The sequence below is a fragment of the Alteriqipengyuania triglochinis genome (genome assembly GCF_054655655.1).
In genome coordinates this window covers 719,085-775,132 of sequence record NZ_BAAHNC010000002.1, presented here as the reverse complement: position 1 = coordinate 775,132, position 56,048 = coordinate 719,085, and the positions used below count along the sequence as shown (strand labels likewise).

Annotated in this window: 54 protein-coding genes and 1 tRNA gene (2 of these 55 cut by a window edge); 37 read left to right on the top strand and 18 right to left on the bottom strand. The window is 65.8% G+C overall.

All coding sequences use genetic code 11. From position 1 onward, the window contains the following. From glmM to thiD, 3 genes are all read left to right on the top strand, one after another. Positions 1–610: the final stretch of a phosphoglucosamine mutase gene (gene glmM / locus ACYQ0L_RS09580; protein ID WP_459788879.1), read on the top strand. Its footprint begins 728 nt before the window's first position; 610 of the gene's 1,338 nt are visible here — the last part of the coding sequence; its start codon lies off the left edge, out of view; its stop codon occupies positions 608–610. After that, positions 610–834 carry a DUF1272 domain-containing protein gene (locus ACYQ0L_RS09575; protein ID WP_459788878.1) on the top strand — a complete coding sequence of 75 codons (225 nt, stop codon included), beginning with the start codon at positions 610–612 and terminating at the stop codon, positions 832–834. Before glmM ends, ACYQ0L_RS09575 begins: the two co-directional genes overlap by 1 nt. 163 nt (positions 835–997) lie before the next feature. After that, positions 998–1,819, top strand: a complete 822-nt coding sequence (gene thiD / locus ACYQ0L_RS09570; protein WP_459788877.1) for a bifunctional hydroxymethylpyrimidine kinase/phosphomethylpyrimidine kinase — start codon at positions 998–1,000, stop codon at positions 1,817–1,819. 35 nt (positions 1,820–1,854) lie between these two features. On the opposite strand, the gene ACYQ0L_RS09565 is transcribed toward thiD, so the two are convergent. Then, on the bottom strand, positions 1,855–2,742 hold the full coding sequence (locus ACYQ0L_RS09565; RefSeq protein ID WP_459788876.1) for an LOG family protein: 888 nt from the start codon (positions 2,740–2,742) through the stop codon (positions 1,855–1,857). 120 nt (positions 2,743–2,862) lie between these two features. On the opposite strand from ACYQ0L_RS09565, the gene ACYQ0L_RS09560 reads away from it, so the two are divergent. The 6 genes from ACYQ0L_RS09560 to ACYQ0L_RS09535 all read left to right on the top strand — a co-directional run bounded on the left by ACYQ0L_RS09560 (position 2,863) and on the right by ACYQ0L_RS09535 (position 8,804). Next, positions 2,863–3,198 carry a protein tyrosine phosphatase family protein gene (locus tag ACYQ0L_RS09560; RefSeq protein WP_459788875.1) on the top strand — a complete coding sequence of 112 codons (336 nt, stop codon included), beginning with the start codon at positions 2,863–2,865 and terminating at the stop codon, positions 3,196–3,198. A 104-nt stretch (positions 3,199–3,302) separates the two neighbouring features. Continuing rightward, a complete protein-coding gene (locus ACYQ0L_RS09555) occupies positions 3,303–3,821 on the top strand; it encodes a hypothetical protein (protein WP_459788874.1) in 519 nt (172 codons plus the stop codon). A gap of 60 nt (positions 3,822–3,881) precedes the next feature. After that, positions 3,882–6,170, top strand: coding sequence for a TonB-dependent receptor (locus tag ACYQ0L_RS09550; RefSeq protein ID WP_459788873.1), 2,289 nt, complete (start codon positions 3,882–3,884; stop codon positions 6,168–6,170). Continuing rightward, positions 6,170–7,576 (top strand): PepSY-associated TM helix domain-containing protein, encoded by a 1,407-nt coding sequence (locus ACYQ0L_RS09545; RefSeq protein WP_459788872.1) that lies wholly within the window; start codon positions 6,170–6,172, stop codon positions 7,574–7,576. Before ACYQ0L_RS09550 ends, ACYQ0L_RS09545 begins: the two co-directional genes overlap by 1 nt. Positions 7,577–7,668: 92 nt before the next feature. Next, positions 7,669–8,073: an antitoxin Xre-like helix-turn-helix domain-containing protein gene (locus tag ACYQ0L_RS09540; protein WP_459788871.1), complete on the top strand. Its 405-nt coding sequence runs from the start codon at positions 7,669–7,671 to the stop codon at positions 8,071–8,073. Between the two features lie 8 nt (positions 8,074–8,081). Continuing rightward, complete coding sequence (locus ACYQ0L_RS09535) at positions 8,082–8,804, top strand: RES family NAD+ phosphorylase (protein ID WP_459788870.1); 723 nt, start codon at positions 8,082–8,084, stop codon at positions 8,802–8,804. Positions 8,805–8,855: 51 nt separating this feature from the next. Here ACYQ0L_RS09535 and ACYQ0L_RS09530 read toward each other — a convergent pair. Next, a tRNA-Gln gene (locus tag ACYQ0L_RS09530) sits at positions 8,856–8,929 on the bottom strand. A gap of 185 nt (positions 8,930–9,114) precedes the next feature. Here ACYQ0L_RS09530 and ACYQ0L_RS09525 point away from each other — a divergent pair. After that, positions 9,115–10,338 carry a Ppx/GppA phosphatase family protein gene (locus ACYQ0L_RS09525; RefSeq protein WP_459788869.1) on the top strand — a complete coding sequence of 408 codons (1,224 nt, stop codon included), beginning with the start codon at positions 9,115–9,117 and terminating at the stop codon, positions 10,336–10,338. A 1-nt stretch (position 10,339) separates the two neighbouring features. Then, entirely contained in the window at positions 10,340–10,999 is a 660-nt protein-coding gene (locus ACYQ0L_RS09520) for an RlmE family RNA methyltransferase (RefSeq protein ID WP_459788868.1), read from the top strand. Between the two features lie 53 nt (positions 11,000–11,052). Here ACYQ0L_RS09520 and ACYQ0L_RS09515 read toward each other — a convergent pair whose 3' ends face one another. Further along, entirely contained in the window at positions 11,053–11,754 is a 702-nt protein-coding gene (locus tag ACYQ0L_RS09515) for a c-type cytochrome (RefSeq protein ID WP_459788867.1), read from the bottom strand. A gap of 167 nt (positions 11,755–11,921) precedes the next feature. On the opposite strand from ACYQ0L_RS09515, the gene ACYQ0L_RS09510 reads away from it, so the two are divergent. From ACYQ0L_RS09510 to ACYQ0L_RS09480, 7 genes are read left to right on the top strand one after another with little or no spacing between them, the layout of a single operon-like run. After that, positions 11,922–12,551 carry a hypothetical protein gene (locus ACYQ0L_RS09510; protein WP_459788866.1) on the top strand — a complete coding sequence of 210 codons (630 nt, stop codon included), beginning with the start codon at positions 11,922–11,924 and terminating at the stop codon, positions 12,549–12,551. Between the two features lies 1 nt (position 12,552). After that, the gene (locus ACYQ0L_RS09505; RefSeq protein WP_459788865.1) at positions 12,553–13,824 is read left to right on the top strand and encodes a DUF4350 domain-containing protein; all 1,272 of its coding nucleotides are present in this window, start codon (positions 12,553–12,555) and stop codon (positions 13,822–13,824) included. Next, positions 13,821–14,783, top strand: coding sequence for an AAA family ATPase (locus tag ACYQ0L_RS09500; RefSeq protein ID WP_459788863.1), 963 nt, complete (start codon positions 13,821–13,823; stop codon positions 14,781–14,783). The genes ACYQ0L_RS09505 and ACYQ0L_RS09500 overlap by 4 nt, the downstream gene beginning before the upstream one ends. A 16-nt stretch (positions 14,784–14,799) precedes the next feature. After that, positions 14,800–16,119, top strand: coding sequence for a DUF58 domain-containing protein (locus ACYQ0L_RS09495; RefSeq protein WP_459788861.1), 1,320 nt, complete (start codon positions 14,800–14,802; stop codon positions 16,117–16,119). Then, on the top strand, positions 16,116–17,180 hold the full coding sequence (locus ACYQ0L_RS09490; RefSeq protein WP_459788860.1) for a stage II sporulation protein M: 1,065 nt from the start codon (positions 16,116–16,118) through the stop codon (positions 17,178–17,180). Before ACYQ0L_RS09495 ends, ACYQ0L_RS09490 begins: the two co-directional genes overlap by 4 nt. Continuing rightward, positions 17,177–18,088 carry an RDD family protein gene (locus tag ACYQ0L_RS09485; RefSeq protein WP_459788859.1) on the top strand — a complete coding sequence of 304 codons (912 nt, stop codon included), beginning with the start codon at positions 17,177–17,179 and terminating at the stop codon, positions 18,086–18,088. Before ACYQ0L_RS09490 ends, ACYQ0L_RS09485 begins: the two co-directional genes overlap by 4 nt. A gap of 57 nt (positions 18,089–18,145) precedes the next feature. Beyond that, positions 18,146–19,039 (top strand): fatty acid desaturase family protein, encoded by an 894-nt coding sequence (locus ACYQ0L_RS09480; protein ID WP_459788858.1) that lies wholly within the window; start codon positions 18,146–18,148, stop codon positions 19,037–19,039. 425 nt (positions 19,040–19,464) lie between these two features. Here the strand turns inward: ACYQ0L_RS09480 and ACYQ0L_RS09475 are convergent, their stop codons facing one another. Beyond that, the gene (locus tag ACYQ0L_RS09475) at positions 19,465–20,547 is read right to left on the bottom strand and encodes an isoaspartyl peptidase/L-asparaginase family protein (RefSeq protein ID WP_459788857.1); all 1,083 of its coding nucleotides are present in this window, start codon (positions 20,545–20,547) and stop codon (positions 19,465–19,467) included. 96 nt (positions 20,548–20,643) lie between these two features. On the opposite strand from ACYQ0L_RS09475, the gene ACYQ0L_RS09470 reads away from it, so the two are divergent. Next, positions 20,644–21,156, top strand: a complete 513-nt coding sequence (locus ACYQ0L_RS09470) for a GNAT family N-acetyltransferase (RefSeq protein ID WP_459788856.1) — start codon at positions 20,644–20,646, stop codon at positions 21,154–21,156. 111 nt (positions 21,157–21,267) lie between these two features. Beyond that, the gene (locus ACYQ0L_RS09465; protein WP_459788855.1) at positions 21,268–23,049 is read left to right on the top strand and encodes a DUF885 domain-containing protein; all 1,782 of its coding nucleotides are present in this window, start codon (positions 21,268–21,270) and stop codon (positions 23,047–23,049) included. Positions 23,050–23,052: 3 nt separating this feature from the next. Here ACYQ0L_RS09465 and ACYQ0L_RS09460 read toward each other — a convergent pair whose 3' ends face one another. Further along, positions 23,053–24,051, bottom strand: coding sequence for a zinc transporter ZntB (locus tag ACYQ0L_RS09460; protein ID WP_459788854.1), 999 nt, complete (start codon positions 24,049–24,051; stop codon positions 23,053–23,055). A 143-nt stretch (positions 24,052–24,194) separates the two neighbouring features. Between ACYQ0L_RS09460 and ACYQ0L_RS09455 the strand changes: the two genes are divergently transcribed. From ACYQ0L_RS09455 to ACYQ0L_RS09440, 4 genes are all read left to right on the top strand, one after another. Then, entirely contained in the window at positions 24,195–25,505 is a 1,311-nt protein-coding gene (locus ACYQ0L_RS09455) for an OmpP1/FadL family transporter (RefSeq protein WP_459788853.1), read from the top strand. Between the two features lie 45 nt (positions 25,506–25,550). Further along, complete coding sequence (gene ispG, locus ACYQ0L_RS09450) at positions 25,551–26,720, top strand: flavodoxin-dependent (E)-4-hydroxy-3-methylbut-2-enyl-diphosphate synthase (RefSeq protein WP_459788852.1); 1,170 nt, start codon at positions 25,551–25,553, stop codon at positions 26,718–26,720. A 31-nt stretch (positions 26,721–26,751) separates the two neighbouring features. Then, positions 26,752–27,639 (top strand): histone deacetylase family protein, encoded by an 888-nt coding sequence (locus ACYQ0L_RS09445; RefSeq protein ID WP_459789029.1) that lies wholly within the window; start codon positions 26,752–26,754, stop codon positions 27,637–27,639. A 234-nt stretch (positions 27,640–27,873) separates the two neighbouring features. Then, complete coding sequence (locus ACYQ0L_RS09440; RefSeq protein ID WP_459788851.1) at positions 27,874–28,086, top strand: hypothetical protein; 213 nt, start codon at positions 27,874–27,876, stop codon at positions 28,084–28,086. 53 nt (positions 28,087–28,139) lie between these two features. Here ACYQ0L_RS09440 and ACYQ0L_RS09435 read toward each other — a convergent pair whose 3' ends face one another. Beyond that, positions 28,140–28,622 carry a hypothetical protein gene (locus ACYQ0L_RS09435; RefSeq protein ID WP_459788849.1) on the bottom strand — a complete coding sequence of 161 codons (483 nt, stop codon included), beginning with the start codon at positions 28,620–28,622 and terminating at the stop codon, positions 28,140–28,142. 75 nt (positions 28,623–28,697) lie between these two features. Between ACYQ0L_RS09435 and ACYQ0L_RS09430 the strand changes: the two genes are divergently transcribed. Further along, complete coding sequence (locus ACYQ0L_RS09430; RefSeq protein WP_459788848.1) at positions 28,698–29,438, top strand: murein L,D-transpeptidase catalytic domain-containing protein; 741 nt, start codon at positions 28,698–28,700, stop codon at positions 29,436–29,438. A 4-nt stretch (positions 29,439–29,442) separates the two neighbouring features. Then, entirely contained in the window at positions 29,443–29,859 is a 417-nt protein-coding gene (locus tag ACYQ0L_RS09425; protein WP_459788847.1) for a hypothetical protein, read from the top strand. A 10-nt stretch (positions 29,860–29,869) separates the two neighbouring features. Here ACYQ0L_RS09425 and ACYQ0L_RS09420 read toward each other — a convergent pair whose 3' ends face one another. Beyond that, positions 29,870–31,264, bottom strand: a complete 1,395-nt coding sequence (locus ACYQ0L_RS09420) for a L,D-transpeptidase family protein (protein ID WP_459788845.1) — start codon at positions 31,262–31,264, stop codon at positions 29,870–29,872. A gap of 179 nt (positions 31,265–31,443) precedes the next feature. Here ACYQ0L_RS09420 and ACYQ0L_RS09415 point away from each other — a divergent pair, with 179 nt between their 5' ends. Further along, a complete protein-coding gene (locus ACYQ0L_RS09415) occupies positions 31,444–32,364 on the top strand; it encodes a DMT family transporter (RefSeq protein WP_459788844.1) in 921 nt (306 codons plus the stop codon). 123 nt (positions 32,365–32,487) lie between these two features. Beyond that, positions 32,488–35,163, top strand: a complete 2,676-nt coding sequence (gene acnA / locus ACYQ0L_RS09410) for an aconitate hydratase AcnA (RefSeq protein ID WP_459788843.1) — start codon at positions 32,488–32,490, stop codon at positions 35,161–35,163. 159 nt (positions 35,164–35,322) lie between these two features. Here the strand turns inward: acnA and ACYQ0L_RS09405 are convergent, their stop codons facing one another. Then, positions 35,323–36,303, bottom strand: a complete 981-nt coding sequence (locus ACYQ0L_RS09405) for a hypothetical protein (protein ID WP_459788842.1) — start codon at positions 36,301–36,303, stop codon at positions 35,323–35,325. Between the two features lie 227 nt (positions 36,304–36,530). After that, complete coding sequence (ruvB, locus tag ACYQ0L_RS09400) at positions 36,531–37,559, bottom strand: Holliday junction branch migration DNA helicase RuvB (RefSeq protein WP_459788841.1); 1,029 nt, start codon at positions 37,557–37,559, stop codon at positions 36,531–36,533. A gap of 62 nt (positions 37,560–37,621) precedes the next feature. Here ruvB and ACYQ0L_RS09395 point away from each other — a divergent pair, with 62 nt between their 5' ends. Continuing rightward, on the top strand, positions 37,622–37,957 hold the full coding sequence (locus ACYQ0L_RS09395; protein WP_459788840.1) for a GIY-YIG nuclease family protein: 336 nt from the start codon (positions 37,622–37,624) through the stop codon (positions 37,955–37,957). Positions 37,958–38,010: 53 nt separating this feature from the next. Here ACYQ0L_RS09395 and ACYQ0L_RS09390 read toward each other — a convergent pair whose 3' ends face one another. From ACYQ0L_RS09390 to ruvA, 3 genes are read right to left on the bottom strand one after another with little or no spacing between them, the layout of a single operon-like run. Further along, positions 38,011–38,382, bottom strand: coding sequence for a hypothetical protein (locus ACYQ0L_RS09390; protein ID WP_459788839.1), 372 nt, complete (start codon positions 38,380–38,382; stop codon positions 38,011–38,013). 32 nt (positions 38,383–38,414) lie between these two features. Then, the gene (locus ACYQ0L_RS09385; RefSeq protein WP_459788837.1) at positions 38,415–38,972 is read right to left on the bottom strand and encodes a DsrE family protein; all 558 of its coding nucleotides are present in this window, start codon (positions 38,970–38,972) and stop codon (positions 38,415–38,417) included. Then, the gene (gene ruvA / locus ACYQ0L_RS09380; protein ID WP_459788836.1) at positions 38,972–39,571 is read right to left on the bottom strand and encodes a Holliday junction branch migration protein RuvA; all 600 of its coding nucleotides are present in this window, start codon (positions 39,569–39,571) and stop codon (positions 38,972–38,974) included. The genes ACYQ0L_RS09385 and ruvA overlap by 1 nt, the downstream gene beginning before the upstream one ends. 281 nt (positions 39,572–39,852) lie before the next feature. Between ruvA and aroC the strand changes: the two genes are divergently transcribed. Then, the gene (gene aroC, locus ACYQ0L_RS09375) at positions 39,853–40,926 is read left to right on the top strand and encodes a chorismate synthase (RefSeq protein WP_459788835.1); all 1,074 of its coding nucleotides are present in this window, start codon (positions 39,853–39,855) and stop codon (positions 40,924–40,926) included. A gap of 94 nt (positions 40,927–41,020) precedes the next feature. On the opposite strand, the gene ACYQ0L_RS09370 is transcribed toward aroC, so the two are convergent. After that, complete coding sequence (locus tag ACYQ0L_RS09370) at positions 41,021–43,063, bottom strand: putative bifunctional diguanylate cyclase/phosphodiesterase (protein WP_459788833.1); 2,043 nt, start codon at positions 43,061–43,063, stop codon at positions 41,021–41,023. A gap of 484 nt (positions 43,064–43,547) precedes the next feature. Here ACYQ0L_RS09370 and ahpC point away from each other — a divergent pair, with 484 nt between their 5' ends. The 5 genes from ahpC (at position 43,548) to ACYQ0L_RS09345 (ending at position 50,516) form a co-directional block, all read left to right on the top strand. After that, positions 43,548–44,114, top strand: coding sequence for an alkyl hydroperoxide reductase subunit C (gene ahpC / locus ACYQ0L_RS09365; RefSeq protein ID WP_459788832.1), 567 nt, complete (start codon positions 43,548–43,550; stop codon positions 44,112–44,114). A 182-nt stretch (positions 44,115–44,296) separates the two neighbouring features. Next, a complete protein-coding gene (ahpF, locus tag ACYQ0L_RS09360) occupies positions 44,297–45,886 on the top strand; it encodes an alkyl hydroperoxide reductase subunit F (protein ID WP_459788831.1) in 1,590 nt (529 codons plus the stop codon). A 200-nt stretch (positions 45,887–46,086) separates the two neighbouring features. After that, entirely contained in the window at positions 46,087–48,192 is a 2,106-nt protein-coding gene (locus tag ACYQ0L_RS09355; RefSeq protein WP_459788830.1) for a peroxidase family protein, read from the top strand. Between the two features lie 173 nt (positions 48,193–48,365). Then, entirely contained in the window at positions 48,366–49,886 is a 1,521-nt protein-coding gene (locus ACYQ0L_RS09350) for a catalase (RefSeq protein WP_459788829.1), read from the top strand. A 111-nt stretch (positions 49,887–49,997) separates the two neighbouring features. Continuing rightward, a complete protein-coding gene (locus ACYQ0L_RS09345; protein WP_459788828.1) occupies positions 49,998–50,516 on the top strand; it encodes a hypothetical protein in 519 nt (172 codons plus the stop codon). Here ACYQ0L_RS09345 and ACYQ0L_RS09340 read toward each other — a convergent pair. Genes ACYQ0L_RS09340 through ACYQ0L_RS09320 form a run of 5 tightly spaced genes read right to left on the bottom strand, consistent with a single transcriptional unit; the run spans position 50,506 to position 54,225 of the window. Beyond that, on the bottom strand, positions 50,506–51,099 hold the full coding sequence (locus ACYQ0L_RS09340) for a protein-methionine-sulfoxide reductase heme-binding subunit MsrQ (RefSeq protein WP_459788827.1): 594 nt from the start codon (positions 51,097–51,099) through the stop codon (positions 50,506–50,508). The genes ACYQ0L_RS09345 and ACYQ0L_RS09340 overlap by 11 nt on opposite strands. Continuing rightward, the gene (locus tag ACYQ0L_RS09335; protein ID WP_459788826.1) at positions 51,096–51,782 is read right to left on the bottom strand and encodes an HAD family hydrolase; all 687 of its coding nucleotides are present in this window, start codon (positions 51,780–51,782) and stop codon (positions 51,096–51,098) included. The genes ACYQ0L_RS09340 and ACYQ0L_RS09335 overlap by 4 nt, the downstream gene beginning before the upstream one ends. Beyond that, positions 51,779–52,360 carry a Smr/MutS family protein gene (locus tag ACYQ0L_RS09330; RefSeq protein WP_459788825.1) on the bottom strand — a complete coding sequence of 194 codons (582 nt, stop codon included), beginning with the start codon at positions 52,358–52,360 and terminating at the stop codon, positions 51,779–51,781. Before ACYQ0L_RS09330 ends, ACYQ0L_RS09335 begins: the two co-directional genes overlap by 4 nt. Further along, complete coding sequence (gene mltA / locus ACYQ0L_RS09325) at positions 52,357–53,541, bottom strand: murein transglycosylase A (protein ID WP_459788824.1); 1,185 nt, start codon at positions 53,539–53,541, stop codon at positions 52,357–52,359. The genes ACYQ0L_RS09330 and mltA overlap by 4 nt, the downstream gene beginning before the upstream one ends. A gap of 48 nt (positions 53,542–53,589) precedes the next feature. After that, positions 53,590–54,225 carry a Tim44/TimA family putative adaptor protein gene (locus ACYQ0L_RS09320; RefSeq protein WP_459789028.1) on the bottom strand — a complete coding sequence of 212 codons (636 nt, stop codon included), beginning with the start codon at positions 54,223–54,225 and terminating at the stop codon, positions 53,590–53,592. A gap of 258 nt (positions 54,226–54,483) precedes the next feature. Here ACYQ0L_RS09320 and secB point away from each other — a divergent pair, with 258 nt between their 5' ends. Continuing rightward, positions 54,484–55,008 (top strand): protein-export chaperone SecB, encoded by a 525-nt coding sequence (secB, locus tag ACYQ0L_RS09315; protein ID WP_459788823.1) that lies wholly within the window; start codon positions 54,484–54,486, stop codon positions 55,006–55,008. Between the two features lie 26 nt (positions 55,009–55,034). Continuing rightward, a protein-coding gene (gene murJ, locus ACYQ0L_RS09310) for a murein biosynthesis integral membrane protein MurJ (protein WP_459788822.1) crosses the window boundary here: on the top strand, positions 55,035–56,048 show its 5' portion. The gene runs 633 nt beyond the window's last position; the window shows 1,014 of its 1,647 coding nt (coding positions 1–1,014); the start codon lies at positions 55,035–55,037; its stop codon lies off the right edge, out of view.

Here is a 56,048-nt window from a genome sequence, read left to right as displayed (position 1 = left end):
TGCCGACCGGCTGATCGTGATCGACGAGAAGGGCGAGGCGATCGACGGCGACCAGATCATGGCGTCGATCGCCACCCGCATGGCGCAAAAGGAAGCACTGCGCGGCGGCGGTGTGGTTGCCACGGTGATGAGCAATCTGGGGCTGGAGCGATACCTCGAAGGGCAGGGCCTGACGCTGGAACGGACCAAGGTCGGCGATCGGCACGTTCTTGCGCGCATGCGCGATGGCGGATTCAATGTCGGCGGCGAACAGTCGGGCCACATGATCCTGCTCGACCATGCGACCACGGGCGACGGGACGGTCGCGGCGATGCGCGTGCTCGCCGCCCTCGTACGGTCCAACCGCCCCGCTTCCGAAGAACTGCGCATGTTCGAGCCCGTGCCGCAGCTGCTCAAGAACGTGCGCTACGAAGGGGCGAGCCCGCTCGACGCGGCATCGGTGAAAGCCGCCATCGAAGACGCGGAACGCAGCCTTGCGGGCAAGGGCCGGCTGGTCATCCGCGCATCGGGCACCGAACCGCTGATCCGCGTGATGGCCGAAGGCGACGATGCGGGCGAGGTCGAACAGGTGGTCGACGCGGTGTGCGACGCGGTCAGGTCCGCCGCCTGATGCTGGACATGCGGCCCGATTGCGAACGCTGCGGCGCGGACCTGCCAGCGCCCCAGCCGGGTGCCTTCATCTGCAGCTTCGAATGCACCTTTTGCGCAGCCTGCGCGGACAAGCTGGACGACCTGTGCCCCAATTGCGGGGGCGAGCTGATGGACCGCCCCGCCCGGTCGCGCGATCTGCTCGATAAATACCCAGCCAGCACCCAGCGCAGGTTCGAGGGATGAGGATTGGCCCCAACGCCGTCGCCCCTGCCCTTCGGCTGGCTGGCAAGCCAGCCGCTCAGGATAAACTGCCCTTCGGGCAGGCAGGGGCCTATACACCACGCGTCGGACGCGCCACCGGCCTTATCTGGATCCCCGCCTGCGCGGGGATGACGAGTTGGAAATAGTGACGAACAAACCCCCTCCCCGCGTCCTCTCCATCGCCGGGTCAGATTCGGGCGGCGGAGCAGGAATCCAGGCGGATATCAAGACGATCACGATGCTCGGCGGCTTCGCGATGACCGCGATCACCGCGATCACCGCGCAGAATTCGCGCGGGGTGCAGGGCGTCACGCCGCTGACCGGCGATTTCGTGATGGAACAGGTCGATTCCTGCCTGACCGATTTCGGCGCCGACGCGATCAAGATCGGGATGCTCCACGATGCCGGAATCATCGGCGCTGTGGCGAAGGGGCTCGCTTCCCTGCCCGAGGCGCAGGATGTCCCGCTGATCCTCGATCCGGTCATGGTCGCGACCAGCGGCGCGCGCCTGTTGCGCGAAGACGCGGTCGAGTGCCTGCGCGAAGAGCTGTTTCCGCTCGCCACCCTGCTGACGCCCAACCTGCCAGAGCTCGAGATTCTCGCCGGGCAAAAGCTGACCGATACGGGCGCCATCGTGGAGGCGGCGATCGCGCTGGCCGAGGCGAATGATTGCCACGTTCTCGCCAAGGGCGGGCATACCGACGACGCGCGGGTGATCGACATCCTGTGTTCGCCCGAAGGCTTCCTGATGCAGTTCGACGATGCCAAGATCGAAAGCCGCCATACGCATGGCACGGGCTGCACGCTCTCGGCCGCCATCGCCACGCTGATCGGCCACGGCCAGCCGATGCATCACGCGATCCGGCTCGCCCGGCAGTTCACTCGCGCGGCGATCGAGAATGCGCCGGGCTTCGGCGATGGCCACGGCCCGATGGGGCACCAGGCGGTTCGCAAGCTGGAGGGCTGAGCGCCCCCCGGCCGGGCAACAGCGGGGCGGGCCCGCTAGTCCTTCAGATCGTAGAATTCGCTGATCGCGGCCCATGCCTCGTCGGCGGTCTCGCACCAGGTGATCAGGTCGAGGTCGCGCGGCGAGATCGTGCCTTCCTCGGCCAGCGCTTCGAAATTGACGACGCGGTTCCAGAAGTCCTTGCCGAACAGCAGGATCGGCATCGGCTTCATCTTGCCGGTCTGGATCAGGGTGAGCAGTTCGAAGAACTCGTCGAACGTGCCGAACCCGCCGGGGAACACCGCCACTGCCTTGGCGCGCAGCAGGAAGTGCATCTTGCGCAGCGCGAAGTAGTGGAACTGGAAGCTGAGATAGGGCGTGACGTAAGTGTTGGGCGCCTGTTCGTGGGGCAGCACGATGTTGAGCCCGATGCTTTCGGCCCCCGCATCGCTCGCCCCGCGATTGCCCGCTTCCATGATCGAGGGGCCGCCGCCGGTGGTGATGACGAACTGCCGCTCGCCATTCTCTATGATCGCCTTTTCGCCGACCATGCGCGCGAGCTTGTACGCCTCCTCGTAATACTTCGCCTTCTCGATCAGCCGCTCGACCGTCTTCTGTTCGGCTTCGGACTTGTCCTTGGCCGCTTCGCGCAGCGCATCGACCTCGTTCGGGGTGGGTATCCGCGCCGAACCATACATCACGAGCGTACTGCCCACGCCCGCCTGGTCGAGCAGCATTTCGGGCTTCAGCAGCTCGAGCTGGAAGCGCACCGGGCGCAGTTCGGGCCGCAGGAGGAATTCGTCGTCGCGAAACGCCAGCTTGTAGGCGGGATGACGCGTCTGCGGGGTGTCCGTACTGCTTGCCTCTTCGGCAAAGCCCGCTTCTTCGTCCGCTCCGTAAAATCGCCGATCGCCGTGATCGCTTGCACTGCCGGTTTTGGTCATTGTTCGAGCGATAGGGCCAGTGGCGATGTGCGGCAAGCGGCGCTCTTCACTTTTGCGTGCCGAGCCGCGATGATGGCGCACGCGGTTCGACACGAGCGCGCAAGTTACAGGACAAGACAGATGATGCCGATTACCCCGCTGGACGATAATGTTTCGGTCACTGGTCAGGTCGCGCCCGAGGATATGCGCGCGATTGCCGAGCAGGGCTTCCGCTCGGTCATCTGCAACCGCCCCGATGGCGAGGAACCCGGCCAGCCGGCATGGGCACAGGTCGAGACTGCGGCGCGCGAGGCGGGACTGGAAACCCGCTTCATCCCCATCGCCAGCGCCGACGATCTCGACGCGCGCAAGGGCGACTTCGCGACCGCGCTGGACGACATGCCCGGCCCCATCCTCGCCTTCTGCCGGTCCGGCGCGCGATCGGGCAAGCTCTACGAAGCCGCACGCCCCGCCTGAATGCCCCGCGCTTTTTGGCGATAGGCCAACGCGCGACGCGGCGGATAAGGCTACGCACGTTCGAAGTGCTTTCCCGCGCGGCCTTGAAACGCTAATGGCCCCGCGTGCAGACCCGCCGCCCGTCTTCCCGGATCATCCTGGCTATCGCCGCGCTTGCCGCGATGCTGCAGTTGGCGGTGCCGCACGGGTGGATGCTCGCCTCGGCGCAAGGCGGCGCGGTGTTCGTGCCGTGCCCCACCGTGTCCCCCGAACTTGCGGCGCTTGCGAAGGCCGGCCCCGCGAGCCGCGACCGGGCCAATACGAAGCAGGCAGCACACGCGCAGCCGATGGCGTCCCACGGCCACATGGACATGGGCGACCACAGTGCGATGGGGCATACGGCGCCGTCAGCAGACGCGCATGACAAAGGCCATGACGGGCATGACGAAGGCACTGCGATCGCAAGCGCGCTATGCGATTTCGCCGCCCTCGCCGCTCCGGCAACGCTGCCCTCCCCGCCGCTGCTGGACGCTCCCGCGCCCGTAGCCGACGATATCGCCCCGCTTGCCGTGCGGACGATCATTCCCGGACGCGGCCTCGCCGCACCGCCTCCCCCGTCGACCGGACCGCCGATCACCACCTGACATCTATCGCTCCATTCGCCGCGCTTTTGCGGCCAAAAGCCTTTGTCAGGATATCCTTTCATGAAATCCGAATTGATTTGCCGCGCGCTGTGCAGCGCGTCGGCCGTTGCCCTGTTGTCTTCCCCCGCCCTCGCCGAAACCGGCGAAACCGCCGAATCATCCTCCGAACGACCTGCCGACGAGGATACGATCGTCGTCACCGGCACGCTCGAAAGCCGCGAGATGCGCTCGCTCGATACGCCCGCGCTGGGCGTGGCGATCGATGCCGACCAGATCGGGGCGATCAACACCGTCAATGCCGAAGACGTGATCCGCTATGCGCCGAACCTGATCGTCAGGAAGCGCTATATCGGCGATGCCAACGCCACCCTTTCCTTCCGCAACATGCACACCACGCAGACGCCGCGGGCGCTGGTGACGGTCGACGGGTTCCTGATCTCCGACTTCCTCGGCGCGAGTTACGCCACGGCGCCCAAATGGGCCGTCCTCTCGCCGACCGACATTGCGCGGGCGGAGATCATCTACGGTCCCACGTCTGCGCGCTATGCAGGCAATTCGCTGGGCGGGACGCTGCGGCTCGAAACCGCGCCGGTCGAGACCAATGCCATCTCGTTGGGCGCACAGGGCTTCTACCAGAACTACAAGTACTACGACACGGACGAGGACCTGTACGGCTTTGCCGTCAACGGCCAGGCCGACATCGCGATCGGATCGCGCGGGGGCGTCTCGGTCGCCTATCGCCATTTCGAGAACGAGGGCCAGCCGCAGCAATGGCGCACGGTTTCGCCGGGCACACCGTTTGCCGACCAGGCGATCGTCGACAGCGAGCTCGGCTTCCCGCTGCGCATCGCGGCGCAGGATAGCGTGGTCGACAGCGTCGAAGACCAGTTCCGCCTGCGCGGCAATTACGATCTGGGCGGCGGCTGGGAGCTGCGCGGCCTCGCAGCGCTGCTGATCGACGACGAGACGACCGATGATCCCAAAAGCTTCCTGCGCGATGCCAGCGGGAATCCGACCTTCGTCGGCATCTCCGGCGTGACGCGCGGGCAGGCGCAAAGCACCGAACTGCTCGCCGGGCTTGGCCTTGCGGGCAATGTCGCGGGCTGGGACGTCGATCTCTCCGTCAGCCGGTTCGAACTGCTCGACGAGCGCGCGCGCCAGTCGAACGGGGTGGATGTCACCACCGGCATCATCCCCGACAGCGGGATCGTCACCGATGAGGAAGCGCACTGGACCAGCGTCGAGGCATCCGCCGAGCGGGCGTTCGGCGCGCATCGTATCGCGCTGGGCGCATCCTATGCGGGCTATTTCGGCGCGAGCGAGACCGGAGCCGTCGCCGACTGGCGCACCGGCGAGCCAACCGCGATCCGCAATGCCTCAGGCGGCGAAACGCAGCTCGCGGGCGTCTTCCTCGAAGACACGATCACGCTCGCCCCCATGCTCGAAGCGACGCTCGGCCTGCGCTACGAAAACTGGCGCGCGAGCGGTGGCTTCCTGCAGGATGGGCCGACCCGGGTCGACTACGCTTCGCGCAATGAAGATGCCTGGTCGCCGAAGCTCGCCCTGACCCTGCGGCCCGACGATGCGACAGAAATCATCGCTTCGGCCGCCTGGGCGACGCGCTTTCCGACGATCGGCGAGCTCTATCAGGCTGGTCTGATCAGTTATGGCCCGAATGTCGGCGAGATCGATCTCGATGGGTTCGATCCGAATCTCGCGCCCGAGCGGGGCTTCGATCTCCAGCTGACCGCGTCGCGGCGGTTCGACAATGTGAAGGTCACGCTCAGCGGCTTCCGCCAGGCGGTCGACGATACGCTGTTCAGCCAGACGATCCTCGTGCCGAGCGCGGAGGATCCTTCGGTTCCGGTCAGCCAGTCGCTGATCACCAATATCGGCGAGGTCGAAACCTGGGGCGTCGATGCGATCGTCGCGGTCGAGGACATGTTCGTCGACGGGCTCTCGCTCGACGCCAACGTCTCGTGGATCGACGCCAAGATTTCGGACAATCCGCTGAACCCCGCGCTCGAAGGCAATCGCTTCCCGCGTGTGCCGGAATGGCGGGCTAACGCGTCGCTGCGCTACGCGGTTTCGCCGATGCTCGATCTGGCGGCCAACCTGCGCTACCAGAACACGCCCGAGCGCAATCTGGAGAACAACGCCAGCTCGCGCTGCGACACCTATTACTGCGTGTCGCCCTTCGCCTTCGTCGATCTGAAATCGACCGTGCATTTCGACGGTTTCGACCTCGATCTGGGCGTCGACAATGTGCTCGATGAAAAGGCCTTCGTCTTCCACCCCTATCCGGGCCGCACCTTCGTGATCGGCCTGCGCTGGAACGGAGGCTTCTGATGAACAATGCCACCGCCGCAACCGGCACCCCCACCGCCCGGCAGGAACGATGGTACCGCTCGGTGTGGCGGTGGCATTTCTATGCCGGGCTGTTCACCGTCCCCTTCGTGTTGTGGCTGTCCGCCACGGGCGCGATCTACCTGTTCAAGCCGCAGGTGGAGAGCTGGATCGACCGGCCTTACGACAGCCTCGAAGTTACCAATACGCCGCTCGCCCCTTCAGCGCTGGTGGACAAGGCGGAGGGCGCGGTCCCCGGATCGGTCCTCCATCGCTTCATCTTGCGCGAGGAAGCCGATGATGCGCAGCGCATCGTCGTGGGCGTGGGCGCGGACGAGACGCGTGCCTATCTCCATCCCGACACCGGCGAAGTGCTCAAGACCGTGGGCGAGCAGGACCGCTTCATGCGCGTCATCTTCCGCCTGCATGGCGAGCTGACCATGGGCCGCTGGGGCTCGACGCTGGTCGAACTCGCGGCGAGCTGGACGATCGTCATGCTGCTGACCGGGCTGTTCCTGTGGTGGCCGCGCGATGCAAAAGGCCTCGGCGGGGTGCTCTATCCGCGCCTGAGCCGCACGGGCCGCAACTGGTGGAAGGATGTGCACGCCGTCACCGGCGTCTGGGTCGCGCTGTTCGCGGCCGCGCTGATCTTCACCGGCCTGCCCTGGGCCAAGACCTGGGGCAATTACTTCTCCACCATGCGCGAGGTGACCGGGCAGGTCGATGGCCCCGTCGACTGGTCGCGTGGATCGGATGTCGAGCGGCAGGAACGCACCGCTCTCGATCGCCAGGCGCGCGCGGTGATGGGCGAACACGCGGGGCACTCAGGCATGGGCGGCATGGCTGCCGAGCCGGACACGGCGTCCGCACCCGCGCTCCAGCTAGATCGCGTGGTGCCGACAGCCGCGAATCTCGCGTTACCCGCCCCGGTCGAGATCACGCCGCCCGCGAATGCCGACGCACCATGGAAAGTTGTGTCCAACACGCCCAACCGACCGAAGCGAAGCACGGTGGAGATCGACGGCCCGACCGGATCACTCGTCGGCCGGGTCGATTTCGCCCAGCGCCACTGGATCGATCGCGTGGTCGGCTACGGCATCGGCTGGCACGAGGGCGCGCTGTTCGGCCTCGCCAACCAGCTGTTCGCGCTGGCGATCCTGCTCGCGCTCGTCGCACTGTCGGTCTCGGGTGTCGTGATGTGGTGGCGCCGCCGCCCCGAAGGAAGCCTCGGCGCGCCTGCCCCGAAGGGTGTCCTGCGCCACAGCTGGCTGCTGGTCGGGCTGACGGTCGTGCTGGGCTTCGTGGTGCCGCTGTTCGGGATCAGCCTGGCAGTCGTCGTCCTGCTCGAACGGCTGCTCCTGCGACGGAGCGCGCCGGTCCGCGCCGCGCTCGGCCTGCGCGAACGGTGATCTTTATGACGGCGAGTGAATGCGTGACAGGGTTGCACCTTGTTGCATTACTTTCCATATGGTGAGCGCAATCTTCTCATATGGAGAGAACGATGGCGCTCGCACTCGCCGAACCTCAGATAAGGCCCGTCACCGACCAGGATGATGTGGCGAAGATCGTGAAGGCGGTCGTTCGTGCTTCGGCGGCGTGGGAGTTGACCAGCGCCGAAGCAGCGGCGCTGTTCGATGTCAGCCCGACGACCTGGAGCCGCATGAAAGCCGATACCTACAAAGGGAAACTGGACCGCGACAAGGTTACGAGGGCCAGTCTCATCATTGGCATCTTCAAGGGTCTTCGACTGCTGTTCAACGGGCCGCTTACGTACAGCTGGCCAACGCTGGCCAATCGCGGAGAGGGATATAACGGCCAACGGCCCGTCGATGTCATGATCGCAGGGGGCATTCCGGCGATGGCGTCCGTGCGCCAGCATATCGACGCCCTTCGAGGGGGGCTCTAGAAAACCTCGTGGCTGAGAAAGAGGCCTCCCCGCTTCCCCACGGCCTCGGCACCGCCGACATCGTGGAGACGACCACGATCAGGCTCATCAGCACGGCTTTTATGGACGAGCCTGCGATGGCACCGCTCGCCGATGACGGGGATGATCTCGATTTTCTCGCGGAGATCGAGCGAAAGACCTCGGTCCGGCAGAATGAGGACCTGCCGCTTCCAGCCGACGTTCGTCGCCGCGAACTGCTGACGCAGGCCGCCGGCTACGGCTGGACCTATGTCAACGCAGCCTTCTGTTACACGCGCCCCGGCGGCAATCGGTTCAACGATGAAAGACGCGGAGCCTGGTATGCTGCATGGGGCCGCGGGGCCGTCGATACGGCGATCGCGGAGGTGTCTTACCACCTGACGCGAGAGCTGGAGAATGTCGGCGTGTTCGAGAACAGCACCGACTATCGAGAGCTGGTCGCATCGTTCATCGGCCCCTTCGTCGATCTTCGCGGAAGGGAAGCAGAGCCATGGCTCGATCCCGACCCTTCGGTGGGGCACCCGGCAGGCCAGCGCCTTGCACGCGAACTTCGGGCCTCCGGGGCAAATGGTGTCGTCTATCCTTCCCCCCGGCGCGAAGGGGGCATGTGCCTGGCGGCGTTCCGCACCAACCTGGTGCAGAATATCCGGCAAGGCGCGACATGGCGGCTGACCTGGCGCGGCGAGCGCACCCCGACCGTGGCGAGAGCCTAGCCGCTACTGCAGCGCAACGCCGCGCGAGTGTTCGATTTTCAGAGAGAAGGCTGGATGCCCCGTGAGGATTCGAACCTCAATTGACGGAGTCAGAGTCCGTAGTCTTACCATTAGACGACGGGGCAATAGCCGTCCGCCCGGGTCCGCGAGTGCACGACTCGGGTGAGGCGGAGCGGCGCATCTAGAAAGCCGCGGGCGCAGCGTCAAGCACTCAAACCGAACGCAGCCTTGCCGGACAGCCCCTCTCCGGGTAGCATAAGTGTCAGGTCCCCGCAGGATATTCGCTGCGGGAGGATATGGAACGAGTATTATGGCGGACTTCGTGCCGCCGGACGAAGGCAAGAGGGCTTCCATTACGGAGGGTGATAAGTCCGGCGAGGTGGCCACCAAGCGCCACCGCCACCCACCGAAGCCCACGGAGAAGAGAAAACGCCAGCGCTCTGCCGACGGCAGGCGACGCAATCAGGCATCGAAACCGCAGCCGCAACAGCCGCAGCAGGCACCGCCGCGCAAGCCCGGTCGTTTCGGGCGGCAGGCCTATGCCGCGCTCGACTTGGGCACCAATAACTGCCGCCTGCTGATCGCCCGCCCCTCCGGCGAGGACTTCACGGTGATCGACGCCTTCAGCCGGGTCGTCCGGCTGGGCGAAGGGCTCGCGCTGTCGGGCCGGTTGTCGGACGAGGCGATGGATCGCGCGCTGGGTGCGCTGCACGTGTGCGCGGAAAAGCTGCGGCGGCGCAACGTCTTCCTCGCTCGCTCGGTCGCCACCGAAGCCTGCCGCCGCGCCGCCAATGGGGAGCGGTTTATCGAGCGCGTGCGCGAGGAGACGGGCATCGTCCTCGACATCATTTCCGCGCAGGAGGAAGCGCGCCTCGCGGTGCTGGGCTGCCACGTCCTGCTCGAACAGGGCGAAGGTCCCGCGCTGATCTTCGATATCGGCGGCGGCTCGACCGAACTGATTCTCGTCGGCCCCGGCGAAGGCGCCATTCCACGAATCCTCGACTGGCAGAGCGTGCCGTGGGGCGTCGTCTCGCTGACCGATACGGTCATGCGCGAAGCGCCGGACCTGGACGACGAAACCGCGAGGCTTGGCGTCTATGCCGACATGCGCCGCACGGTGGACCGCAGCTTCGCGCCTTTCGCGAAGCGCATCGGCGAGGCCGCGCAGGAGGCGGATATCCGCCTGCTCGGCACCAGCGGCACCGTCACCACGCTCGCCAGCCTCCACCTCGAACTGCCGCATTACGACCGGCGCGCGGTCGACGGGCTGATCGTGCCCTCCGCCTCCATGCGCGCAATCTCGGCCCGCCTCTCCCGCCTCAGCGAGAAGGAGCGCGGGCAGGTCCCGTGCATCGGGCCGGACCGGGCGGAGCTGGTGGTCGCGGGCTGCGCGATCCTCGAATCGATACTCGACCTGTGGCCGGCCGACAGGCTGGGCGTCGCCGATCGCGGCATTCGCGAAGGCATCCTGCGCAGCCTGATGGCCGCCGACTTCGCGGGCCCCGGCGCGCGATCCAACGAAGAAAGATCCTGACATGAGCAGATCGCGCGGCGATCCCGACAAGCGTGTGCGCACGGCGAGGGGCCGCACCGCCTCTTCCACCCGCTGGCTGGAGCGGCAGCTGAACGACCCCTACGTGCGCGAGGCGAAGGCCGCCGGCTATCGCAGCCGCGCCGCCTTCAAGCTGATCGAGCTGGACGAGAAATTCGGCATCCTGCGTGGATCGAGCCGGATCGTGGACCTCGGCATCGCGCCGGGGGGCTGGTCGCAGGTGGCCCGCAAGAAACGCCCGCAGGCGACGATCGTGGGCATCGACCTGCTGCCGACGGAGCCGATCGAAGGGGTCACGATCCTGGAAATGGATTTCATGGCCGACGAAGCGCCGGAGCAGATCATGGACCACCTGGGCGGCGCGCCCGATCTCGTCATGTCGGACATGGCAGCCAACACGGTCGGCCACAAACAGACCGATCACCTGCGTACGATGGGCCTGGTGGAAACGGCCGCCGACTTCGCGATCCAGACGCTCGCGCCCGGCGGGCAGTTTCTCGCCAAGGTGCTGGCCGGGGGGACCGACGCCGAACTGCTCAAGCTGCTGAAGCAGAACTTCAAGACCGTGAAGCACGCCAAGCCACCGGCGAGCCGCAAGGGCTCGTCCGAATGGTACGTCGTCGCTCAGGGATTCAAGGGCTGAGGTCGGTCGCGACGCTCAGCCCCCATTCTCCAGGCCCTAAAGGCGCTTGAAACCTAGTTCTCGCCCGCTGCGTTCGCGGCGGCGACCGGCTGATCGGCGCCCATTGCGCCCGCCGCTTCGGCTTCGCCTGCTTCTTCGCCATCGACCGGGCCGGGGCCTTCGCCTGCACCGTCGACCTCGTCGCCGGCTTCGTCCGCTTCGTCACCGGCGTCTTCGGCAACCGGCGCGGGCAGCGGCGGGCCGCCACCATTTTCGAGCAGGTAGAGAATCACGTTGGCGCGATCTTCGGGGTTGGAAAGCCCGGCGAAGCTCATCTTGGTGCCGTTGGCGAAGGCGCGCGGGCTGGTGAGCCAGGCGTCCATGTTCTCGTAAGTCCACTCGCCGCCATGGCCCGACAGAGCAGAGCTGTAGGCGAAGCCAGGGGCATGCTGGCCGATGCCCGTGCCGAGCACGCCGTAGAGGTTCGGCCCGATGCCGTTCGCACCGCCCTGGTTGATCGTGTGGCAGGCGCTGCACTTGGCGAACACGCCCTCGCCCGCCGATGCGCTGCCCGCCGCCAGCAGATTCGCGAACGGAGGACCGGCGTCCTCGCCGCCCTCTTCCTCGGCCGCCTGGATGAAGAAGCCCGGATCGGCGCCCTCCGGAAGCTCGCCGTCGTCCCCATGGAAATACATCGAGCTGACGCTCGCCGCCCCGAGGGCGATCACGCCGGAGAACAGAATCCACCCGAATGCGGTGTTGCGATCGTCTTTCATCGAAATGTGCCTGGCCGTTGCTGGAGGGATGTCTTTGCTGGGATTAAGGTTGCGCGCGATCTAGCCACCGCTCGGGATATGCGCAAGTGCCACGCCGCGCGTGGGAAAGCGCGCCCGGTACAGCAACGCCTTGCAGCCGCCCCGGCCCCGTGCCAAGCCTCGGCGCCGTGACGGTCGGGGCAGGAAATCAGGACGGGGCAGCCGATGCCTGGCGCGCGGTGCGCAGCGATTCCGATATCCAGTTCGCACCCGTTCCGCCGCCCGAGCCGCCCGCGACGCCCGAATGGTTGCGCGCGGTCGGCGAATTTCTCACGGACATATTCGCCCCCGTCGCGCGCGCCTTGGTTGGGGCATGGCCGGTGCTGCAATGGGTTCTGGTGGCGATCGGCGTGCTGCTGCTGGTGCTGGTGATCCTGCGCATCCTCGACGTTCCCCTGCGGCGCAGGCGCGAAAAGGCCGAGGAAGAGCCCGGCTTCGTGCCCGACCGCGCCGAAGCGCAGGCACTGCTGGGCGATGCGGACGCGCTGGCCGCACAAGGCCGCTATGGCGAGGCGGTGCGCCTGCTGCTCGCCCGGTCGATCGGCCAGATCGCGAATCGCCGCCCCGACCTGGTCCACCCGTCGAGCACCGCGCGCGAACTCTCCCGGCTCGAGTCGCTGCCTGAAACCGCGCGCCGCGCCTTTACCGCCATTGCCCGCAGCGTGGAGCGCGCGCTGTTCGCGCTGGAAGACCTGAACGAACGCGACTGGCACGAAGCGCGCGCCGCCTATGCCGATTTCGCGCTGGAGCGCGACTGACATGGCGAACGGCGCAACCACCGGCGCATTCAGCAAGCGCGGCACGCTGGCACTGGTACTGTTCGCGGTGCTCGCCTTCATCGGCTTCCTCTACCTCGTCGGGCAGGGCGGTCTGTCCGGCAATGCCAATAACGGGCAGGCCCATGCCGCCGGAACCGGCCTCAACGGGTTCGCCGGCCTGACCCGGTTGGTGGAGGCAGACGGAGCCAGCGTGATCCGCTCGCGCGATCAGGGGGCGCTCGACGATCCGGGGCTGCTGGTGCTAACGCCGCCCGAATCGATCGACACCGAGGAACTGGCCCGCATCGTGGAGCGCAGGCGCACGATCGGCCCGACGATGCTTATTGCGCCCAAATGGTTCGCCATGCCGATCCGCGATGCGGCCAGAAAGCCGGGCTGGGTCGCGCTCATGGGGGCGAGCGAAGGTTGGGAGTTCGAGATCGACGGCCGCAGCCTGGCGGTCGCGTCGGACCGTTCGATCGAACAGGCGCCCCGCTGGGAAGGGCGATCGCTGCGCGGCACCCTGCCGAGTGAAAGCGCGGTGATGCGCTTCGACCCGGAGGAATCGGAGGTCGAGCTGAGCCCGCTGGTCGTCGACGGCAGCGGGCGCGTCCTCGCCGGCTATCTTGCCGACGATGGCAGCTTCCTGACCGGGGACCTCTATCTCGACCCCGAACGGGGCGACGGCCTGTCCGTCTACAATGTGCTGCTGGTGGCCGAACCCGATCTGCTCAACAACTGGGGGCTGGCCGACCGGCGCCGCGCCGCGCTGGCGCTCGACCTCGTCGGCCTTGCGCGCCAGGGCACCGATTCGCCGGTCCGCTTCGATCTGACCGTCAACGGGCTGGGCGCATCGCGCAACCTGCTGACGCTCGCGTTCGAACCGCCCTTCCTTGCCGCCACGCTGACCCTGCTGCTCGCGCTCGCCATCGCGATGTGGCGCGCGTTCAACCGGTTCGGCCCCGCGCTGCGCCCCACCCCGGCCATCAAGCCGGGTAAGAGCCAGCTGGTCGCCAATGGCGCGCAGGTGATCGGCCGCAGCGGGCGCATGCACCTGCTGCGCGATCCCTATGCGGCGCTTGTCGGCACACGCGCCCTGCGGCGCATGGGCGTGCGCCCGCAGGCCGAGGACAGCGCGCAAGACAGCCTGCGCGAGCGCGACGAAGACGCACTTGCCGATGCCATCGAAGCCCTGCGCGACGCGCGCGGGACCACCGAAACCCTGCGCGCGGCCCGCGCGCTCCGTGACCTGGAAAGGACCACCCAAGGATGACTGCCGCTCTCGAGACGCTCCGCGGGCTCGCCGCCGATGTGAAGGCCGAAGTCGGCAAGGCGATTGTCGGCCAGGAGGACCTGATCGATCACCTGCTGATCGCACTGGTGGCGCAGGGCCACGTGCTGATGGAAGGCCCCCCGGGCACCGCCAAGACCTTCCTCGCGCAGTGCTTCGCGCGCGCCACGGGGCTCGACTATGGGCGTATCCAGTTCACGCCCGACCTGCTGCCGGGCGATATCCTGGGCTCCAACCTGTTCAACTTCCAGACCAGCCAGTTCACGCTGACGCGCGGCGCGATCTTTACCGAACTGCTGCTGGCGGACGAGATCAACCGCACCCCGCCCAAGACCCAGGCCGCCCTGCTGGAGGCGATGCAGGAACGGCGCGTCACGCTGGACGGTGAAACCCACGTGCTGCCCGACCGCTTCATGGTCGTCGCGACACAGAACCCGATCGAGAGCCAGGGCGTCTACCCGCTGCCCGAAGCGCAGCTCGACCGCTTCCTGTTCAAGCTGCTGGCCCAGTATCCGAGCGAGGCGGAAGAGGCGAACATCGTCGCCCGCTTCGGCGCCGAGCAGGGCCCGCCCCGGCCCGAGACCTTCGGGATCGCACCGGTCACCGGGCGCGAGGCGCTGGCCGAATCGATCGCTGCGGTGAAGGCGGTCACGCTCGCGCCCGAGAATGTCGATTACGTGGTCCGGCTGGTGCGCGCGACGCGCGAACATGCCGACCTGGCGACCGGGGCCAGCCCCCGTGCCGCCGTCCTGCTGGGCAATGCGGCCCGCGTGCGCGCCGCGCTCGAAGGGCGCGACTACGTGGTGCCCGACGATATCAAGGCGCTTGCGACAGGCGTGCTGCGCCATCGCCTGATCCTGTCCGCCGCCGCCGAGATCGAGGGGCGCGAGGTGGAAGCCATCGTCGCCGACCTGATCGAAGAGACCGAGGCGCCCCGCTGATCCGCGGGCCGATCCGATGAGCGCCCTGCTCCCCACCATTCGCACCGCGCGCATCGTCGCGCTGGCCGCGCCGCTGGCGCTGGCGATCGCGCTGATCGCGCCGCAGGCATGGCTCGCGGTTCCGGTAGCGGGCGCGATCATGCTGGCACTGGTGCTGGTGGACGGGCTGATGGCCGGGCGGCTCGCCGATTGGAAGCTGGAGCATGAGGGCGATGTGGAGATCGGCCGCCCCTCCCTCTTGCGCGTCTCGGCGGACCTGAACGGCCGCGCAAGCGCGGTGCGCGCGGCGCTGGCGCTCGATCCCCGGATCGCGCCGGGCGGGCGCGTGTCGCTCGACCTGCCGCCTGCGCAGGATATCTGGGCGGGGGAAAGCAAACTCACCGCGACCCGGCGCGGCATCGCCCCGGTCGAAGGGCTGTGGCTTGCCTGGGATGGCCCGATGGGGCTCGGCGGGTGGCAGAAGCACATCGCGCTGGAGCGTGAAATCCGCGTCTGGCCCGACCTCTCCCCCATCCGCTCGCAGCCCTTGCAGGCGCTGCTGCGCGATGCCGAGCTCGGCGTGATCAGCCGGCGGCGGCGCGGCGAAGGCACCCAGTTCGAAGCGCTGACCGAATACCAGGCGGGGATGGACCGCCGCCGGATCGACTGGAAGGCGAGCGCGCGCCACGCCGCGCTCTATGCGCGCGAGAACGAGGCGGAGCGCAACAACCAGATCGTGTTCGCCTTCGATTGCGGACAGGCGATGTGCGAACCGATCGACGGGCTGCCCCGGCTCGACCGCGCGGTGAGCGCGGGGCTGACCGCCGCCTATGTCGCGCTGAAGGGCGGCGACCGCACGATGCTGTTCGGCTTCGCCCGCCGTCCGGTCCTCGCCAGCCCCTTCGTCAGCGAAACACGCGCCTTCGCGCGCCTGCAGCAAGCCGCCGCCGGGCTCGATTACCAGGTCGGCGAGGAAGCGAACTACACGCTGGCGCTGGCGACGTTGTCCGCACGGCTCAAGCGCCGCTCGCTGGTCGTGCTGTTCTCCGATTTCAGCGACACCACCGCGGCCGAGCTGATGATCGAAAGCCTTGGCCGGCTGATCAAGCGGCACGCGGTGATCTTCGTCACGCTGGAGGACCGCGAGCTGGCAGGCTTCACCGAGGCCGAGCCCGACAGTATCGACGCGATCGCGCGCGCGGTCACCGCCGATGCGCTCGCGCGGCAGCGCCAGCTGGTGCTGCAGCGCCTGCGACGCATGGGGGTCGACGTAATCGAAGCCCCGCACGACCGGGTCGGCTTCGCGCTGATCGACCGCTATCTCGCATTGCGCGCGCAGGAGGCGATCGCCGGATGAAAGCCCCCGTTCTCCGCAACCCCTTCGCGGCCAAGCCCCTGCCCGAGCAGCCCGATATCGAGGCCGCCGCGCTCCGCTCCGACCGCTTCCGGCTGGAGCGCGAGGGCGACTGGCGCCGGCTGGAGCGGATCGTCGCCCGGCTCGAACGCGGCACCATCCGCCGCCTGTCGGACGAGGATATCGCGGACCTGCCGGTGCTCTACCGCCAAGCCGCATCGAGCCTTGCGGTCGCGCGCGAGACCTCGCTCGACGCCGCGACGCTGCGCTTTCTGGAGGATCTGGTCCAGCGCGCCTGGTATCAGGTCTACGGCCCGCGCAGCGGGCTCTTCCGCTGGCTCGGCCGCTTCTTCCGGGACGGCTGGAGCCGCGCGGTGCGCCACATCTGGCTCGACATCGTACTCGCCTTCGCCGCGATGGCGGCGGGCGTCGCGGCGGGCTGGCTGCTGGTGGTGCGCAATGTCGAGTGGTACTTCACGCTCGTCCCCGGGGCGATGGCGGGCGGGCGCGTGCCCGGCGCCAGCCGCGCGGACCTTGCCCAGACGCTGGCGGTAGACAGCGGCGCGGGCGGCCTCTCCGCCTTCGCGGCCCAGTTGTTCTACAATAATGCGAGCGTGTGCATCCTCGCCTTCGCACTGGGCTTCGCATTCGGCGTGCCGACGCTGCTGCTGCTGATCTACAACATGGCGATGCTCGGCGCGATGGCGTGGCTGTTCAACTCGGTCGGCCTGCTGCCCGAATTCCTCGGCTGGCTGAGCGTGCACGGCACCACCGAATTCGGCGCGATCCTGCTGGCGGGCGCGGCGGGCATCCATGTCGGGCGGCAGATGGCCTTCCCCGGCGAGGCGAGCATTCTTGCCGCGACCGCGCAGGCGGGCCGCCGGGCCGCGCTGGTGATGCTCGGCTGCATCTTCATGCTGGTCGTCGCGGCGCTGCTCGAAGCCTTCCCGCGCCAGCTCGCCGGGTTCGAGGCGCGCGTGCTGATCGGCATTTTCATGCTGATCGCTTGGATCGCGCTGTTCGTGCTGCTGGGCCGGCGCGACAGCGAAGGTGACGCCGCATGAGCGCGCTCGCCCCCGGAATCGCGGACAAGCGGCGGCGGCAGGTCGTCACGCCGGAGGGCGTCCCGCTCGACATGGTACTCGCCACGCGCGGTTCGCGCCTGATGGCGCTGATCCTCGATTATGCGATCATCTTCTTCAGCATCCTGATCGCCGCAATCGCGCTGATCTTCATCGGGATCAATTTCGGCCAGATGGACCAGCTCGACAATGGTGCGGGCGAGTTCCTGATCGTGGTCTTCGTCATCCTCCTGTTCCTGCTGCTGAACGGCTATTTCATCTTCTTCGAGATGGGCCCGCGCGGCGCGACGCCGGGCAAGCGGATGGTCGGCATCAGGGTCGCCGCACGGCCGCAGGGCAGCGCCGGCGAACGGCTGACCGCCGAAGCGATCATCGCGCGCAACCTGCTGCGCCAGATCGAGATTTTCATGCCGCTCAGTTTCTTCAGCAATGCGAGCGCGGTCGGTTCGGGTTCGGCATGGATCATGGGATCGCTGTGGTTCGCCACCTTCATGCTGTTCCCCTTCTTCAACCGCGACGCCTTGCGCGCGGGCGACGTGGTCGCGGGCACTTGGGTGGTCGAAGCGCCGCGCCGCAAGCTGGCCGAGGCGCTGTCGGTGGTCGGAAGCGAGAACAGGACGCAGGACGGCGGATACCGCTTCGGCAACGAAGAGCTGTCTATCTACGGCGAGTACGAGTTGCAGCAGCTGGAACGCGTGCTGCGCGATGGCGACGACAAGACGCTCGACGCGGTGCACAAGGCGATCGTGCGCAAGATCGGCTGGGAGGCCGGTTCGGGCGACGAACGCGCTTTCCTCGAAGCCTTCTACACCGCGTTGCGGGCGCGGCTGGAAGGCGACATGCGCCTCGGCCAGCGCAAGGCGAACAAGCACGCCGATATCGAGCGCTGAGCACGGTTCCGGGGGCCGATTGCGCGCCCGCCGCCGCTCCGGTATGATGGGCGGATCATGAGACATGCGCCTGCCATCAAGGACTTCATCTCGACCAGCGAGGTTGCCGAGCTGAGCGCGAAGTCCGATGCGCGCGCCACCGCGACCGTGCTGTTCCAGTCCGCGCTGGCGGTGGCCGCCTTCGCGCTCGCGATAGTCTGGCCCAATCCGCTGACGATCCTCGCAGCGATCGTGATCCTCGGCGGGCGCATCCAGGCCTTCGGCATCATCACGCACGACTGCGCGCACGGCGCGTTCTTCCGCACGCCGAAGCTCAACACCTTCGTCGGCAAGTGGGTAAGCGGCGCGGCGGCACACGTCCCGCTCGATCTCTATCGCCGCTACCACCTCAACCACCACAAATTTGCGGGCACGCCCGACGATCCGGACAAGTGGATGGTGAAGGCATACCCGGTCACCCGCGCCTCGCTGAAGCGCAAGCTGATCCGCGACATCACCGGACAGACCGGCTTTCGCGATCTCGTCGGAGAGATAAAGCGCTTCAAATGGAGCGAGACCGGCCCCTCGGTGCTGTTCCACACGCTGCTGTTTGTCGCGCTGCTCGCGGTGGGTGCGCCGTGGGCGTACCTGCTGTGGTGGGCGGCGCGGATCTTCGTCTATCCGCTGACCATGCGTCTGCGGCAGATTTCGGAGCATGGCGTCGCGAAAGACCGCGATGCGATGGACGCGCGGATCAACACCGGCACCACGATCCCGCGCTGGTGGGAAGCGCTGCTGCTGTCGCCCTGCAACGTGAACTACCATCTGGAGCATCACATCTTCGCAGGCGTGCCGCCCTATCGGCTGGCGCGGCTCCACTACCTGCTGAAAGAGCGCGGCTACTACCACGATCACGACTGCATCGCCTACGGCTTCGGCGACGTGCTGCGCCGCGCGACGCGGGCGGCATAAACTCCCCTCCCCGTGGCGAGGGGTTGGGGGTGGGGGTTCCCCGCCATCGGCTGAGGCACCCCCCCCTCCCAACCTCCCCCTTCAAAGGGGGAGGAGCAGGTTGCGCCAAACTCTACCGGCGGATTTTCCTACTTCGGACGCACGCGCTAGCGTGGCGACGGCTCTTTCCCATTGTCGTCCCAGCTTCTCTCCCACGCGCCACATGGCGAAAAAAAGCGGCGCAAAACGGCAAAGCGTCACCCGGTGCGTCGCAAACCCCTGAAAGACAAACATTTTGCCAGGGTGACACATGGGTGACACGTGTCACCCTCGTCACCTCCTCGACTCCCCTCCCTGGGGGGAGGGGCCGGGGGTGGGGTTCCCAGCCATCGGCTCTGGCACGCCCCCACCCGGCCTCCCCCACAAGGGGGAGGAGAATTTCGGCCCTAGTCCCCCTCGCCGTAGATCGCGACCTCGCGCAGCCCGCCGCTGGTCGCACGGGCGCGGTACATGCCGGGCGTGTTGAAGCTGAAGATCGCCGGGCCGAATGGCGACACGACGATCACCCCGCCGTCGCCGCCCAGCTCCTGCACTTCGGCAAGCACATTGTTTGCGATCCGCTCTACCTCGGCGCCCTCCAAAATCGGATCAGTCCAACATTCCCTGAAAACGCCGGGCTCATCCGGGCCTTCGCAATCGCTCAGCTGCGGGGTGCTCGCGATCCGCAGCCGCGTGCAGATCTCCTGCGCCACGCCGACGCGGATGAAGTACTCTCCCGCACCCGTCGCCGAGACAGCGCAGCTGCGATTGTCAGCATAGGTCCCCGCGCCGATCACCGGCGCATCGCCGATCCGGCCCCAGCGCTTGCCGGTCAGCCCGCCGGTCGAAGTGCCCGCCGCCATGTTGCCTTCGAGGTCGAGCGCGACCGCGCCCACCGTGCCGTACTTGGTGTCCACGTCGATGGCGGAGAGCTGTTCCGCCTTCAGCCGCTCGAGCGAGCGCAGCCGGCTCTCGGTCTTGAACCAGTCGTTCTCGACTCTCTCCAGATCGGTGCGGTCGGCAAAGGTCTCGGCCCCCGCCCCGCTCAGGAAGACATGCCGCCCGTCGCGCATCACTTCCTTTGCGAGCAGGATCGGATGGCGCACCGTGCCGATGCCCGTGATCGCACCTGCCGACCTGTCGCGTCCGTCCATCAGCGCGGCATCATGCTCGATCGTGCCGTCCCAGGTGAACACCGCCCCGCGCCCGGCGTTGAACTTGGGATCGTCCTCCATGAGGGTGATCGCGGCAGTGACCGCGTCCATCGCGCTGCCGCCGCCGCGCAGGATGTCCTCGCCCGCCTTGAGCGCCGCATCGAGCACGGCGCGATACTCGGCCTCCTGCTGCGCCGTCATGTTGGCCCGCTCGATCGTGCCCGCCCCGCCGTGGATCGCGAAGGACCAGCGCGGCTCGCCCGGATCGTGGCTTTCCTGTGCGAGCGCGGGCGCGCCCAGCAGCGCGGAAAGAAGGATTGCCAGAATGGCACGCATGCAGATGTCTCCCCGTAAATCGGCCCCGACAATGCCTGCCCGCGCAGGCCGGGTCCAGCGCTTCCCATGCGCGGCGGCTGTCGCTAGTCGGGCGCCATGATCCTGCGCCCCGCCACGCTCGACGATGCGCCCGCGCTGAGCGAACTCGGCCGGGACAGCTTCTGCGCCGCCTTCGCGCATCTCTACCGGCCTGCCGACCTCGAAGCCTTCCTGGAACAGGCCTATTCACAAACCGCCGTGGCCGGGGAGATCGGCGACGATGTCCATATCCACCGTCTTGCCGATGATGGCGAAAGACTTCTCGGCTACGTCAAGCTGCGCGCACCCAGCGGATATGGCGGGCATTCGGATGCCGCCAATCCCATCGCCCTAGGCCAGCTCTACACCCAGCCGGACTGCACCGGGCGGGGCATCGGCGCGGCGCTGATGGACTGGACCATCGCCGAGGCCCGCACCCGCGGCCACGATGCGATCCAGCTCTCGGTGTGGAGCGAGAACACACGCGCGCAGAAATTCTACCGGCGCTATGGCTTCGCGAAGATCGCGGATATCGACTTCTGGGTCGGCAACCACCGCGATGACGAATTTCTCTACGAACTCAGGCTTTAGCGGATCGTTCGGCTGTCCGCTTCGGCCTGTCGTTCGTCGAGCGCACCCTTGCCAATCCAGCCTCGCAGGCGCACGCCTCGCCCGCAGAAAATCCAGGGGGAATACCTGACCATGAAGACCTTCGCCGCCGCCATCGCGCTCGTCGCCCTGCTGCCCGCCGCGCCCGCTTTCGCCCAGGCCGAAACCACGCAGAGCGCGCCCGCCCAGCCCGACTGGGTCGAAACCAGCAATGCCTACACCCAGCAGCTGATCGACTTCGAAGCGCAATTCTATCCCGAAGACGCCTCGTCGTCCGGCTACGACCAGTATGACGGCCAGACCTTCGACTATTCGCTCGACGCCGACGAGCGCTATGTCGCCGGGGCGAAGGCGCTGAAGGCCGAATTCACCGCCGCGATGGCGCGCGAGAGCAATCCCTTCGTCAAGCAGGACCTCGCGATCCTGATCGACAACCTCGACCGCAGCATCGCCTCGCGCGCGCTGAACGAGAAATACATGCTCGAATGGAGCGAACTGCCGCAGACCATCTTCTATTCGATCGGCAGCATCCTGTCCGATCAGACGGCGGAAAACCGCCGCGCATCGGCGGTCGACCTGCTGCGCAAATATACCGGCGTAGAAGACGGCTACGAGCCTTATACCGAGCAGGCCAAGGCGCATTTCGAAGCCAGCCGGGGCGACGGGAAGATCGGGCCGTACCGGGTCGAGGTCGAAGAATCGGTCGCCAAGATCCCGACCTTCGTCGCGGGTATTCGCGAACTGTTCGACAAGTACGAAATCGACGGCGCGGACGAAGCGCTCGACGCGATGGAAACGCAGTTCACCGATTACGGCGAGTGGACCCGCGAAACCGTGCTGCCCGAAGCCCGCGACACCGCCCGCCTGCCCGAAGAGCTCTATGCGCTCAACCTGCGCAATGTCGGGATCGACATGGACCCGCGCGAAGCGATGAGCCAGGCACGCCGCGGCTTCTACGAGATCCGCGCGCAGATGGAGGCGCTCGCGCCGCAGATCGCGGAGAAGAACGGCTGGCCCGAGACCGATATGGCCGGGGTGATGAAGCGCCTGAAGGCGCAGACCATTCCCAACGACGAGATCGAGGAATTCTATCGCGGCGTGAACCGCGAACTCGAAGCCAAGGCGCGCGAGAACGACATCGTCAGCGTGCCCGATACGCAGCTGCAGATGCGCGTCGCGAGCGAGGCGGAAAGCGCCGCCCAGCCCGCCCCGCACATGCGCCCGCCGCGGCTGATCGGAAACACCGGCGAACAGGGCACCTTCGTGCTCACCGTCGGCAATCCCACCGCCAGCGCAGACGACGCCTACGACGATTTCAACTTCCCCGCCGCCGCTTGGACGCTGAGCGCGCACGAGGCACGGCCGGGCCACGAAATGCAGTTCGCTGCGCTGGTGGAGCAGGGCGTTTCGCTCGCCCGCATGCTCTACGCCTTCAACAGCGTGAACGTGGAAGGCTGGGCGCTCTACGCCGAAGCCGAAATGATGCCGCACGAGCCCATCGAAGGCCAGTTCATCGCCCAGCAGTTCCGCCTGCTGCGCGCGGCGCGCGCCTTCCTCGACCCCGCGCTCAACCTCGGCCTGATGACCCGCGACGAAGCCGAATACGTGCTGCGCGAGGAAGCGCTGTTCTCGCCCGGCATGACCAAGCAGGAGCTCGACCGCTACCAGTTCCGCATGCCCGGCCAGGCGGGCGCGTACTACTACGGCTACCGCAAGCTGATCGACCTGCGGGTCGAAACCGAGCTGGCGCTGGGCGCGGATTTCGACGAGAAGGAATTCAACGACTTCCTGCTGGCGCAGGGGATCATCCCGCTCGAACTGATCGCCCAGGCCGTGCGCGAGGAGTTCATCCCCGCGCAGCAGGCGGGCGGCTAGGCTCTAAAGCCACTTCAGCCGCTTGAAGATCGCCAGCAGGACCGCGATGATCGCGATGCAGACGGCGGCGACCCACCAGAAGGCGTCGGCGTCGTTCACACCGGGCATGCCGCCGACATTGATGCCGAGCAGCCCGGTGAGGAAGCCGAGCGGCAGGAAGATGCCCGCGACGATGGTGAGCATGTAGGTTGCGCGTTCATTGCTGGCGAGCGCGCGGGTGCGCAGCTCGTCCATCAGCACCACCGCGCTTTCCTTGCTGACGTCGATATCGTCGAGATAGCGGCGCAGGCGGTCGATCGTCTCGGCGATCTCGCGCCGGTCGTGTTCCTCGAACCACGGCGGCGCCTCGCGGCTGATCGCCTCCAGCGCGACATGCTGCGGGCCCATATGACGTTGCAGGCCCAGGCAATTGCGCCGGATGGTGGCGATCTTCTGGAGCATTTTCTCGGGATCGTCGTCCATGTCCTGCGCTTCCAGTTCATCGATATGCTCGTTCATATCGACGATGGAGGCGTTCATCCGGGCGACCATGGCTTCGGTCAGCGCGGTGACGATCGCTCCCGCATCCGTCGGGCCCGCGCCCCGGTCGATCAGCGCGAGGATCTGGCGCGGGGTCTGCAAGGCGTGGCGGCGCAGCGTGATGAGACGCGCGCCGTCGCTCCACACCTGCATCGAGATCATGTCTTCAGGCTCTGCCCCGGGATTGAAGTTGATCCCCCTCAGCGTGGCGACCAGCGCATTGCCTTCTCGAAAGGCGCGCGGGCGGGTGTCGTCGCTGGTCAGCAGTTCCGCCGTCGGTTCGGGAATGCCGACATGGTCCTGCAGCCACTCGTAAACGCCAGGCGTGTTGCGGCACAGGTGTATCCACAGCACCGGCCCTTCGGGGCGCGGCTGCCAGTCCTGAATGCTCGCCCAGTCGATCGCGTGGCCCCCGCCGGTGCCATCGAGCACGCGGGCAAACAGCAGGGGCGTGCCAGGTTCGGTGTCAGTCGCTTCGCTCATCGTGCGATCAGTGCCCCAGATCGGACCCAATTCCTACGCCCGGTAGTGTCCTGCAGGCCATACAAAATGCCAAATCGTCCATTTTTTCCCGCACCTGCGCCAATCTTCTTGATCCGCAAACCGAATGGCGCAACAGGCGCCGCATGACAAAACCCCTCGCATTCGCGCTTCGCGCCCTTCCCGCCCTCGCCGTCCTCTCCTGCGCCCATCCGGCGCTGGCAGGCGCTTTTCTCATCCAGGAACAATCGGCCAAGGAAACCGGCCGTGCGCTGTCCGGCGCGGCGGTCGCAGCCGACGGCCCCGCCTCGATCTACTTCAATCCCGCATCGATGACCGAGCTGGAAGGCGTGCAGATCGAAGCTGCCTCGCAGTTCCTGTTCCTCACCGCCGCGCAGGAAGACCAGGGCAGCACGCGCGGCGTGCCGGGCCTGCCAGTCTCGGTTCCGACCGGTGGCAGCAATGGCGGCAATCCGTTCCCGCAGCCGCTCCTCGTTCCCTCGGGCGCGATCAGTGCGCAACTGAGCGACAACGTATGGGCCGGGATCGCGGTCAACGCACCGTTCGGCCTGATCGCCGATTACGACGATGATTTCTTCGGGCGCTACGACACGCTGCGCGCCGATGTCTTCACGCTCAACGTCCAGCCCAGCCTCGCGGTGAAGATCGGCGATCGCGTCTCGGTCGGTGCGGGCCTCGACGTGCAGTATGTCGATGTCGAGCTCACCAATGCGGTGCCCAACCTCGCCCCCACGGATGCCGACGGCCTCGCGCGCGTCACCGGCGACGACATTTCGATCGGCTGGAATGCCGGGGTGATGGTCGATCTCGATCCCGTCCGCATCGGCGCGCATTACCGCTCGCAGGTCAAGCACAACCTCGAAGGCACGTTCGAGCTGACCGGCCTCACCGGCCCGCTCGCCGGCAATAATGCAACCGTCGATGCGAGCGCGCCGCTTACGCTGCCCGACATCGCGACGCTGAGCATCCAGTTCGGCACCGACACGCCCTGGCGCGTATTCGGCACCTGGCGCTATTACAACTGGAGCGATTTCGAGCAGATCGCGATCTATCCGGAAGGCGGCGTGCCGCCGCAGGTCTCCGAACAGAACTATCGCGACAGCTGGTCGATGTCGCTCGGCGGCGAATACGACGTTTCGGACAAGCTGACGCTGCGCGCCGGCACGACCGTCGACGAATCGCCGATTACCGACGAATTCCGTTCGGCCCGCGTGCCCGACGGCGACCGGGTCTGGGCCGCGGCTGGCCTGACCTACAACATGAGCGAGAGGTTCTCCGCCAACCTCGCCTATTCGCACGTGTTCGTGAAAAGCGCCCCGATCGACCGGACCGATTCCTTCTTCGAAGGCACCCCGGCCGAAGTCCCGACCACGATCCGCTCGTTCAGCACGGGCGATGCGGATATCGTCGCAGTCTCGCTGGGCGCACGTTTCTGATGCGCTGACGGGCCAAAGCGGCCCTATCGCCTTTGCGCGGCCGACATGAGCGCCTATACAGGGCTCATGTCGGTTCGCCCCTGGAGAGATATCGAACGCCGCCAATCGCGGCAGATCATGGTCGGCAATGTGCCGGTGGGCGGAGATGCGCCCATCAGCGTGCAGACCATGACCAACACGCCGACCGAGGATGTCGGCGCCACGCTCGACCAGATTCGCCGGTGCGAGGATGCAGGCGCGGACATTATCCGCGTCTCGTGCCCCACTGAGGAGGCGACGCGGCATTTCGACAAGATCACGCGCGCGGCCAATGTCCCGATCGTTGCGGACATCCACTTCCACTACAAGCGCGCGCTGGAAGCGGCGGACAAGGGCGCGGCCTGCCTGCGGATCAACCCCGGCAATATCGGCTCAAGCGAGCGGGTGGCCGAGGTCGTGCGCGCTGCGAAAGCCAATGGCTGCGCGATCCGTATCGGCGTCAACGCAGGGTCGCTCGAGAAGGACCTGCTGGAGAAATACGGCGAGCCCTGCCCCGAGGCGCTGATCGAAAGCGCGCTCGACCATATCAAGCTGCTGCAGGACCACGACTTCCACGAATACAAGGTCGCGGTGAAGGCCTCCGACGTGTTCCTTGCCGTCGCCGCCTATCACGGGCTGGCTGACGCGGTGGACTGCCCGCTGCACCTCGGCATCACCGAGGCCGGCGGACTGATCGGCGGGACGGTCAAATCCTCGATCGGCATGGGCAGCCTGCTGTGGGCGGGGATCGGCGACACGATCCGCGTCTCGCTCTCCGCCGAGCCCGAGCAGGAAGTGCGCGTCGGCTACGAAATGCTCAAGGCGCTCGGCCTGCGCACCCGCGGCGTCCGCGTCGTCTCCTGCCCTTCGTGCTCGCGCCAGGGCTTCGACGTGATCCGCACGGTCGAGGCGCTGGAGAAGCGGCTCGAACACATCAAGACCCCGATGAGCCTCTCGGTGCTTGGCTGTGTGGTCAACGGGCCCGGCGAAGCGCGCGAGACCGATATCGGCATCACCGGCGGCGGCAAGGGCAAGCACATGGTGTACCTGAGCGGCGTGACCGACCACCACGTCGCGGACGAGTCGATGCTCGACCACATCGTGCGGCTGGTGGAAGAGAAGGCCGCGAAGATCGAGGCGGGCGAAGCCACGGCCTTCGATCCGCATGCCGCGGCCGAGGTCGAAGCGGCGGAGTAGCTTGCTCCACGTCGTCCACCACGTCGATTACATGGCCCCGCCCCCCGAACGCGGGACGTTCAAGTTCGACAAGTATTATCTCGTCATGGAGGCGCTGCGCGATAGCGGTCATCCGATCACCGAGCATGCTCCCGAACCCTGCCCGCGCGAATGGCTGGAGGCAGTGCACTGCCCCGACTATGTCGAGCAAGTCTTCACCGCGACGGTCCCTCGCGACAAGGAGCGGCGGATCGGCTTTCCCGTGACACCCCACATCGCCAGCCGCGTGCGCCACACCAATGGCGGCACCTGGCTCGCCGCGCAGCTGGCGATGCAACACGGCTATGCCGCGAACAGCGCGGCAGGGAGCCATCATGCGCTCTATGATACCGGCGCGGGCTTCTGCGTTTTCAACGATCTCGCCGTGTGCTCCAACCGGCTGATTGCCGAAGGTGACGCGGACCGCGTGCTGATCGTCGATTGCGATGTGCATCAAGGGGACGGAACTGCTGCGCTCACCGCCGGGCGCGAGGACATCTTTACCCTCTCGATCCATGCGGAGAAGAACTTCCCCGTCCGCAAAGCGCGCTCCAGCCTCGACATCGCCTTGCCAGACCGGACGGACGATGAGGGCTATCTGGCGGCGCTCACCAAACACCTGCCGTGCGCGCTCGATGAGTTCGAGCCGGACATAGTGCTCTATCAGGCAGGGGTCGATCCGCACGAGCGCGACAAGCTGGGGCGACTGGCGCTGACCGACGAGGGATTGGAGCGGCGCGATCGTTTCGTGATTTCTCAGGTGCGCGAGCGCGGCCTGCCGATCGCGAGCGCGCTGGGTGGGGGCTACGGCGAAGACCAACGCGAGGTGGCCGCGCGCCACGCGCATTCGATGCTAGCAATGGCTAAAGAGAGCACCGCGATCGCACTTGCGCAAACCTGACCGGGCGAGACTCGACGATGCTGTCGTCACTGCAATGGACCTTGGTTAAGCGACCTAACCCAGTTTCAAGCCTTTTCGTCCGCCGCGATTAACTTTGCTTTTCAAATACTTCCGATCGACGCAAATGAGCCACCGGTCGCCCCGTAGGGCAGCTTGCCGGTTCACACGAACTTACCGCGCGGGTTAGCCTCGGGTCGCTCCAATACGCGGGGCAACATCATTAGGAGAGACAGCATGCGCAAGCTTACTTTCAAGCTCACCGTCGCCGGACTGATTCTGGGAATGTCGAGCGCGAGTGTCCCCGCGCTGGCAGACACGCCGGAGTTCGAGGAATGCGTTGCCAACTGTTACGACTACGCGGATGGCGATCTGGCTCTTCTAAATCAGTGCACCAACTGGTGCTTCGTCAAGTATCATCCCGAAGCCTGGCAACCCAACGGCTACTGAGGACAACAGCCCGGGCGGTGGCCCCACACCCTCGCCCGGGTTGCTCGCGAGGATCAGAAATAGATATCGACGTAATCGGTCAGCCCGTCGCACCATTCGAATTCACGCAGGCGGTAGTAGCGGCGGTTTTGGGTTACCGCGAAGTGCCAGGTCTTGTTTGCGCGGCATTCACGCCCGTCGTCCGGGGCGTCGCTGATCGCGATCTTGCCACGCAACGTGAAATACCCCTCTCCTATTTCGCGGATGGTCCCCTCTACCTTGAGCTTGCCCCCGTCGGGTCCGTTCTGGAAGCCCTCGACATGCCACACGCCGTGCTCGTCCGGTGCGATCGACACATGGCCGCGGTCGTCCCAGCCGAGCCATTGCAGCGTAATGCCGCTGGGGGTGAGCAGGCGATCCGCGTCGCGCTGGCTGAGAACTTGAGTCGGGTCTTCGAGAAAGGTGGGATCCGAAATGCTCGGCCGTGCGTCCAGTACATTGGGCACAAACCCGCCTACCAGCGCCATGACGATTCCCCAGCCCGCGATCTGCCGCATCCTATTCCCCCCAAAGTTCCCCTGCCTGAATTGCCTTCAAGCATCCATTAACCTTGGTTATAGCACATTTACGACATGAAGCGACGCGACCTTATCAAAACTGGCATCGGCACCGGCATCGCGCTGGGCGCCTCGGTCAGCCTCCCGTCCCCGGTTTTCGCGCAACCGAAGGCAGGATCGCCGCGCGACCGCAAGCTGTTCGAGATCGCCAAGCGCGAACTCGAAAAGGCGGGCGACGTCATCTGGCGCAAGGACATCGTCGGGATCGCCGATTTCGGACTCCATTCAGCCGAGCGCCGGTTCCACTTCGTCAATCTCGACGCGCAAGAGGTGAAGAGCTTCCATGTCAGCCATGGCACCGGCTCGGACCCGGAGCATGATGGCTGGCTCAACACCTTCTCCAATGTCGAAGGCTCGAACGCGACCAGCCGCGGGGCCTATGTCACATGGGAATGGTACACCGGCAAGTTCGGCACTTCGGTGCGGCTGGGCGGGCTGGATGAGACCAACAACCACGCGCTCCAACGCTATATCGTGATGCACCGCGCAAGCTATGCGGAGCCTTCGCATGTCGAGCGGTGGGGGCGGCTCGGCCGTTCGAACGGCTGCTTTGCGCTGGGCGAGGAGCAGTTCAAGATCGCGCTGCTCAACCTGTCGGGCGGGCGGCTGCTCTATGCCGAGGCTTTGGGGCTGAAGGAAGACGGCACGCAGGCCTACCCGCCGCAGGCCATCGTGGGCGAGCCCGAACACGGCTATCACATCCTGCGCCAGCCGAGGCAGGAAACCTTCGAACAGACCAACCCGGGCGTTTACTAGGGCAATGCCCTATCGGCCGCAGTTTGACCGCGGTCACCTGTGCCCTCCCCTCGCCGCGCTGATCCCTGCGGCCGGTTACGCGGCGATCTTCGTCTCGCTGTCCATCGCCCCTTTCATTCTCGCCGAGCCGCTCGTGGGCCCGGAGGCACGGAAGGGTCCGGGCCCGGAGCCCATGCCGGACCTCGTTCGCGGGGCGATCATGCTGGTCGTGATGCTGCTGGGTCTGGCCACCGCCGCGTTCGTCACGATTGCGGTGGCATTCCTGCTCCTGGGAGTACCGGTTGCATGGATCATCGGGCGCCGGATGCAGCATCCCGCGTCGTATATCCCGGCCCTGCTTCTGTGGTGCGCTTGCGGCTCAGCGTTGATCTATCGTCACTTCGTCATCCGGTTTCGCAACGAGAACGACCTGCTCGACTGAGATCGCGCGGTTACGCGATGTCGCGCGGGTCGTTCACCACCTCGATGATCTCTTCGTCGGTCACGCGGGTGCGATTGGCCTTGCGCGGTGCCTCGAACGCGGCGAGCACGGGCGCATCGCGCTCGTAGATGTCGCCGAAGGTCGCCATCTCGCCATCGATGTTCGTCGCCATCGTGAAATAGGTGATGTAGGCGGGCATCTTGCTGGTGAACTCGACGCGCGTGTAATCACCGCTTGCAAGCTTCTCCACGCCTTCGTCGGCAGTCAGCCCGGCCTGCAGGATCGCCAGCGTCAGCGCCAGCTCGGTCGCCCGCTCGGTGCGGATGCAACCATGGCTGAGAGCGCGGTTGGACTGGCTGAAGAGCCCGCGCGACGGAGTATCGTGGAAGAAGATCGCGTGCCGGTTGGGCATGTCGAGCTTCATGCGCCCCAGCGCGTTACCCGGCCCGGGGCCCTGCACGACCGAGATCCAGCCATTCTCGCCGCGGGTGGCGGAATACCCCTTGGAGCGCGCCCAGGAGGGATTGCTCAGCACACGCTCGCCAAGGCCTTCACCCTTCACGATCGACTGCGGCACGGTCCAGTTCGGATTGAGGATCACACCCTCGACGCTCTCCGCGAGCTGCGGGGTGGCGGTGCGCCCCGGCTTGCCGACGATGGTGCGATAGGTGCGCATGATCTTGTCGTTCACCGTCAGGCGAAGCTGGTATTCGGGCACGTTGGTGATCAGGTACTGATGCCCCAGATCGCGCGGCAGCCACCGCCAGCGATCCATGTTGGCCTGGATGAGCTTGTGCCGCTTGCTGCCCGGCTGCGCCTTGGCCAGTTCCGTCTTCAACGCTCCGTAGTCGGGATGCAGCGGAGCGACACCCTCGAGCGCGCCCATGATGTCGCCGTCGGCCAGCGCCTGTTTGAGGACCGTGCCACTGCGGTAGCGGTCTGCATCGGGGTCCATCACGAACCACTGCTTGCGCGCGTCCATCGGCGTGCGCCCGTCGCGCATGTCTTCCACCAGCCACACGAAGCGGCGGCTCGCCTCCTCGTCGAGCGTCGTACCCCGCCCGGCGGCAATCGCCGTGCGCAGGCCCGCCAGATCGTAATCGGCCGGAATCAGCCCGTGCGATCCAATCCCCTCGATCACTGCGGCGAGCGCCTGCGCCTGGCCGACCGTCCACTGCTGCACCACCGGGTCGAACTGCTGCACCACCGGATTGCTGGTCATCTCGACCGGGCCGCTCGCGCGGGAGGAGCTGACCGCATCGTCGGCGTCGGGGGCCGGGTCCTGATCCGCAGGCTCCTGCGTATCGGGCAGCAGATTGACCGGCCTGTCCTGCGCGACCAGTGCGGCAGGCAACGCCAGGCCGGTGCCGGCGAGGAGAACGAACGGGAGAGCAAGCTTTTTCATGACGATCGAGAAACCTTAATGTCGTGCCGTCGCTGGAGTTCCACGACGAGGCCGGGCCTCAAAGACCCTGCCGGAAATGCAGCAATCTTCAAGCCTTACGGCTTTACCAATGATGAATTTGCCACACCGATGCGGCAGAAGAGTGACGCTTCGCCGGTGGGCGGCTAGAGATTCCGGCGATGCCGCCCGCCCTTCGTCCGCCCTCGCTGCTCGCGCCGTTCCTCGCCGCCCTCGCGGGCGTGGCCATGCTAGCGCTGATGGATGCCTTCATGAAAGGCGCATCGCTTGCCATTGGCGCATATTCTGCCGCGCTGCTGCGGGCCGCCACGTCTTTCGCCCTTGCGGCGCCGCTCTGGCTTGCCCGGCGAAGGCGGTGGCCGGACCGGGCGACGCTGCGCCTTCACGTCCTGCGTGGTGTGTGCTCGGCCTTCATGGGACTGTCGTTCTTCTACGCCCTGACCAAGCTGCCGATCGCGGAGGCGATCGCGATCTCTTTCATCGCGCCGCTGATCGCCCTCTATCTCGCCGCCGTGCTGCTGGGCGAACGGGTGACCCGGCGGGCGGTGATCGCCTCCCTCGTCAGCTTTGCGGGTACGCTGGTGATCGTCGGCGGGCGGTTCGGACGGGGAAAGATGGATGGCGATGCCGCGCTCGGCCTCGTCGCGATTCTGATCTCGACCATGCTTTATGCGCTCAACTTCATTATCATCCGCCAGCAATCGCAGCGCGCGGGCCCGGCGGAGGTCGCAGCATTCCACGGTGGTGTTTCGGTGCTGGTCCTTGGCCTGGCTGCCCCGTGGTTTTTCGTTGCACCGCCGGTCTCGATCCAGCCGGCCCTGCTGGCAGCGGGTGTGCTGACCGTGGGCGGGGCGATGACCATTGCGTGGGCCTATGCCCGCGCGGAAGCACAGGCTTTGCTGCCGGTCGAGTATTCCGGCTTCTGCTGGGCAGCCTTGTTCGGGTGGCTGTTTTTCGCGGAGAGGGTCGGCACAACCACCATCGCAGGGGTGCTGTTGATCGTCGTAGGAACGTGGGTCGCGGCCGCCCGCGGCCCCGCACCGACGCGTCCGGCGGGCGGCGCGGAAACCGGCGCAACCTGAAATGCCGCAGAAAAGCTTGATTTTTGCACCATCTCGCGCCAAGCGCGGCACATCTTCGCGGCCCGCCCGTTCATTGGGTGACAGGACGCTCGATACAGCAGAACAGAAAGGACCGCCTCCCATATGACCCAGGTCGGCAAGGACACCCTCGGTACCCGCAGCACCCTCACCGTTGATGGCAAGGATTACGCCTATTACTCGCTCGCCAAGGCAGCGGAGCAGTTGGGCGATGTTTCCCGCCTGCCCTTCAGCCTGAAGGTCCTGCTGGAGAACATGCTCCGGTTCGAGGATGGCGGCCACACCGTCTCGGTCGACAATGCGAAGGAGATTGCGGGCCGGGTGCAGACGCCTGAAACCGGCGGCGAGATTCAGTACCGCCCCGCGCGCGTGCTGCTGCAGGACTTCACCGGCGTTCCTTGCGTGGTCGACCTCGCCGCGATGCGCGACGCGATCAAGTCGCTGGGCGGCGACACACAGAAGATCAACCCGCAGGTTCCCGTGAACCTCGTCATCGACCACTCGGTCATGGTCGACGAGTTCGGTCATCCCAAGGCGATGGAAGCCAATATGGAGCTCGAATACGCCCGCAATGCGGAGCGTTACGACTTCCTCAAGTGGGGCTCCAAGAGCTTCGAGAACTTCTCCGCCGTGCCTCCGGGCACCGGCATCTGCCACCAGGTGAACCTCGAATATATCGCGCGCTGCACCTGGTCGAGCGAAGACCCTGACGGCAACATGGTCGCCTACCCCGACACCTGCGTCGGCACCGACAGCCACACGACGATGGTCAACGGCCTCGGCGTGCTCGGCTGGGGCGTCGGCGGGATCGAAGCCGAAGCCGCGATGCTTGGCCAGCCGATCTCGATGCTCATCCCCGAAGTGGTCGGCTTCAAGTTCACCGGCAAGCTTGCCGAAGGCGTCACCGCGACCGACCTTGTGCTCACCGCCACGCAGATGCTGCGCGCGCACGGCGTGGTCGGCAAATTCGTCGAGTATTTCGGGCCCGGCCTCGAATCGCTCAGCCTTGCGGACCGCGCCACGCTATCCAACATGTCGCCCGAATACGGCGCGACCTGTGGCTTCTTCGGCATCGACGACAAGACGCTCGAATACCTGCGCCTGACCGGGCGCGACGAGCACGAGATCGCGCTTGCCGAAGCCTACGCCAAGGAACAGGGCCTGTGGGTCCACCCCGATGTCGAGCCGGTGTTCTCCAGCACGATCGAACTCGACCTGTCGAAGGTCGTCCCCAGCCTCGCCGGGCCGAAGCGCCCGCAGGACAAGGTTGCGCTTCCCGAAGTGGACGAGCTGTTCAACCGTGACCTGAAGGACATCTACGGCAAATCCGAACCGCACCGTGTGGATGTCGAGAACACGCACCACGATGTGGGCGATGGCGACGTGGTGATCGCGGCGATCACCAGCTGCACCAACACCTCCAATCCCGACGTGCTGATCGCAGCCGGTCTGGTCGCCAAGAAGGCGCGCGAAAAGGGCCTGAAGCCCAAGCCGTGGGTCAAGACCAGCCTCGCGCCCGGATCGCAGGTGGTCACCGACTATCTGGTCAAGTCGGGCCTGCAGGACGATCTCGACGCGATGGGCTTCGATCTGGTCGGCTACGGCTGCACCACCTGCATCGGCAACTCCGGTCCGCTCGCCCCCGCGATCAGCAAGGCGATCAATTCGAACGATATCGTCGCCGCCTCGGTCCTGTCGGGCAATCGCAATTTCGAAGGCCGCGTGTCGCCCGATGTGCGCGCGAACTTCCTCGCCTCGCCGCCGCTGGTGGTCGCCTATGCGATCAAGGGAACGGTGACCCAGGACATCATCGACACGCCGCTGGGTGAAGACCAGCACGGCAAGCCGGTGATGCTGGCGGACGTATGGCCGACGAACCAGGAAGTCGCCGATCTGCGCGCAGCGAATGTGAGCCGCGACATGTTCGTCGATCGCTATGCCAACGTCTACGAAGGCGACGAGCACTGGCGTGCGATCACGGTCGAGGCGAGCGACACCTACCAGTGGAACCCGACCAGCACCTACGTCGCCAGCCCGCCGTTCTTCGATGGGATGAAGATGGATCCGGAGCCGGTGGCGGACATCGCGGATGCCAAGCCGCTCGCCATCCTCGGCGATTCGGTCACCACCGACCACATCAGCCCCGCGGGCTCGATCAAGGAAGATTCGCCCGCAGGCGAGTATCTGAAGAGCCATCAGGTCGCGAAGGCCGACTTCAATTCCTATGGCTCGCGCCGCGGCAACCACGACGTGATGATGCGCGGCACCTTCGCCAATATCCGCATCAAGAACGAAATGGTCCCGGGCGTCGAAGGTGGCTTCACCACCTACAAGGGCGAACAGATGCCGATCTACGACGCAGCGATGCGTCACAAGGAAGACGGCACGCCGCTGGTGGTGATCGGCGGCAAGGAATACGGCACCGGCTCGAGCCGCGACTGGGCCGCAAAGGGCACCATCCTGCTGGGCGTTCGCGCCGTGATCGTCGAGAGCTACGAGCGTATCCACCGCTCCAATCTCGTCGGGATGGGCGTGCTTCCGCTGCAGTTCAAGGATGGCGACACGCGTGAGACGCTGGGCCTGACCAGCACCGACACCTTCACCATCCGCGGCCTTGCCGATCTGAAGCCCGCACAGGACGTGACGGTGGATGTAACGCGCGAAGACGGCAGCACCTTCAGCTTCACCGCCAAGTGCCGCATCGATACCGAGAACGAGCTGGACTACTACCGCAACGGCGGGATCCTGCAGTACGTGATCCGCAAGCTGGCCAGCCAGTAACTCAGCTCCGAAAAATCAAGGAAGGGCCCGTCCGGTTCGGTCGGGCCCTTTTTGTGTGCATCGGAAATTCAAGAGGTCGAGCCAGCTCCCGAAGCGGAATCTTTGCAGGCTGCATGCGCCCGGCACACAGTGCCTGCTGGCGCTACGATAAAGCTCCGCTCAGCCGGCAGTCTTGCCGGTCCATGAGCGGCGGCTGAGAACCACCAGCGCAGCAGCACCGAACAGCAGGCTTACCGGCGGTGCAGGTACCGGGGTGCCGCTGCCGCCAGTCGTCCCGCTGGTGCTCGTATAGCCGCTCGAATTGTCATTGTGATTGTCGTTATCGTTCGAGTTGTTATTCTCGTTCGAGTTGTTGTTCTCGTTCGAGTTGTTGTTCTCGTTCGAATTGTTGTTCTCATTCGAGTTATTGTTCTCGTTTGAGTTGTTGTTGTTGTTGGTACTTTCCTGTTCCTGACTCTGCTCCTGGTCCTGGCTCTGTTCCTGCTCCTGGTCCTGGCTCTGGTCCTGATCCTGGCTCTGCTCGTTCGAGTTATCGATATCGATATCGATATTCACCCCGCCGGTTGTTCCAGGCGTACCACTCGTCGTCGTGGTGCTGATGGCAAGGTTGCCGCTGCTTCCGCCGCCACCAAAGAACCCGCCGAAGAAGCCGCCCCCGAAACCGCCTCCGCTGCCCCCGATAACGGTCACGCCGCCGCCCTGGCCGCCGCCGCCGCCAGCGTAGCCGCCGGACGGTGGCGGTGGGGGGGCCACCGACACGACCGTGCGCGATGCGCCGTCGCCGAACTGGGCGCACGCTTCTGCTGCGGCGACCAGGTCCGGATCATCGTGAGAGATGCGCGCAGTGCGCTCACGCGCGTCGTAAATCACCTGCTCGCCACCGTCTGCCAGGCTTTCCGGCACACATTCGACCGTGCGCTTGACGACCTGCCGCTTGCGCAGAGTGGTGCGCGGCACCGTCCGCTCGACCACGCGGTCTTCCTTGACGTAGCGCATCGCGGGTTTCGCAGGCGCTTCCTTGACCGATTTGTAGTCGGTCGCGGCAACCTGTTCTTCGGCCACGTGGAGTGCACCACCGGCAAGTAATGCGGTACCCGCAGCAGTGGCGGAGAGTTTGGCGAGGGCGATCTTCATGGACATAAGCCAGGCTCTTTACTTGGGTGCGCTTTATAAACCGTTGCAATCGGCGGTTCCGATGGGTGCGGCAATGTGCGCCTGGCCGGGTTACACCTCACATAGGATCGCCGTCGCAATACAGTTAACCATGAAATCACCCGTTCCAGGCTCGATCGCGCCGCCAGCACCGCAGCTTTGCGTCCACCTGTCCCATGCTGGCACCCGATCCCGCAGAATAGTTATGCGAGGCGTCAGGTTTTGCCCGCGAAAAGGTCCGGCGAATCGGTTCTGGGCGATTCGAGGCCGAGATGGCCCCACCCGCCCGCATTGAGGCAGCGCCCGCGCGCTGTGCGTGCCACCAGCCCCAGCTGGATCAGGAACGGCTCGACCACATCTTCCAGCGTATCGCGCGGTTCGGCGAGGCCCGCGGCCAGCGTCTCAATCCCGACCGGGCCACCCGCATAGGTCTCCGCGATCATGGTGAGGTAGCGGCGATCCATCGCGTCGAGGCCCAGCGAATCGACCTCCAGCTTGGTCAGCGCGCTGTCGGCGACCTGCGCGGTAATGCTCGGCGCGTTGTCGACGCTGGCGAAGTCGCGCACGCGGCGCAGCAGGCGTCCGGCGACACGCGGCGTCCCGCGCGAGCGGCGGGCGATCTCGCGCGCGCCGTCGGGCTCGATCGCAAGGCCGAGCTTGTTCGCGCCGCGCGTCACCACCCGCTCCAGCTCCTCATGCGTGTAGAAGTTCAATCGCACCGGAATGCCGAAGCGATCGCGCAAGGGCGTGGTCAGAAGGCCCTGCCGCGTGGTCGCGCCGATTAGCGTGAAAGGCGGCAGGTCGATCCGCACGCTGCGCGCCGAGGGCCCCTCCCCGATCATCAGGTCGAGCGCGCGATCCTCCATCGCGGGGTAGAGCACTTCCTCGACCACCGGATTGAGGCGGTGGATCTCGTCGATGAACAGCACGTCGTGCGGTTCGAGATTGGTCAGCAGCGCGGCGAGATCGCCCGCCTTGGCGATCACCGGTCCGCTGGTCGATCGGAACCCCGCGCCCAGCTCGCGCGCGACGATCTGCGCCAGCGTGGTCTTGCCCAGCCCCGGCGGCCCGAAGAACAGCGTATGATCCATCGCCTCGCCGCGTGTTTTGGCGGCGGCGATGAACACGCCCAGGTTCTCACGCGCAGCCTCCTGCCCGATGAACTCGGTGAGCGTCTTGGGCCGCAGCGCCGCATCGGGATCATCCGGCAGGCGTTCGGGGGTGTGGAGGGGTTGGTCGGTCACACCGCCACCATAACGTCATGCTGAACTTGTTTCAGCATCCAACCGGCGGCACTCTCAAAACCATGCCGACAAAGAAGCAACCCTGCGTCTACATCCTCGCGAGCAAACCCTTCGGCACGCTCTACATCGGCGTCACGTCCGATCTGGTTGCCCGCCTGTGGCAGCACCGCGAAGGCGCTATCGAAGGTTTCACCAAGCGCTACGCTGTGCATCGGCTGGTCCACTTCGAGCTGTTCGACACGATGGAATCGGCGATCAAGCGAGAGAAACAACTGAAGAACTGGCGCCGCGACTGGAAGCTCAACCTGATCGCACGCGAGAACCCCGACTGGCGCGACTTGGCGATCGGGCTTGGCTTCGAGCCGATGGAGCCGCGAGAGACGCCGCCTGGACCCTGAAACAAGTTCAGGGTGACGATGATGGGATCGACCGTGAGGGCAAAGGTGCTCAGTCACGGTGACACCTCAGTCAGTTCAGAAACAACCTGAGAAATTTCATGCCCAATGACGACCGCTCCCAATCCAACCAAAATTGCAGCTGGAATTCCAAGGGCCCAGGCTAGCCTGCGATTCTTCTCCTCGATTCTCTTGATCCCGAGAAATATCGCGGTGAAGATTATCCCTGCATAACCCCCACCACAGATCGCTAGTAGGATAGAAAATACCTCTAAAAGCCAATGACCCGACAGGTCGGCCGCCGCCCGGAAAAGAGCAGCCAAGGCAACTATTTCTGCAACTCGAACTACATAATCTATAAATGGGAAAAGGTAACGACCACCGATTGTTCTCGGATCTGGCGGGAAGAGGCGAATGGGTTCGGCCACATCCGACTCTGTTTCTGAAGGGCGACCCTCGGTCAAAACGGGTTCACCGTATAGCCCTGCTGCTGGAGCAGCGCATGGGCGGTCATGGCGGAGAGGGCCATCTCCACTCCGGGGAGCAGTTCGGACTTTGCCACGCCCTGCCCTGCCGCGCTCTGGCCGCAGACGATGAAGCGCACGCCCTGGTCGATCATCTCGCGCACCGCCGCAGCCGAGGGGTTCGCCTCGCCGCGATCGCGCGCGGCCCACGCGGCGTCGGTCAGCAGGTCGAGCACCGCAGCGCCGTGGACGACCACCGCCACGCGGTTCTCCATCGGCTCCACCCCGGCGCGCGCATTCAGGTTGATGAAGCGAGCCGCGCTTTCGAAGCCTCGGTTGAGCTTGCCGTCCTTGGGAGGCTGCGAGACGTCGAAGGCGACGTGGAAGCTCGCGTCCTCGGGAATGGCGAAGTCGGCATCGGGCACGTCCGCGACCGGGCCGAACTCCTCGAACACCGGGCCATAGGTGAAGGTCGCGGGCTGCGCGTCCCGCGCCGCCGCGGGCGCGCCGATTGCCAGCGCCGCAGCCGCCATCAATGTCACTCGCATAAACATCACCCCGCCGCCTTCTTCAGCGCCACCCGGATCAACTCGCCCTCGCTTGCGCCCTCGCCCAGTTCGCCCATCGCCTCGGCCACGGCCTTGGCCGCGATCGCGGGCTTGAAGCCGAGGTTCTCCAGCGCGGAGACGGCATCGGCGCTCGCCCCGCCTTTGGGAGCGGACACCGCCACCCCGCCCGGGGCCACGGGCAGCGCGCCCGCCTTGTCCTGCAACTCGTTGACGATCCGGCCCGCGAGCTTCGGCCCAACGCCGTTCGCGCGCGCGACCATCGCCGCATCGCCGCCCGCGCACGCCGCCTGCACCTCGCCCGCCGACAGGACGGAGAGGATCGCCAGCGCCACCTTGCTGCCCACGCCCTGCACGCTGGTGAGCAGGCGGAACCAGTCGCGCTCCGCCGCTTCGGCGAAGCCGAGCAGCCGCATGTCGTTCTCGCTGACCTGCAAGTCGGTGAAGACGCGCGCCTGCCCGCCTTCGGATCCCAGCGCGTCCAATGTACGGGTGGAGCAGTGGACGAGGTAGCCGACGCCGCCCACGTCGATCACTGCCCAGTCGGGTCCGGTCGCGTCGAGCGTTCCTGTCAGCTTGGCAATCATGGTTTGTTCCTGCCCTACTCCAACTCGCATTGCCAGCGCAGTGCGCAGGTTTTGTCGGTCCGAAAGCGCGCCTGACACACCTGACACAGTGTCCAGGGGAGGAAATCCATTCGATCAGTAAGTGACGTTTAATCGTGTGAAGCGATCAATCGCGCGGAACCCGCTGAACCGACGATGGGAAAGAGCGGTGGCACCCTACCGCACCCCTGCTGAGTAGGAAAATGCGCCCGGCCGGCTCGGGGCGTGGACAGCACCGGGCTGTTGAGGCAACGCTTTACGCCATGAGCTGGAACACATTCGGGCGGGTCTTCCGCTTCACCACCTGGGGGGAAAGCCACGGGCCGGCGATCGGCGCTGTGGTCGACGGGTGCCCGCCGGGCATCGCACTGGCCGAGGACGATATCCAGCCGTGGCTCGACAGGCGCAAGCCGGGGCAGAGCAAGTTCACCACCCAGCGGCGCGAGCCCGACGAGGTACGGATTCTCTCGGGCGTGTTCGAGGGCAAGACGACCGGCACGCCTATCTCGCTGATGATCGAGAATGTCGATCAGCGGTCCAAAGACTATTCCAACGTCGCGCAGGCCTATCGCCCCGGCCACGCCGACTACACCTATGACGCCAAATACGGCTTCCGCGACTATCGCGGCGGCGGGCGCTCGTCGGCACGCGAAACCGCGATGCGCGTCGCGGCGGGCGCGGTAGCGCGGCTGGTCGTGCCGCAGGTGAGCATCCTCGCCTACGTGGCGGAGATCGGCGGCGACCGAATCGACCCGGCGAATTTCGACGCCGAGCAGATCGGCCAAAACCCCTTCTGGTGCCCCGACGCGGACGCCGCAAAGCGCTGGGAAAAGCTGGTCGACGACGCACGCAAGGCAGGCTCCTCGCTCGGCGCGGTGGTCGAGTGTGTGGCGCACGGAGTCCCCGCAGGCTGGGGCGCGCCGCTCTACGCCAAGCTCGACAGCGAGCTGGCGGCGGCGATGATGAGCATCAATGCGGTCAAGGGCGTGGAGATCGGCGACGGCTTCGACGCCGCGCGCCTCTCGGGCGAAGCGAACGCCGACCCGATGCGGCCCGCGTCAGAGGGCGACGGGCCCGCGTTCACCGCCAACCACGCAGGCGGCATCGCAGGCGGGATCGCCACCGGCCAGCCGGTCACCTGCCGTGTGGCATTCAAGCCGACCAGCTCGATCCTGACCCCGGTCGACACGATCACGCGAGAAGGCGAGGCAACCCAGATCAGCACCAAGGGGCGCCACGACCCCTGCGTAGGCATCCGCGGCGTCCCCGTGGTCGAGGCGATGATGGCCTGCGTGCTGGCGGATCAGGCGCTGCTGCATCGGGCGCAGTGCGGGTAGAGCTGCTCGCTGAGGAGCCGACTGCGGATGTCCTCGATCCAATGCCTCGGCCGCAGCCTTGTGCCCTGATCGGGGTGATGTGTCAGCTTTGCGCTTACCGCCGCTGAGTGGCACCGGATTTCAATTGCCTGGTGGGGCCGGACGTGTCGGGAACAGAGCGATCCGATGGCCTGCCGAAGTCTCCCGCAGTCCAGTCGGAGCGCTCTCTTTCGAAAGAGGGTTCCGTCTGCCGTGACGGCGGCCCGAGGAGATATCCCTGCAGGCAGTTCACCCCCATGCCGACCAGGGTATCAAGCTGGGCATCCGTCTCGACACCTTCCGCCACCACATCGAGCTTGAGCCGCTTTGCGATCATGATGATGCTCTCGATCACCGCGCGACCGTTCCCCTCCAGATCCGCGACGAAGGACCGGTCGATCTTCACCGCATTGACCGGCAGGTTTTGCAGGCGCGAAAGGGATGAATAGCCGGTGCCGAAATCGTCGATCGCGATGAACACGCCCAGCGCGCGCAAGCTGGAGATCGTCTGCTTTATGATCGCCGGGTGATCGTTTTCGAACAGCGATTCGGTGACTTCTAGCTCGAGGCGGCCTGCGGGAAGCTTCGCATGAGCGAGGATGCGCATGACTTTCATGGCGAAGTTTTCGTCACGCAATTGTTTGACCGATACGTTGACGGCAACCTTGGGCGCATGATCGCTGCAGGGCCATGTCGCCGCCTCCCGGCAGGCCTTCTCAAGCACGAAACCGCCAAGCGCATTGATCCGGTCCGTGGTCTCCGCCAGTTCGATAAACTCTGCAGGATCGATCCGGCCCAAGGTCGGGTGCTGCCAGCGGGCCAGGGCTTCGAATGCGTGGATCCGCCCCGTCGAAGATTCCACGATCGGTTGGTATTCCAGGAACAGTTCGTCGTTTTCTATGGCCGCCCCGAGGGCGCGACCGAGCTCGAACCGTCGTCGCTGGACCAGGCTCAGCGTCTCGGAATATTCGAGGCTCGCCCCGCGCCCGTTGCGTTTGACCTCTGCCATTGCGAGATCGGCCGCCAGGATCAGGGCGCGGTGATCGCTTGCATCGGAGGGGTAGAACGAGGTGCCGACGGATAGCCCGATAGTCACCGCATGATCGTCGATCAGGATAGGCTGGGCGATGCGCTCTAACAGACAGTTGGAAACATCGCGCGCCATGGTTCTGACATCTGCGCTCTGCGGCAGGACGATAACGAATTCATCGCCCCCCCACCGCGCCAGCACCGCACCATCGGGCACGCAGGCCATCATTCGCTGCGAGGCGACTTTCAGAACCTGGTCGCCGACGGAGTGGCCCATCGCGTCGTTGATCTGCTTGAACCGGTCGAGGTCCAGGAACAGCGCCGATGCTTCGAGGGGGACGTCTGGGTCGAGGTGACGCTCCATCCACTTGATCAGGCCCCGCCGGTTTACCAGCGCTGTCAGATCGTCGCTGTTCGCGGCATTCTCCAGTTGCCTGGTGCGCCTGGCGACCTTGTCCTCCAGGCCCGCATTGACGGTTTGCAATTGCTCGATCAGCCGCCGGTTTTCGATCGAGAGTTCCAGCGCCCTGCGCGTAACCTTGTGGTTCCGGTCATGGACCACCAGCATGACGGCCAGAAAGACGAGGCCGAGCGCCATCAGCACCGTGCCGTCCCCCAGGCCCCGGAACATGATGATCGATGCCGGGCCCAGCATGATCGCGATATAGGTCCGCCCCTCCCGCAACAGGGCGGCCATGATGCCCGATCCACCGGCCGCCAGTGCCGAGAAGATTATGGCAAGCGTATAGATCGACACGACGGAATCGGGCCCAACCAAAGATAGCGGAGCGACCCAGAGCGCGGCAGAGCCATATAATCCGATTGCGTAGGTCCGGCGGTAACGGGCGGCCGTCGCCATTTCGGCTTGCTGAATTTTTTCCGCCGAAACGCCACGGCCGAGTGCGAACCGGACGAAGTTGAGAAAAAGCAGCCCGGCAAACCAGAACCAGACCCAAGTGTATCCCGCCCCGCTCAGCACCACCGACGCGCCGAGCGATGCAACCACGCTCATAATCAGCAAGGTAGGAAGGTTGGCGTAGGCGATCGACAAAAGACCGCGCTCGACCTCGACCGCTTTTGGCTTCGACATGCCTAATTCCTCTGGAGGAATCATAATCGAAAATGACCTTGCGATTGGTTAAAGACCGAACGATTATTTTGAGCCGCAATCAACGTAATAGCCCAGCCTCTTATCCCGAACGCGCCGCCTTGGGTATTACACCATAGCCGCTCTATGCTTGTCACGGGCACGAACTCATCGCGCAAACAGCAGCCCAGGCCGGAAAAGGCGAGGAAAGGATGTGGCAGGGTCCACTTGCATTATAGCGTTGCCGAAACCCGGACATCCCGCTCCCGGCCGATTTCTGCCTCCCGGCCCCACCGGATGAACGAGCCTTGCTGCGGATCGGACAGATCCGCGAAGATCGCGGCGAAATCGCCGCACATCCCCGCCCTCGGAAAGTTCCACCGATTTCATCGATAATTCCGATTGCGGCCATCGCCACAAATCGCTTTTGTGCGTTGCAACACCCACTATCTAGGCCGTGAGTTTCAACCCCAAGAGGAGACACGCAATGGGTATCATCGGATCCGCAATCAAACCGTTCAAAGCCACCGCCTTCCAGGCCGGCAAGGACTTCTTCGACGTCACCGATCAGGACGTGAAGGGCAAGTGGGCCGTCTTCTTCTTCTACCCGGCGGACTTCACCTTCGTATGTCCGACCGAGCTGGAAAACCTCGGCGAGCAGTACGACATGCTCCAGAAGATGGGCGTGGAAGTCTATGCCGTCAGCACCGACACGCATTTCAGCCACAAGGCGTGGCACGACACTTCCGAGAAGATCGGCAAGCTGAAGTTCCCGTTCCTCGGCGACCAGCTGCACACGCTGTCGAAGAACTTCGACGTGCTGCGTGAGGAAATGGGCCTCGCCGACCGTGCGACCTTCGTGGTCGATCCCGACGGCGTGATCCAGATCATGGAACAGACCTGCGAAGGCGTGGGCCGCAATGCCAACGAACTCGCCCGCAAGATCAAGGCGGCGCAGTACGTCCGCGAGAACCCCGGCCAGGTGTGCCCGGCAGCGTGGGAAGAAGGCAGCGAAACGCTGGCCCCCTCGCTCGACCTCGTCGGCAAGCTTTAAGCGATACTACCGGAGGCTCGGCACATGCCGGGCCTCCCCTCACCCTCCTCGTCATCGCAAGGAGTGACAACGAGGACGCGATCCATGTTCGAACCGGTCCCCAAGCCGACCCGTTCGATGATGGATTGCCGCGCCGCTTCCAGCGGCTCGCAATGACAAATTTTTCGATGGAGTCCTTTCCCATGCTCGACGCACAGATGACCGATCAGCTGAAGCAGTATCTCGAAAACCTGCGCGAGCCGGTCGAGCTCGTCGCTTCGCTCGGTGACGACACGACGTCTGCCAAGACTCGCGAGCTGCTCGAAGAGATCGCGGCGCTGCACGGCATGGTCAGCGTGGATTTCGACGGCGACCACGAACGCAAGCCCAGCTTCATCATCCGCCGCGGCAGCGATGCTGAAAAATGGGTCCGCTTTGCCGGGCTGCCGATGGGCCATGAGTTCACCTCGCTGGTGCTCGCGCTGCTGTGGGCGGGCGGTCACCCGCCCAAGGTCGATGCCGACGTGCTGGAAGATATCCGCCGGATCGAGACCGATCTGGAGTTCGAGATGTTCTTCTCGCTCTCGTGCCACAACTGCCCCGACGTCGTGCAGGCGCTCACGTTGATGGCGCTGGAGAACAGCCGCATCACCGCCACGCTGATCGAAGGCGGCGCCTACAAGGACGAGGTCGAGGCACGCGACATCATGGCTGTGCCCGCGACCTTCCTGAACGGGGAGAGCTTCTACAACGGCAAGATCGAACTGCCGCAGATACTCGAACGGCTCGACACCGGCGCAGGCGCGAAGGCCGCAGCCAAGCTCAACGAGCGCGAGCCCTATGAAGTGCTGGTGATCGGCGGCGGGCCCGCCGGGGTCGCGACCTCGGTCTATACCGCGCGCAAGGGTTTCCGCACCGGGATCGCCGCCGAACGTTTCGGCGGGCAGTTGCAGGACACGCTCGGGATCGAGAACCTGCCCGGCACCGCCTATACCGAAGGGCCCAAGCTCTCCGCCGACCTCGACGAGCAGGTCAAGGAAAACGCGATCGACAAGATCGACCTCGTCCAGGCCGAGGAACTGATCCCGGCGAAAACCGAAGGCGGTATGCACACAATCCGCTTCGCCAATGGCGGCGAGCTGACCGCGCGTGCCATCGTGCTCGCTACCGGCGCGCGCTGGCGCAACCTCGGCGTGCCGGGCGAGCAGGACTATCGCAACAAGGGCGTGGCCTACTGCCCGCACTGCGACGGGCCACTGTTCAAGGGCAAGCGGATCGCGGTGATCGGCGGCGGAAACTCGGGCGTCGAAGCCGCGATCGACCTCGCCAAGATCGTCGACCACGTCACCTTGGTCGAATTCGACACGCAGCTGCGCGCCGACGCGGTGCTGGTGGACAAGCTCAAGAGCCTCGACAATGTCGAGATCATCACCAACGGCCAGACGACCGAGATCACCGGTGACGGCAGCCGCGTCAACGGCATGATCGTGAAAGACCGCGACAGCGGCGAAGACCGCACGATCGAGCTCGCGGGCGTGTTCGTGCAGATCGGTCTCGTCCCCAACACCGAATGGCTGAAGGACAGCGGGCTGGAACTGTCGAAGCACGGCGAGATCGTGACCGACGAGCGCGGCGCGACCAACCTGCCCGGCATCTTCGGCGCAGGCGATGCGACCACCGTGCCCTACAAGCAGATCGTGGTCGCCATGGGCCAGGGCGCGAAGGCCGGGCTGACCGCCTTCGACTACCTCATCCGCACCGAACCGGCGGAAGAGATCGCGCAGGCAGCCTGACGCCCTCTCCCCGCATGCTCACAAAAGCGGCATCACCTGTTCGCGCAGGTGGCGCCGTTTCGCATTACGCTACGGCAAGCCGCACATATCATCGCAAAAGCAAATCAGTTAGAGCCAATTAATCGATTGGACCAATCAGAGCATCGAGCGCATTCTCTCTTCATCGGCGGCACGAGTCGCCTTTCGAGAAGGAGCGGATGATGGACGCGAAGACTGGTTCGATCGGGGGCGGCTGCCCCGTACATGGCGATGGCGGCGTACGCGCCCTGCTTGGCCGCACCAACAAGGACTGGTGGCCCGATGCGCTCGATCTCCACATCCTGACGCAAGGCGGGCAGTCGCCCGATCCGATGGGCGAGGATTTCGATTATTCCGAAGCCTTCAACGCGCTCGATTGCAGCGCGCTCAAGGCAGACCTGCACGCGCTGATGACCGACAGCCAGCCGTGGTGGCCGGCGGATTACGGCCACTACGGCCCGTTCTTCATCCGCATGGCGTGGCACGCGGCGGGCACCTATCGCACGGGTGACGGGCGCGGCGGAGCCTCGAGCGGCCAGCAGCGGTTTGCCCCGCTCAACTCGTGGCCCGACAACGGCAATCTCGACAAGGCGCGCCGCCTGCTGTGGCCGATCAAGCAGAAATACGGAAAGCACATCAGCTGGGGTTCGGAAGAAGAATGGGTCGACCAGGGCGTCGAGACGCGCATCATTCCCGATGAGGGCAAGGCGCTCGAAAATCCGCTCGCCGCGATCCAGATGGGGCTGATCTACGTCAATCCCGAGGGCCCCGGCGGCAACCCGCACGACGCCGAAGGGATGGCGCGCGACATGAAGGAAACCTTCGCGCGCATGGCCATGAACGACGAGGAAACCGTTGCGCTGACCGCCGGCGGCCACGCCTTCGGCAAGTGCCACGGCGCGGTCCCGCCGGACCAGCTGAGCGGTGCGCCCGAAAGCGAGGCGTTGCAGCTGATGGGCTTCGGCTGGGCGACCGATGCCGACCAGATCGAGCAGGGTCACATCACCACCTCCGGCCTCGAAGGGGCATGGACGCCGAACCCGACGCAGTGGGGCGGCGACTATTTCCGGCTGCTGTTCAAGTATGACTACGAGCTGGTGGAAAGCCCGGCGGGCGCGAAGCAGTGGCAGCCGGTCAACCCGGACCCCGAGGACATGGCGCCCGACGCGCGCGATCCCTCCAAGAAGGTGCCGACCATGATGACCACCGCCGACATGGCGCTGAAGCGCGACCCGGATTATCGCAAGATCTCCGAACGCTTCCGCGACGATCAGGCCGCGCTCGACGATGCCTTCGCCCGCGCGTGGTTCAAGCTGACTCACCGCGATATGGGCCCCAAGGCGCGCTACCTCGGCCCTGATGTGCCGAGCGAGGACCTGATCTGGCAGGACCCGGTGCCTGCGGGAACCCAGGCTTCGGACAGCGCGGTTTCCGACTTCAAGTCCAAGGTGATGGATAGCGGGCTCAGCGTGCGCGAACTGGTCAAGGCGGCGTGGGCTTCGGCCAGCACCTACCGCAAGAGCGATCATCGCGGCGGTGCCAACGGCGCGCATATCCGGATGGAGCCGATGACAAGCTGGGCGGTCAACGATCCCGAGGAGCTTTCAAAGGTGCTCTCGAAGCTCGACGCGCTGCGCGGCGATCTCTCGATGGCCGATGCGATCGTGATTGCAGGCGCGGCGGCGGTCGAAAAGGCGGCGAAGGATGCCGGGTTCGACATCACCGTTCCGGTCACCACCGGGCGCGGCGATGCGACCGAGGAGCAGACCGATGCGGAGAGCTTCGAGCCGATGGAGCCCTTCGCCGACGGTTTCCGCAACTACCTCAAGACCAAGGCGAGCGTGAAGACCGAGGATCTGCTGATCGACCGGGCTAGCCTGCTGGGCCTCTCGATCCCCGAGATGACCGTGCTGGTCGGCGGGATGCGCGCGCTGGGCGCGGTGAGCGAGCATGCCAAACACGGCCATTCGATCGGCGTGCTGACCGACCGGCCGGGCCAGCTGACCAACGACTTCTTCGTCAACCTGCTCGACATGGGCACGAAGTGGCAGACGATCGACGAGAGCGGCGACGAGGAATTCGTCGGCACCGACCGCACCTCGGGCGAAGAGAAGTGGCACGCCACGCGCACCGATCTGGTGTTCGGCTCCAACTCGCAGCTGCGCTCGGTCGCGGAGGTCTATGCCGAGACCGGCCACGAGGAGAAGTTCGTGAAGGACTTCGTGGCCGCCTGGACCAAGGTGATGGACGCCGACCGCTTCGATCTCAGCCACGCCAAATATCACTGATCGGCGCAGCATAGCCTCGCGGACAAGGAAGGCCCCCGGCAGCAATGCCAGGGGCCTTTTGTTTGTGAGGAAAAAGCGAAGACAGTGAACGGTTTTCACGGCTGCATGATAGTGGAACAGGACTGCGCTCCACGCGCTATCTCCCTGTAACCTTTTAGAGAAAGCTGCGCGCCATGGCGAAGACTGTTCCCCCCACCACCACCGATGCCGGAATTCGCGTTCAGAGCGACGAGCATTCGCTGACCGTCAGCCCCGACGGCCCCATCGTGCTCAACGATCACTACCTGATCGAGCAGATGGCCAACTTCAATCGCGAGCGGATTCCGGAGCGCCAGCCGCATGCCAAGGGTTCGGGCGCGTTCGGCACGTGGAAGACCACGGCGGACGTCTCGAAATACACCAAGGCCAAGATCTTCCAGCCGGGCGCCGAGTGCGAGACCGCGATGCGTTTCTCGACCGTGGCGGGCGAGCGTGGCAGCCCCGATACCTGGCGCGATCCGCGCGGCTTCTCGGTCAAGTTCTACACCGAGGATGGCAATTTCGACATGGTCGGCAACAACACGCCGATCTTCTTCATCCGCGATCCGCTGAAATTCCAGCACTTCATCCGCAGCCAGAAGCGCCGCGCCGACAACGGCCTGCGCGATCACGACATGATGTGGGATTTCTGGACGCTGTCACCCGAGAGCGCGCACCAGGTCACCTACCTGATGGGCGATCGCGGCGTGCCGAAGAACTGGCGCGAGATGAACGGCTATTCCAGCCACACCTATATGCTGATCAACGCCGAGGGCGAGAAGTTCTGGGTCAAGTTCCACTTCCACACCAATGTCGGTGACGAGAGCGGCAACGCCCACCTGACGCAGGACGAAGCGGTGAAAAAGGCGGGCGAGGACAGCGATTATCACCGCCGCGACCTGTTCGACGCGATTGCCGACGGCAATTTCCCGAGCTGGACGCTCAAATGGCAGATCATGCCGTTCGAGGATGCCAAGACCTACCGCATCAACCCGTTCGACCTGACCAAGACCTGGCCGCACGAGGATTATCCGCTGATCGAGGTCGGCACGCTGACGCTGAACGAAAACCCGGTCGACTGGGATACGCAGATCGAGCAGCTGGCGTTCGAGCCGAACAACATGGTCCCCGGCATCGGCCTGAGCCCCGACAAGATGCTGCTGGCACGCGGCTTCTCCTATTCGGATGCGCACCGCGCGCGTCTCGGCGTCAATTACAAGCAGATCCCGGTCAACGCGCCCAAGAATGCCGATGTGCATTCCTACAGCCGCGCCGGGCACATGCGCACGCAGAACGCGGTCGACCCGGTCTACGCGCCCAATTCCTACGGTGGCCCCGCGGCGCAGCCGCAGGTCGGCGGCGAGGCGACCTGGTATTCCGATGGCGACATGGTCCGCGAGGCCTACACGCTGCGCGAGGATGATGACGACTGGAGCCAGGCCGGTGCGCTGGTGCGCGATGTAATGGACGATGCGCAGCGCGATCGCTTCGTTTCGAACGTCGCCGGTCACCTCGCCGATGGCGTCAGCGAGAAGGTGCTGGTGCGTGCCTTCGACTACTGGAAGAACGTCGACCAGACCATCGGCGAACGGATCGAGAAGGAAGTGCGCGACATGATCGGCGGCAAGTCCACCGCGCCGGGCATGGCCAGCGCGAAATCGATCGAGGACAGCTGAGGCAATTCATCAGGCCAGAGCAATCGATGTCGGTGGGCGAGCGCAAAATCGCCCATCGACATGGCTGCCAAGACTGTTAATGCGAGCCCTTCGCAAAAAGGAAGGTCTATCATGCGTACACTGAAATTCCTCGCCCCCGTTGCCGCGACCGCGCTCGCGCTCGCCGGCTGTTCGGAAGCGCCCGAGGCAACCACCGACGAAGCCGCCGCGACCGACGAAGCGGCGACCGATGCCGACGCCATCGACGCGGTCGATACCGAATCCAGCGTGCTCGACGCAAGCGTCGCCACCGAGGACGAACTTGCCGCCGTCGAAGGCGTCTCGCCCGAACTGGCCGCCGCGATCGTCGCCGGTCAGCCCTATGACAGCGTCACCGATCTTCACGCCACGCTGATGGAAACGCTGAGCGAGGACGAAGCCGAGGCCGTGCTCGTCAACGTGTTCGTGCCGATCAACCTCAACTCCGCGAGCGAAGAGGAAATCCGCCTCGTCCCCGGCATGACCGACAAGATGGTCCACGAGTTCGAGGAATATCGCCCCTATGCCGACATGGGCGTGTTCGATCGCGAAATCGGCAAATATGTCGACGAAGCGGAAGTCGCTCGCTTCCGCCAGTACGTCACGCTTTAATCCGCCTGCGCTGGCGCCATTGCAGCGCGACCCTGACGATCTCGATCGCCGCCAGTATCGCGATGTTGATATAGGCGGTGGTCGGATCGAAGGCGGATAGCGCCCAATGCACGAACACCAGCACCGCGGCCGGATAGACCAGCCGGTGGAGCCGCTTCCAGCCCCTCTTGAGCCTGCGCATCGACGCATCGTTGGACGTGACGGCCAGCGGCACGAACAGCGCGAAGGCGAGCCATCCGGCGAAAACGTAGGGCGTCGAAGCCTCATCCCAGATGATCGCGGGATCGGCCTTGCGCCACAGGTAGATGATCGTGTGCCCCGCGGCATAGGCGAAGCTTGCCACGCCAAGATCGCGCCGCCTGCGCATCAGGTATTGCGCCAGCGGGCTGCGGCGCAGCAGCAGGCGGATCGGCGTGACCGCCAGCGTGACCATCAGCAGCCACGCCGCCCAGTCCCCGCTATCGCCGATAATATGCCCGTAGCCGTACCGACCGGGCGTCGCCCACCAACGCCCCAGCATCCACGCGCCCGGCAGCGCGAGCACCAGCCACAGCAGCGGTTGCGAGCGGAGAAAGGCCTTCATCGCTCATTCCGATAGGGCGCGAACGCCTCGGGCAAAAGAGCACGCAAAGAGGCATAGTCATTGGCAACCGCCTCCGCGCCTGCCTTGATCAGCGCTTCGTCGTAGCCTTGCGGAAGGTGGCCCGCACCGGTGAAGCCCAGCACGCGCATCCCGGCTGCGCGGCCGGCGCGCACGCCGTTGACGCTGTCCTCTATCACCACGCACTGCTCCGGCTGCCAGCCCGTGCGCGCAGCCGCGTAAAGGAAGACGTCGGGCGCGGGCTTGCCGCGCTCGACCCGGTCAGCGCTGAACACCGCTTCACCGAAGATGCCTGCCAGCCCGGTTGTCTCCAGCTTGAAATGCAGCTGCTCCTCCGCGCTGCTCGACGCGACGCAGACCGCGCAGGTCATTGCATCCGCGGCGTCTCGCGCGCCGGGCACCGCGCGCAGTTCGGCACCGGCGCGGGCTCGCACCTCCTGCTTCACCTGCACGGGATAATCGGCGGGCAGCGCGTGGCCCAACTCGCCCTCGATCGCCGCGATCATCGCGCGGTCGGTCGTCCCAAGAAAGCGTTCGATCAGCTGCGCCTCGTCGATCGCGTAGCCCGCGCGCCGCAGGTGCGCGACATGCACCGCCGACACCAGCGTCTCGCTGTCGACCAGGACCCCGTCGCAATCGAAGATAACCAGCATCTTGGCGGTCACGCTCCGCGCCGCAGCACGATGTAGAGCGCGCCCTCGCCCCCGTGGCGGCGGTGCGCCTTGCGGATCGCGGCGATCGCGCCCCCGTGTTCGCTCGCGGCAAGCCAGTCGAGGATCTTGGCGCGGATCGCGCCGCGCCGCTCGCCCCGGTCCGCCGCATCGCCGCCACGCGGCTTGCCGGTGACGACCAGCACGGTGCGCGCGCCCATGCTGCGCGCCTGCGCCATCCCGTCCATCAGCCGCGTGTAGGCGCGGTCGAGGCCATGATCATGCAGGTCGAGCGAGAGGTCGGGCGCGATCTCGCCCGCCTTCAGCCGCCGGTCCCAATGCGAATCGAGATTGCCCGCCGGATTGCGGCCCATCGGCTTGCTCGCCACCGGCGATGGTCGGTGCTGTGTCGGCGGCGCAGGGCGCTTCGGCGCGACCGGCGGTGCGGCTTTCGGCAGCGTCGAAGGAGAAGGTGCGGGCGCGGGGCGCACCGCCGCAGCCGGGCGGATGGGTTTGACGGTCGCGGCGACCTGCGCCCACGCCGTGCTCTCTTCTTCGGAAAGGCCCCGGGGTGTCTTGGTCGGCGGCGTCATCGCCCGGTCAGGCGTGCGACGGTCCCCTTGGGCAGCAGGATCAGCGCGCTGCCCCGTGCGCTCATGCCACCCGCAACCTCGCGCGCATCGCCGCCATTGCCCCAGAAGGTGTCGAAACGGTTGGCACCCTTGATCGCGCCGCCGGTATCCTGCGCCACCCACATGCCGTCCGCCACGTCGCGGTCCATGTCGAGCACCACCGGCGCGCCATAGGGCACGAAGCGCGGATCGACCGCGACGCTGTTCTCCCGCGTGACCGGCACGCCGAGCGAACCGAGCGGCCCGCTGGTGTTCAATTCGCGGAAGAAGATCCAGCTCTCGTTCTCGCGCATCAGCGCTTTGCCTTCGACCGGGTTCTCGTTGAGATATTGCACGATGCCCTGCATCGAACCAGGATACTGGCCCGGCCCGTCGCCGAGCAGCCCGCGTTCGCGCATCAGGCCGCCGATGCCGGTATAGCCGTGTCCATTCTGCCCGGCATAGCCGATCCGCATGCGGGTACCGTCGGGCAGGCGCAGCAGGCCCGACCCCTGGATCTGGAGGAAGAACATCTCGACCGCATCGGCCGCCCACGCAATCTCGAGACCGCGCCCGGCGAGCGCGCCGTCCTCTATCTGCGGCCGGGTGTAGTAGGGCACGAACGCCCCGTTATCGTCGTAGCGGCCCAGCGGCGGGCGGCCTTCGCGCTCGCTCTGCGGCATGTCGGCGGGCCAGTCACGCACGAGATCGTCGGGCAGACGGTAGACAGGCACGTCGTAGCCCGGCCGGCGCGTGCGACTGCCCGCGATCTCGGGCTCGAAATAGCCGGTAGCAAAAGCCTCGCCATTGCCGATCCGGGCGGTTTCCAGATAGGTTTCGAAGAAGGTGAGCGCATCGCCTTCCCAGCGCAGTGCGGCGGTGCACACGGGCAACCAGTCGCCCGGCCGGGTCAGGCCGCTGACGTCTTCCTTGCCCGAGGCCCAGTCGCAGCTGGCCTTGAAGGCACCCAGCGCCTGCGCGGCGTCCTGCGCGTCCACCCTCAGCGACCTGATGGATGGGCCCGCCGCGACGCCGGCCTGAAGGGCATTGCCACTGGCCGGAGGAGGCCGGTCGATCGGCGGATAGGGAGGCTTGTCACGCCCCGCACCGACACAGCCGGACAGCGTTACGAGGGCCGCGAGGGGCCAGATCCATTTGAACATCGGTCCCCCCTCAAGGCGTGCTTTCGGGCGCGCCATCGGTCTGAAAAACTAGCCTTCGTCGGTTTCCACCAGCTGCCAGTCGGGCGTGCGCGAGTCGACCCGGCGGGCGAAGGTCCAGATATCGCGGCTCTCGATCGCATCGTCGAGCGATCCGGCGATCATCGTGCCTTCGCTGTCGCGGGTCATCGCCGCGATATCGGCCACGAAGCGTACGGTGATGCGCGCTTCCTTGCGCTCCAGCTCGGCCTCGCGAATGGTCGCGTCCTCGATCCGGATGAGCCGGTTGTCGAGCGTTTCGCCCGCTTCCTCGCGCGCGTCGATCGCCCCGGCGAAGCCTTCGTAGACCGAATCGTCGCACAGCTCGCGCAGCGTATCCTTGTCGCCGTTCCAGTAGGCTTCGAGGATCATGCCGTAGGCGCCCTTCGCCCCTTCGAGGAAGCTGACGATATCGAACCCGCGGTCCGCGGCGATGATCGACTGCACCCCGCGTTCGACCACCGGCAGAACGTCGGGCTTGGCCTCCTGCTCGGTCACGGCACGCGCCGGGGGCTGCGCCGGGTGGGCCGCACGGGGAAGATCGGGCGCGTCCTTCGTATCGAAACGATGCGGCACGGGCTCTTCCTCGTGCTCGGCACGGCGGCCCAGCACGGAATAGAGCCGCAGGCCCAGGAAGATGGCGACCATGGCGAGGATGACGATTTCTGTCACGGGTAACGGCACCTGGCTTTTTCGGTGGATGCGTACGCGCACCCTTCGTATTTTTCTCTCAATCCCACACATAGGATGCGATATCAAATGCACAACGCCGCCTTGTGGGACCGTGAACGGCAAATCGTGCCCGTTGCGGGGCGGGAAGGCGGCTGCTAGGCGGCATGCCAACTGTGCGGGCGTCCGGCGAGGACAATCGCCCGGCGTTCCAATCATTATAGAAGAGTGAGCTTCATGGCCGACGAAGGCGACGTTCTGACCGATCTCAACAGCCAGCCCGCGGGCAATGGCGCCGACAACCTGCCGACGGCCGGTTTCATCAGCCAGTACATCAAGGATCTCTCGGTCGAGAACCCCAACGCGCCGGGCAGCTTCCAGTGGCAGGACGCGCCGCAGATCGACCTGCAGTTCAACATCGGCGCCAACCCGGTGAACGAAGAGGTCAACGAGGTCGAGCTGAAGATCAACGCCACTGCCCAGTGCGAGCGGGGCCAGATCTACGTGATCGAGCTGGTTTATGCGGGCCTCGTCGGCATCCGCAACCTGCCCGACGACCAGGCGCACATGTTCCTCTATGCAGAAGCGCCGCGCATCCTGTTCCCCTTCGCTCGCCGCGTCGTCGCCGATGCGACCCGCGATCTGGGCTACCAGCCGCTGATGATCGATCCGATCGACTTCAACGGCCTGTACATGCAGCGCCTGCAGCAGAAGCAGCAGGAAGAAGCTGCCGGCGGCGCGGCACCGGGCGGCAACGCCTGACGGTTGCCCTCTAGGGAGGCGGGCGGATGAGCCTGCTCAAGAATGTCGGGACGATCGGCGGGCTAACGCTCGTCAGCCGCTTTGCCGGACTTGCGCGGGAGATGATCTTCTCCCGCGTCCTCGGCGCGAATGCCGTCACCGATGCGTGGTTCCAGGCCTTCATCATTCCCAACGTCTTCCGCCGCCTGTTCGCGGAAGGCGCCTTTTCGGCCGCCTTCGTGCCGATGTTCTCCAAGCGGTTGCACGGTGCCGGAGACGCGGAGAACGGGCTGGAAGAAGCCCGCAGCTTTTCGAACGACGTCCTGAGCGTGTTCCTGCCGGTGCTGATCGCGCTGTGCGCGGTGATGATGCTGGCGATGCCGCTCGTGATCCGCCTGCTGGGCGACGGCGATTCGCCGCCCGCCGACTTCGCGATGGAGGTCGACTTCGCGCGGATCATGTTCCCCTATATCGCGCTGGTCAGCCTGGTGACGCTGTTCACGGGCATGCTCAACTCGGTCAGCCGTTTCGCGCCGGGGGCCAGTTTTCCGATCATCCTCAACCTCGTCCTGATCGGTGGGCTCTTGTTCGGCGACTACGCGATGGGCGAATGGGGCTGGACCACGCGGCAGGTCGGCTACAGCCAGGCTTGGGCGGTCACCGTAGGCGGCGCGATCCAGCTCGTCTGGCTCTATGTCTGGACGCGGGTGGAAGGCTTCCGGCCGAAGCTCTTGTGGCCGCGCATCACGCCCGAGGTAAAGCGGCTGAGCATCATCGCACTGCCCGCTGCGATCGGCGGCGGCGCGTACCAGATCAACACGCTGGTGCAGCTCTACTTCCTCAACCAGCTCGACAGCGGATCGATCAGCTACATGAACTATGCCGACCGGCTGAACCAGCTGCCGCTCGGCATCATCGGCATCGCGCTGTCGACCGCGATCCTGCCCACGCTCTCCAAGTTCGTCGGCACGAAGAACAAGGAAGGGACCGACCGGATCCAGTCCGACGCGATCGAGGTCGCGATGCTGCTGACGATCCCCGCCGCCGTGGCGCTGGCGATC

Coding starts and splice junctions, on each gene's coding strand:
- ACYQ0L_RS09575 (WP_459788878.1), top strand. CDS start 610: ATGCTGGACATGCGGCCCGATTGCGAACGCTGCGGCGCGGACCTGCCA.
- ACYQ0L_RS09565 (WP_459788876.1), bottom strand. CDS start 2,742: ATGACCAAAACCGGCAGTGCAAGCGATCACGGCGATCGGCGATTTTAC.
- ACYQ0L_RS09560 (WP_459788875.1), top strand. CDS start 2,863: ATGATGCCGATTACCCCGCTGGACGATAATGTTTCGGTCACTGGTCAG.
- ACYQ0L_RS09550 (WP_459788873.1), top strand. CDS start 3,882: ATGAAATCCGAATTGATTTGCCGCGCGCTGTGCAGCGCGTCGGCCGTT.
- ACYQ0L_RS09545 (WP_459788872.1), top strand. CDS start 6,170: ATGAACAATGCCACCGCCGCAACCGGCACCCCCACCGCCCGGCAGGAA.
- ACYQ0L_RS09540 (WP_459788871.1), top strand. CDS start 7,669: ATGGCGCTCGCACTCGCCGAACCTCAGATAAGGCCCGTCACCGACCAG.
- ACYQ0L_RS09525 (WP_459788869.1), top strand. CDS start 9,115: ATGGCGGACTTCGTGCCGCCGGACGAAGGCAAGAGGGCTTCCATTACG.
- ACYQ0L_RS09520 (WP_459788868.1), top strand. CDS start 10,340: ATGAGCAGATCGCGCGGCGATCCCGACAAGCGTGTGCGCACGGCGAGG.
- ACYQ0L_RS09515 (WP_459788867.1), bottom strand. CDS start 11,754: ATGAAAGACGATCGCAACACCGCATTCGGGTGGATTCTGTTCTCCGGC.
- ACYQ0L_RS09505 (WP_459788865.1), top strand. CDS start 12,553: ATGGCGAACGGCGCAACCACCGGCGCATTCAGCAAGCGCGGCACGCTG.
- ACYQ0L_RS09500 (WP_459788863.1), top strand. CDS start 13,821: ATGACTGCCGCTCTCGAGACGCTCCGCGGGCTCGCCGCCGATGTGAAG.
- ACYQ0L_RS09495 (WP_459788861.1), top strand. CDS start 14,800: ATGAGCGCCCTGCTCCCCACCATTCGCACCGCGCGCATCGTCGCGCTG.
- ACYQ0L_RS09490 (WP_459788860.1), top strand. CDS start 16,116: ATGAAAGCCCCCGTTCTCCGCAACCCCTTCGCGGCCAAGCCCCTGCCC.
- ACYQ0L_RS09485 (WP_459788859.1), top strand. CDS start 17,177: ATGAGCGCGCTCGCCCCCGGAATCGCGGACAAGCGGCGGCGGCAGGTC.
- ACYQ0L_RS09480 (WP_459788858.1), top strand. CDS start 18,146: ATGAGACATGCGCCTGCCATCAAGGACTTCATCTCGACCAGCGAGGTT.
- ACYQ0L_RS09475 (WP_459788857.1), bottom strand. CDS start 20,547: ATGCGTGCCATTCTGGCAATCCTTCTTTCCGCGCTGCTGGGCGCGCCC.
- ACYQ0L_RS09470 (WP_459788856.1), top strand. CDS start 20,644: ATGATCCTGCGCCCCGCCACGCTCGACGATGCGCCCGCGCTGAGCGAA.
- ACYQ0L_RS09465 (WP_459788855.1), top strand. CDS start 21,268: ATGAAGACCTTCGCCGCCGCCATCGCGCTCGTCGCCCTGCTGCCCGCC.
- ACYQ0L_RS09460 (WP_459788854.1), bottom strand. CDS start 24,051: ATGAGCGAAGCGACTGACACCGAACCTGGCACGCCCCTGCTGTTTGCC.
- ACYQ0L_RS09455 (WP_459788853.1), top strand. CDS start 24,195: ATGACAAAACCCCTCGCATTCGCGCTTCGCGCCCTTCCCGCCCTCGCC.
- ispG (WP_459788852.1), top strand. CDS start 25,551: ATGAGCGCCTATACAGGGCTCATGTCGGTTCGCCCCTGGAGAGATATC.
- ACYQ0L_RS09445 (WP_459789029.1), top strand. CDS start 26,752: ATGGCCCCGCCCCCCGAACGCGGGACGTTCAAGTTCGACAAGTATTAT.
- ACYQ0L_RS09440 (WP_459788851.1), top strand. CDS start 27,874: ATGCGCAAGCTTACTTTCAAGCTCACCGTCGCCGGACTGATTCTGGGA.
- ACYQ0L_RS09435 (WP_459788849.1), bottom strand. CDS start 28,622: ATGCGGCAGATCGCGGGCTGGGGAATCGTCATGGCGCTGGTAGGCGGG.
- ACYQ0L_RS09430 (WP_459788848.1), top strand. CDS start 28,698: ATGAAGCGACGCGACCTTATCAAAACTGGCATCGGCACCGGCATCGCG.
- ACYQ0L_RS09425 (WP_459788847.1), top strand. CDS start 29,443: ATGCCCTATCGGCCGCAGTTTGACCGCGGTCACCTGTGCCCTCCCCTC.
- ACYQ0L_RS09420 (WP_459788845.1), bottom strand. CDS start 31,264: ATGAAAAAGCTTGCTCTCCCGTTCGTTCTCCTCGCCGGCACCGGCCTG.
- ACYQ0L_RS09415 (WP_459788844.1), top strand. CDS start 31,444: ATGCCGCCCGCCCTTCGTCCGCCCTCGCTGCTCGCGCCGTTCCTCGCC.
- acnA (WP_459788843.1), top strand. CDS start 32,488: ATGACCCAGGTCGGCAAGGACACCCTCGGTACCCGCAGCACCCTCACC.
- ACYQ0L_RS09405 (WP_459788842.1), bottom strand. CDS start 36,303: ATGTCCATGAAGATCGCCCTCGCCAAACTCTCCGCCACTGCTGCGGGT.
- ACYQ0L_RS09395 (WP_459788840.1), top strand. CDS start 37,622: ATGCCGACAAAGAAGCAACCCTGCGTCTACATCCTCGCGAGCAAACCC.
- ACYQ0L_RS09385 (WP_459788837.1), bottom strand. CDS start 38,972: ATGTTTATGCGAGTGACATTGATGGCGGCTGCGGCGCTGGCAATCGGC.
- ruvA (WP_459788836.1), bottom strand. CDS start 39,571: ATGATTGCCAAGCTGACAGGAACGCTCGACGCGACCGGACCCGACTGG.
- aroC (WP_459788835.1), top strand. CDS start 39,853: ATGAGCTGGAACACATTCGGGCGGGTCTTCCGCTTCACCACCTGGGGG.
- ACYQ0L_RS09370 (WP_459788833.1), bottom strand. CDS start 43,063: ATGTCGAAGCCAAAAGCGGTCGAGGTCGAGCGCGGTCTTTTGTCGATC.
- ahpC (WP_459788832.1), top strand. CDS start 43,548: ATGGGTATCATCGGATCCGCAATCAAACCGTTCAAAGCCACCGCCTTC.
- ahpF (WP_459788831.1), top strand. CDS start 44,297: ATGCTCGACGCACAGATGACCGATCAGCTGAAGCAGTATCTCGAAAAC.
- ACYQ0L_RS09355 (WP_459788830.1), top strand. CDS start 46,087: ATGGACGCGAAGACTGGTTCGATCGGGGGCGGCTGCCCCGTACATGGC.
- ACYQ0L_RS09350 (WP_459788829.1), top strand. CDS start 48,366: ATGGCGAAGACTGTTCCCCCCACCACCACCGATGCCGGAATTCGCGTT.
- ACYQ0L_RS09345 (WP_459788828.1), top strand. CDS start 49,998: ATGCGTACACTGAAATTCCTCGCCCCCGTTGCCGCGACCGCGCTCGCG.
- ACYQ0L_RS09340 (WP_459788827.1), bottom strand. CDS start 51,099: ATGAAGGCCTTTCTCCGCTCGCAACCGCTGCTGTGGCTGGTGCTCGCG.
- ACYQ0L_RS09330 (WP_459788825.1), bottom strand. CDS start 52,360: ATGACGCCGCCGACCAAGACACCCCGGGGCCTTTCCGAAGAAGAGAGC.
- mltA (WP_459788824.1), bottom strand. CDS start 53,541: ATGTTCAAATGGATCTGGCCCCTCGCGGCCCTCGTAACGCTGTCCGGC.
- ACYQ0L_RS09320 (WP_459789028.1), bottom strand. CDS start 54,225: ATGGTCGCCATCTTCCTGGGCCTGCGGCTCTATTCCGTGCTGGGCCGC.
- secB (WP_459788823.1), top strand. CDS start 54,484: ATGGCCGACGAAGGCGACGTTCTGACCGATCTCAACAGCCAGCCCGCG.